Origin of the sequence: Acinetobacter sp. WC-743 (genome assembly GCF_000335555.1) — a bacterium.
GTDB classification, from domain to species: domain Bacteria; phylum Pseudomonadota; class Gammaproteobacteria; order Pseudomonadales; family Moraxellaceae; genus Acinetobacter; species Acinetobacter bereziniae.
On sequence record NZ_AMFQ01000061.1, the window covers coordinates 1 to 57,671 of the forward strand.

At 36.8% G+C, this 57,671-nt stretch carries 53 protein-coding genes (1 of these 53 running past the window's edge); 45 read left to right on the top strand and 8 right to left on the bottom strand.

All coding sequences use genetic code 11. The features are described from left to right. The 18 genes from ACINWC743_RS07830 to ACINWC743_RS07915 all read left to right on the top strand — a co-directional run. The coding region (locus tag ACINWC743_RS07830) for a DNA cytosine methyltransferase (RefSeq protein ID WP_009585042.1) at positions 1-791 on the top strand (791 nt) is incomplete at its 5' end. Then, a complete protein-coding gene (locus ACINWC743_RS07835) occupies positions 788-1,093 on the top strand; it encodes a hypothetical protein (protein WP_009585029.1) in 306 nt (101 codons plus the stop codon). The genes ACINWC743_RS07830 and ACINWC743_RS07835, both read left to right, overlap by 4 nt. Before the next feature lie 10 nt (positions 1,094-1,103). Continuing rightward, positions 1,104-1,787, top strand: a complete 684-nt coding sequence (locus tag ACINWC743_RS07840; protein WP_009585055.1) for a hypothetical protein — start codon at positions 1,104-1,106, stop codon at positions 1,785-1,787. Next, positions 1,784-2,752, top strand: coding sequence for a helix-turn-helix domain-containing protein (locus ACINWC743_RS07845; RefSeq protein WP_009585048.1), 969 nt, complete (start codon positions 1,784-1,786; stop codon positions 2,750-2,752). Before ACINWC743_RS07840 ends, ACINWC743_RS07845 begins: the two co-directional genes overlap by 4 nt. Continuing rightward, entirely contained in the window at positions 2,745-3,323 is a 579-nt protein-coding gene (locus tag ACINWC743_RS07850) for a hypothetical protein (protein ID WP_009585022.1), read from the top strand. The genes ACINWC743_RS07845 and ACINWC743_RS07850 overlap by 8 nt, the downstream gene beginning before the upstream one ends. Then, positions 3,320-3,709, top strand: coding sequence for a DUF1064 domain-containing protein (locus tag ACINWC743_RS07855; RefSeq protein WP_009585020.1), 390 nt, complete (start codon positions 3,320-3,322; stop codon positions 3,707-3,709). Before ACINWC743_RS07850 ends, ACINWC743_RS07855 begins: the two co-directional genes overlap by 4 nt. Positions 3,710-3,738: 29 nt before the next feature. Further along, positions 3,739-4,218 carry a type IV toxin-antitoxin system AbiEi family antitoxin domain-containing protein gene (locus ACINWC743_RS07860; protein WP_009585062.1) on the top strand — a complete coding sequence of 160 codons (480 nt, stop codon included), beginning with the start codon at positions 3,739-3,741 and terminating at the stop codon, positions 4,216-4,218. Next, positions 4,215-4,601 (top strand): hypothetical protein, encoded by a 387-nt coding sequence (locus tag ACINWC743_RS07865; protein ID WP_009585023.1) that lies wholly within the window; start codon positions 4,215-4,217, stop codon positions 4,599-4,601. The genes ACINWC743_RS07860 and ACINWC743_RS07865 overlap by 4 nt, the downstream gene beginning before the upstream one ends. 67 nt (positions 4,602-4,668) lie before the next feature. Then, positions 4,669-5,334 (top strand): hypothetical protein, encoded by a 666-nt coding sequence (locus tag ACINWC743_RS07870; protein ID WP_009585026.1) that lies wholly within the window; start codon positions 4,669-4,671, stop codon positions 5,332-5,334. Positions 5,335-5,422: 88 nt separating this feature from the next. Further along, positions 5,423-7,090, top strand: a complete 1,668-nt coding sequence (locus ACINWC743_RS07875) for a Terminase-like family protein (RefSeq protein WP_009585043.1) — start codon at positions 5,423-5,425, stop codon at positions 7,088-7,090. A gap of 11 nt (positions 7,091-7,101) precedes the next feature. Beyond that, entirely contained in the window at positions 7,102-9,390 is a 2,289-nt protein-coding gene (locus ACINWC743_RS07880) for a hypothetical protein (protein ID WP_009585072.1), read from the top strand. Positions 9,391-9,448: 58 nt separating this feature from the next. Then, complete coding sequence (locus tag ACINWC743_RS07885; RefSeq protein ID WP_009585045.1) at positions 9,449-10,312, top strand: hypothetical protein; 864 nt, start codon at positions 9,449-9,451, stop codon at positions 10,310-10,312. Then, a complete protein-coding gene (locus tag ACINWC743_RS07890; RefSeq protein WP_009585046.1) occupies positions 10,305-10,631 on the top strand; it encodes a hypothetical protein in 327 nt (108 codons plus the stop codon). The genes ACINWC743_RS07885 and ACINWC743_RS07890 overlap by 8 nt, the downstream gene beginning before the upstream one ends. Positions 10,632-10,777: 146 nt before the next feature. Continuing rightward, on the top strand, positions 10,778-11,782 hold the full coding sequence (locus ACINWC743_RS07895; protein WP_009585070.1) for a hypothetical protein: 1,005 nt from the start codon (positions 10,778-10,780) through the stop codon (positions 11,780-11,782). Positions 11,783-11,803: 21 nt separating this feature from the next. After that, complete coding sequence (locus ACINWC743_RS07900; RefSeq protein WP_009585040.1) at positions 11,804-13,093, top strand: DUF4043 family protein; 1,290 nt, start codon at positions 11,804-11,806, stop codon at positions 13,091-13,093. Between the two features lie 65 nt (positions 13,094-13,158). Next, positions 13,159-13,632, top strand: a complete 474-nt coding sequence (locus tag ACINWC743_RS07905; RefSeq protein WP_009585064.1) for a hypothetical protein — start codon at positions 13,159-13,161, stop codon at positions 13,630-13,632. Positions 13,633-13,715: 83 nt separating this feature from the next. Further along, on the top strand, positions 13,716-14,597 hold the full coding sequence (locus tag ACINWC743_RS07910) for a RyR domain-containing protein (RefSeq protein WP_009585035.1): 882 nt from the start codon (positions 13,716-13,718) through the stop codon (positions 14,595-14,597). Then, the gene (locus ACINWC743_RS07915; protein ID WP_009585052.1) at positions 14,597-15,271 is read left to right on the top strand and encodes a DUF6682 family protein; all 675 of its coding nucleotides are present in this window, start codon (positions 14,597-14,599) and stop codon (positions 15,269-15,271) included. The genes ACINWC743_RS07910 and ACINWC743_RS07915 overlap by 1 nt, the downstream gene beginning before the upstream one ends. A gap of 2 nt (positions 15,272-15,273) precedes the next feature. Here ACINWC743_RS07915 and ACINWC743_RS07920 read toward each other — a convergent pair whose 3' ends face one another. After that, positions 15,274-15,771 (bottom strand): hypothetical protein, encoded by a 498-nt coding sequence (locus ACINWC743_RS07920; protein ID WP_009585030.1) that lies wholly within the window; start codon positions 15,769-15,771, stop codon positions 15,274-15,276. A gap of 111 nt (positions 15,772-15,882) precedes the next feature. On the opposite strand from ACINWC743_RS07920, the gene ACINWC743_RS07925 reads away from it, so the two are divergent. The 20 genes from ACINWC743_RS07925 to ACINWC743_RS08020 all read left to right on the top strand — a co-directional run bounded on the left by ACINWC743_RS07925 (position 15,883) and on the right by ACINWC743_RS08020 (position 45,579). Beyond that, on the top strand, positions 15,883-16,089 hold the full coding sequence (locus ACINWC743_RS07925; RefSeq protein ID WP_009585057.1) for a hypothetical protein: 207 nt from the start codon (positions 15,883-15,885) through the stop codon (positions 16,087-16,089). Beyond that, positions 16,070-16,477, top strand: a complete 408-nt coding sequence (locus tag ACINWC743_RS07930; RefSeq protein WP_009585038.1) for a hypothetical protein — start codon at positions 16,070-16,072, stop codon at positions 16,475-16,477. Before ACINWC743_RS07925 ends, ACINWC743_RS07930 begins: the two co-directional genes overlap by 20 nt. A 15-nt stretch (positions 16,478-16,492) precedes the next feature. Continuing rightward, complete coding sequence (locus ACINWC743_RS07935; protein WP_009585054.1) at positions 16,493-16,804, top strand: hypothetical protein; 312 nt, start codon at positions 16,493-16,495, stop codon at positions 16,802-16,804. Between the two features lies 1 nt (position 16,805). Then, entirely contained in the window at positions 16,806-17,975 is a 1,170-nt protein-coding gene (locus ACINWC743_RS07940; protein ID WP_009585071.1) for a hypothetical protein, read from the top strand. Then, on the top strand, positions 17,953-18,333 hold the full coding sequence (locus tag ACINWC743_RS07945; RefSeq protein ID WP_009585033.1) for a hypothetical protein: 381 nt from the start codon (positions 17,953-17,955) through the stop codon (positions 18,331-18,333). The genes ACINWC743_RS07940 and ACINWC743_RS07945 overlap by 23 nt, the downstream gene beginning before the upstream one ends. 3 nt (positions 18,334-18,336) lie before the next feature. Next, a complete protein-coding gene (locus ACINWC743_RS07950; protein ID WP_009585031.1) occupies positions 18,337-21,222 on the top strand; it encodes a hypothetical protein in 2,886 nt (961 codons plus the stop codon). After that, the gene (locus ACINWC743_RS07955; RefSeq protein ID WP_009585076.1) at positions 21,222-22,433 is read left to right on the top strand and encodes a hypothetical protein; all 1,212 of its coding nucleotides are present in this window, start codon (positions 21,222-21,224) and stop codon (positions 22,431-22,433) included. Before ACINWC743_RS07950 ends, ACINWC743_RS07955 begins: the two co-directional genes overlap by 1 nt. Before the next feature lie 29 nt (positions 22,434-22,462). Beyond that, positions 22,463-22,975 carry a hypothetical protein gene (locus tag ACINWC743_RS07960; protein ID WP_152686904.1) on the top strand — a complete coding sequence of 171 codons (513 nt, stop codon included), beginning with the start codon at positions 22,463-22,465 and terminating at the stop codon, positions 22,973-22,975. Beyond that, a complete protein-coding gene (locus tag ACINWC743_RS07965; RefSeq protein ID WP_009585044.1) occupies positions 22,975-25,551 on the top strand; it encodes a hypothetical protein in 2,577 nt (858 codons plus the stop codon). The genes ACINWC743_RS07960 and ACINWC743_RS07965 overlap by 1 nt, the downstream gene beginning before the upstream one ends. A 16-nt stretch (positions 25,552-25,567) precedes the next feature. Next, complete coding sequence (locus ACINWC743_RS07970; RefSeq protein ID WP_227561181.1) at positions 25,568-26,881, top strand: hypothetical protein; 1,314 nt, start codon at positions 25,568-25,570, stop codon at positions 26,879-26,881. Position 26,882: 1 nt separating this feature from the next. Continuing rightward, positions 26,883-29,390, top strand: coding sequence for a hypothetical protein (locus ACINWC743_RS07975; RefSeq protein ID WP_009585021.1), 2,508 nt, complete (start codon positions 26,883-26,885; stop codon positions 29,388-29,390). Between the two features lie 11 nt (positions 29,391-29,401). Further along, positions 29,402-30,148, top strand: a complete 747-nt coding sequence (locus ACINWC743_RS07980) for a hypothetical protein (RefSeq protein WP_009585027.1) — start codon at positions 29,402-29,404, stop codon at positions 30,146-30,148. A 73-nt stretch (positions 30,149-30,221) separates the two neighbouring features. Beyond that, on the top strand, positions 30,222-32,117 hold the full coding sequence (locus tag ACINWC743_RS07985) for a hypothetical protein (protein ID WP_009585074.1): 1,896 nt from the start codon (positions 30,222-30,224) through the stop codon (positions 32,115-32,117). A gap of 184 nt (positions 32,118-32,301) precedes the next feature. Then, positions 32,302-33,081 carry a TIGR04255 family protein gene (locus tag ACINWC743_RS07990; protein ID WP_009585075.1) on the top strand — a complete coding sequence of 260 codons (780 nt, stop codon included), beginning with the start codon at positions 32,302-32,304 and terminating at the stop codon, positions 33,079-33,081. Further along, a complete protein-coding gene (locus ACINWC743_RS23525) occupies positions 33,081-33,620 on the top strand; it encodes a hypothetical protein (RefSeq protein ID WP_009585047.1) in 540 nt (179 codons plus the stop codon). Before ACINWC743_RS07990 ends, ACINWC743_RS23525 begins: the two co-directional genes overlap by 1 nt. A gap of 22 nt (positions 33,621-33,642) precedes the next feature. After that, positions 33,643-34,446 carry a hypothetical protein gene (locus ACINWC743_RS08000; protein ID WP_049044821.1) on the top strand — a complete coding sequence of 268 codons (804 nt, stop codon included), beginning with the start codon at positions 33,643-33,645 and terminating at the stop codon, positions 34,444-34,446. 117 nt (positions 34,447-34,563) lie between these two features. Further along, a complete protein-coding gene (locus ACINWC743_RS08005; RefSeq protein WP_009585050.1) occupies positions 34,564-43,986 on the top strand; it encodes a PLxRFG domain-containing protein in 9,423 nt (3,140 codons plus the stop codon). Between the two features lie 79 nt (positions 43,987-44,065). After that, positions 44,066-44,446 (top strand): hypothetical protein, encoded by a 381-nt coding sequence (locus ACINWC743_RS08010; RefSeq protein WP_009585037.1) that lies wholly within the window; start codon positions 44,066-44,068, stop codon positions 44,444-44,446. Further along, positions 44,443-45,069: a lysozyme gene (locus tag ACINWC743_RS08015; RefSeq protein ID WP_009585034.1), complete on the top strand. Its 627-nt coding sequence runs from the start codon at positions 44,443-44,445 to the stop codon at positions 45,067-45,069. Before ACINWC743_RS08010 ends, ACINWC743_RS08015 begins: the two co-directional genes overlap by 4 nt. Further along, complete coding sequence (locus ACINWC743_RS08020; RefSeq protein WP_009585073.1) at positions 45,070-45,579, top strand: hypothetical protein; 510 nt, start codon at positions 45,070-45,072, stop codon at positions 45,577-45,579. Between the two features lie 12 nt (positions 45,580-45,591). Here the strand turns inward: ACINWC743_RS08020 and ACINWC743_RS08025 are convergent, their stop codons facing one another. Continuing rightward, positions 45,592-46,275 carry a hypothetical protein gene (locus ACINWC743_RS08025; RefSeq protein ID WP_009585058.1) on the bottom strand — a complete coding sequence of 228 codons (684 nt, stop codon included), beginning with the start codon at positions 46,273-46,275 and terminating at the stop codon, positions 45,592-45,594. 6 nt (positions 46,276-46,281) lie between these two features. Beyond that, positions 46,282-47,898, bottom strand: coding sequence for a tyrosine-type recombinase/integrase (locus tag ACINWC743_RS08030; protein WP_009585053.1), 1,617 nt, complete (start codon positions 47,896-47,898; stop codon positions 46,282-46,284). Between the two features lie 147 nt (positions 47,899-48,045). Here ACINWC743_RS08030 and dusB point away from each other — a divergent pair, with 147 nt between their 5' ends. Further along, a complete protein-coding gene (dusB, locus tag ACINWC743_RS08035) occupies positions 48,046-49,062 on the top strand; it encodes a tRNA dihydrouridine synthase DusB (RefSeq protein WP_265588244.1) in 1,017 nt (338 codons plus the stop codon). A 24-nt stretch (positions 49,063-49,086) separates the two neighbouring features. Here the strand turns inward: dusB and ACINWC743_RS08040 are convergent, their stop codons facing one another. Further along, the gene (locus ACINWC743_RS08040) at positions 49,087-49,962 is read right to left on the bottom strand and encodes a LysR substrate-binding domain-containing protein (RefSeq protein ID WP_009585061.1); all 876 of its coding nucleotides are present in this window, start codon (positions 49,960-49,962) and stop codon (positions 49,087-49,089) included. A gap of 142 nt (positions 49,963-50,104) precedes the next feature. Here ACINWC743_RS08040 and ACINWC743_RS08045 point away from each other — a divergent pair, with 142 nt between their 5' ends. Next, entirely contained in the window at positions 50,105-51,526 is a 1,422-nt protein-coding gene (locus ACINWC743_RS08045) for an aspartate ammonia-lyase (protein ID WP_009585065.1), read from the top strand. Positions 51,527-51,979: 453 nt separating this feature from the next. On the opposite strand, the gene ACINWC743_RS25275 is transcribed toward ACINWC743_RS08045, so the two are convergent. Then, positions 51,980-52,195 (bottom strand): DUF4291 family protein, encoded by a 216-nt coding sequence (locus ACINWC743_RS25275; RefSeq protein ID WP_080971992.1) that lies wholly within the window; start codon positions 52,193-52,195, stop codon positions 51,980-51,982. A gap of 120 nt (positions 52,196-52,315) precedes the next feature. Here ACINWC743_RS25275 and ACINWC743_RS08050 point away from each other — a divergent pair, with 120 nt between their 5' ends. Then, positions 52,316-52,825, top strand: a complete 510-nt coding sequence (locus tag ACINWC743_RS08050) for a DinB family protein (RefSeq protein WP_009585024.1) — start codon at positions 52,316-52,318, stop codon at positions 52,823-52,825. 52 nt (positions 52,826-52,877) lie between these two features. On the opposite strand, the gene ACINWC743_RS08055 is transcribed toward ACINWC743_RS08050, so the two are convergent. From ACINWC743_RS08055 to ACINWC743_RS08065, 3 genes are all read right to left on the bottom strand, one after another. After that, positions 52,878-53,921 carry an NAD(P)H-dependent flavin oxidoreductase gene (locus ACINWC743_RS08055; protein ID WP_009585067.1) on the bottom strand — a complete coding sequence of 348 codons (1,044 nt, stop codon included), beginning with the start codon at positions 53,919-53,921 and terminating at the stop codon, positions 52,878-52,880. A gap of 128 nt (positions 53,922-54,049) precedes the next feature. Continuing rightward, positions 54,050-54,751, bottom strand: a complete 702-nt coding sequence (locus tag ACINWC743_RS08060) for a VIT1/CCC1 transporter family protein (RefSeq protein ID WP_004831504.1) — start codon at positions 54,749-54,751, stop codon at positions 54,050-54,052. 100 nt (positions 54,752-54,851) lie between these two features. After that, positions 54,852-55,196: a hypothetical protein gene (locus ACINWC743_RS08065; RefSeq protein ID WP_009585032.1), complete on the bottom strand. Its 345-nt coding sequence runs from the start codon at positions 55,194-55,196 to the stop codon at positions 54,852-54,854. A 549-nt stretch (positions 55,197-55,745) separates the two neighbouring features. On the opposite strand from ACINWC743_RS08065, the gene ACINWC743_RS08070 reads away from it, so the two are divergent. The 4 genes from ACINWC743_RS08070 to ACINWC743_RS08085 form a co-directional block, all read left to right on the top strand. Further along, positions 55,746-56,156 (top strand): roadblock/LC7 domain-containing protein, encoded by a 411-nt coding sequence (locus ACINWC743_RS08070; RefSeq protein WP_009585049.1) that lies wholly within the window; start codon positions 55,746-55,748, stop codon positions 56,154-56,156. 369 nt (positions 56,157-56,525) lie between these two features. Further along, positions 56,526-56,882 (top strand): hypothetical protein, encoded by a 357-nt coding sequence (locus ACINWC743_RS08075; protein WP_004721834.1) that lies wholly within the window; start codon positions 56,526-56,528, stop codon positions 56,880-56,882. A gap of 407 nt (positions 56,883-57,289) precedes the next feature. Further along, a complete protein-coding gene (locus ACINWC743_RS08080; protein WP_035300665.1) occupies positions 57,290-57,505 on the top strand; it encodes a DUF1653 domain-containing protein in 216 nt (71 codons plus the stop codon). Between the two features lie 143 nt (positions 57,506-57,648). Next, on the top strand, positions 57,649-57,671 hold the 5' portion of the coding sequence (locus ACINWC743_RS08085; RefSeq protein ID WP_009585036.1) for an O-methyltransferase. The gene runs 571 nt beyond the window's last position; the window shows 23 of its 594 coding nt (coding positions 1-23); its start codon is at positions 57,649-57,651; the stop codon falls past the right edge of the window.

Here is a 57,671-nt window from a genome sequence, read left to right on the forward strand (position 1 = left end):
AAACAATAGTTCCTCCATTGCTTGCATCACATGGCCAGAAAAAATGGTTAGGCAATCAAGAGGCGTTTTGTGGTGATTACTATATAAAACATGCGATTGGTGTTGGAGGAACTAACGCAAACTCAGCTATTACTGTAGAAAAAGCACCAACTTTATTAGGTGGAAGTGATCGAGGATATGTTATTCATTCCTACGGTATTCAAGGAAATATTATAGGTAGATCATTAAATTCGGGTGGACAAGGCATAGGTTTTAAAGAAGAACAAGCACCAACGCTTACCACGGCTGATAGACATGGTGTTGTATGTTTTCAGCAAAATTCAAGAGATGAAGTGAGATTAATTTCTGGACAAGGAAAAATAGCGGGAGCATTGACAGCAAGTTCTGGAATGAAACAAAAAAATTATGTCATTCATGGAACCCAAGATCCAATTTTTAATTATAAAACAGCTCATTGTTTAGGCAGAAACAATGGTCAAGAAAATGTCTTGTGTGAACAAGCGTACTCAATGATTGCTGATACCACCCCAAAAATTTCAAAACAAATAAACGGAACGCTGCGTGCTAGCGGAGGCGGAGGGATTGTGCCATCAAGTGTCGTATATCAATACATTGCACGTTACTTAACTGAGATCGAATGTGAACGACTACAGGGTTTTTCCGACAACTATACAAACATTCCTAAAGCATCAGCTACACAACGTTATAAAGCCCTTGGAAATTCAATGGCGGTTACTGTGATGCACTGGATTGGTCGTCGTATTCAGCAATATTGTGAGGTGGCAGCATGATTATCGGAGTTGCTGTAAAAGCTGGCGATCTTATGGTCGCTCTACCAAAACCTAATCGTCATGCAGATTGTACCAATATCATTCTGTCACTTGGTTTGGTACCAGATATTCAAAATCAATGGGGGAAATCTGCACATCAGGGTTTCTATTGTGAAAATGGAAAGTTCTATACACGTCCACAAGCATTTTTACATGCGGTTGAATGTGGTCAGTTGGAATTTTGTGCAAATCAACTTGAACTGATAGCCCTTGGTGAGATGAAGTTTTCTCGCCTTGGGGTATGCAGCGAAGATTTGTGGTGAGGTGGAATTTATGAATCATCGTGAGTTATGTGAAATAGGTGCGAAGTTTCTAAAACGACCTGAATCTGCAAATGGGCACGGATGTCATTTCACGGTAGTTGAAGCAGCTTGTTATGGTGAGAATCCAGATGTGTTTGGTATACGCCATGGAGGAATACATAGTCATGGCGTGGGTACTTTCCTATTGGAAGCTAAAATAAGTCGGTCTGATTTTTTGGCTGATAGAAATAAACCACATCGTATAAATCCTGAGACTGGTATGGGGAAGTATCGTTACTACATCTGTCCTACTGATTTAATTAAAATTGATGAATTGCCTGAAAAATGGGGATTAATTTACGTCAGTCCAAAGGGTACCTGTAAAGTTATTGCTGGTGTGTTATCCGCACCTAAGATCAAATATTATTGTGAGTGGTCCAAAAAATATAAAAGCCACTTTGATCATCATATGATTAAAGAAAATTTTAAAACGTTGGCATTTAATGAGCGAAATATCCAAAACGAATTAAATCTTTTAACGATGGCTTTGGCCCGTATAGATGATCCTGAACAATTGCTTTATCAGAAAAGAGAGTATTCCAAAACACTTCTAGAGAATCAAAAGCTTAAACACGAATTGCATGTAATTATGCATGATCGAAACTTAAAATCTTTAGTGGATGGATTGCCTACATTGAGAGGTAATCCTGCATGAGTAATTTCAACTTTGTTAAAGCTGTACGTCAAATCTCTATGCCACCTACCACCAAGTTAGTGGCAATCACGTTGGCTACTTACGCTGATTATGAAACTGGTGAATGTTATCCGTCCATTCAAACGCTCATGGATGACACTGGATTATCAAATCGGGCAGTGGGATTACACATTAAACACATCGAAAGTTTAGGAATATTGGTTGTAGATCGTTCAAATGGTCGTCGATCTTATTACCGTTTTGATATGGAAAATCTCACAAAAGCAGTGACGCAGGGTCATAGCTCTGACAATGAAAGCAGTGACTCTGGTGACAATACCAGTGACTCTGACGACAGCGAAGCAGTGACTCTCACGCAACAACCAGTGACTCTGGTGCAAAAAGCAGTGACGCAGGGTCATACTAACTACCAAGAACAACCAATAGAACAACCAATAGAACGTAGTAGTAATACGCACGACGAAAAAAATTCACAACCAACAGTTCAGTTTGTGCAATACCACAATTTTGATCTTGCCAAAATCTCAGTAATTGAACTTGATCAAAAATATCCAACTTTGAAATCTGATTTCATCGAATTGTCTAAACCAAGACATCCTGATCTTGATCAACATGATCTTGAAAACTTGTTTGATGAGTTTGGCAACTGGTTTGCATCATCGAATGATTACGGCAAGCAATCATTCAAGACAGCACAGAAGTGGGCTGTAGCGTTTCTGACATGGATAAACAACAACAAGCATAAACTTATCAACCGAAAGGCGAAAAGTAACGTCACTGAGCAATCAGGACGAAATAAACCTATCCAAACACCATCGGCATACCAAACAAAACAGGAAAATGTAAATCGTTGGTTACGTTATGGTCAAAAAGTCCGTGAAGAACAACAACAGGAATCATCAATCATTGATGTGGTACCTGAACCCCCAAAGAACTTTCTGATTGAGGAGGTGGGTCATGCGTGAGTTCACCCTTGATGAAGCTCGTCGCTTAATTGACAAAATGCGTATTCGATACGGTAAGAAATTTACAGATCAATGGGCAGCAGTTGAAGAAGCTGATCTTGAACAAGCAATGATTGAGGATTTTTCAGGATTAACATCGCAGCAAATTGAAAATGGGTACAACCGAATGCTTCAAGAACCATGGCCACCATGTGTACAGGATTTCAAGATCTGGTGTTTACAAGGTTCACATTGGCTTACTGAAAATGAAGCATGGCAACAAGCATTGGCATACGAGAAATCTGGTCAAACTATTTCAATCAGCAGACATGTTTTAAAGACACTTAAAGAGTTTAAGAAAGGTTTTGATGAATTAAATCCACGTGCCGAATCACAGTCAAAAGCATTCAAGGATATGTACGTCCGTATTGTTTCAAATGCGAAATTGATGGGAGATGTTCAGTCATTTACTGATCCCGTTGGGGCATTAAAAGCACCAAAAGACGATGTTAGAAGAACAACCACCTGTCCACCTGAATTGATGGCTCAGATGAAAGGTATCAATAAAAGTTCAAAGGCAGGTAGAGCATGAATTTATCACCAAATCAAATTAAAAGACTTCTGCATCAACGTGACAATAAACCCAAACAGCCAAAGTATGGCAATCAAAAAGTAATAATTGATGGTGAAAAAGTAGCTGATTCAAAACATGAGTTTCGTCGCTTGAATGATCTTATCGCCCTTCAAAGAGCAGGACAGATAAAAGATTTACAGACACAGGTTCGATACAAGCTGATACCAGCACAAAAAATATGTGGTGTGAAAGTACGTGGAACTGATTATGTGGCTGATTTTGTTTATTGGACCAGTGAAGGGCAGTTTGTTTGTGAAGATGCCAAAGGTCATAAAACACCAGATTACATCATCAAACGTAAGCTGATGAAGATGATTCACAATATCGATGTTGTTGAAGTTTAATTGTAGGAATATGGAGTAAGGCTATGACTATGAAGTCTGATGATTTACGTACAAACGCTCAAATTGTTTTAGAAGCAATAGAGGATCTACATTCTCAAGAACAGATTGTTACTCGAACAACACTGGCTGATCTTACAAATCTAAAATTATCAATTATTGATGACAGACTTTCATATTTGGTAGACACTGGACAGATTATAAGAGTACAGCGCGGTGTATTTGTACCAGCAATTAAACATCGTACAGCGCGTTTAATGTCTAAGACTATTTTGCCTGATGGAACAGTTAGTATTGAAATTGGCAGCGTTAATACGGATGTTTTGACACTGACACCGCGTGAGGCAAGAAACTTGGGCAACTTATTGATTGGCGAAGCAATGCAATACAGCAATATTGAGCTTGGGCATCATATGGCAATTATACAAAGTGAAGTTTCCTCTCATGTGCGTAAATTATCAAAGCAGGTAGGAGATTTATTGGATACAGGCAAGCAAGGTGAATTGTTATGAATCTGATTGGTAAAAAAGTTGTATCTATTTTTAACTCAAAAGATACAGGTCTCTGGACTGTAGAACGTCAATGGCCAAGCGAATTTAAAACGGATGAAATTGATGTAGAGGTTCGACGTTATAATACTAAAACTACAACATGGTTCTATGGTTATAAGCGCACATTTAGAGATGCAACAGCAGATGAAATTAAACATGGAGGTCGTTTTGAAGGTTCATGTCCTCATAAGTTCATTACCTATGATCGTTTTGTAATAAAAAATAATACTCCTCCAGCGTTAAAAAAATACAGTGAAGCAGATTCATGGAAAATTGAATGCTGTGAATGGTGCGGATTAAAACAAAAAAATGGAAATATATTAGAAAAACCAATTCGCTGGTAACCCCCTATAAGGTTAGACCTCCCCACATATATACATGATCATTAAACCAATATGAGGTTTGGTGATCATGGCTGAAAAAAAAGTAATTGATTGGGAAAAGATCGAACTCGATTATCGAGCAGGCATTAAGTCTCTACGCCAGATTGCAGGTGAGCATGATATTGCAGAATCAGGCATTAGACGTAGAGCAAAGCAATACGAATGGGTTCGTGATCTATCTGAAAAAATCAAAGCTAAAGCAGATGACATTGTGCGCAAAGAGAGTGTGCGCAGCAATGTGCGCACGAAAACAACCATTTCAGAAAAAGAAACAATTGATGCTAATGCCAATGAAGTAGCGTCAGTACGTTTAGCGCATCGCAAGGATATTCAACGTTCTAGACGAATTGCCATGAGTCTTTTTGATGAATTAGAGCAAATGGTTGGTGAAGATCATGTTGATTTACTAATTAGACTCGGTGACTTGATGTGGTGTCCTGATGACAAAGGGAAAGACACCCTAAACGATATTTATCAAAAAGTTATTTCAATGCCCGGTCGTGTTAAGTCAATGAAGGATTTAAGCGACACACTCAAAACATTAATTGGATTAGAACGTCAAGCATTCGGACTTGATGATGAAAACAATAAACCGGCAGACGCATTAACTTCATTACTCGAAAGAATTAGTACAGGAAACAGTTCTGCATTTAAGCCAATTGCCGATGATCCAGAATATGGAGAGTCTACGTGAATGGAACGACTAATCACCCACATCAATTTAATTTCAAGCGCGTACACGCTTCAAAATTGCACAAATATTGTGCAAAATGGAGTGAAAATTGATATATAACACTGATTTACAGCCATTACCAATGAACAAGGAAGAATTAGAACGCTGCCTTGCTGATCCAATTTGGCGTATTTTTAGTGGCTGTTTGTATAAGATCAAAATTAAGGGTGATGATTTTGTAAATGAGTTCGGGCAAGTCGAAGAAGCTCCTACATATGAATTGCCTTTTAAACCAAATGATGCACAGAAAAAATTTCTAAATCGGTTGTGGTACCGCAATATCATTTTAAAAGCACGCCAGTTAGGTTTCACAACACTGATTTGTATATTGTGGCTTGATCACGCTTTATTTAATGCAAATCAACATTGCGGTGTTATTGCACAAAACCTTGAGACTGTAAGTGACATCTTTAGCGATAAGATTAAATTTGCGTACGACAACTTACCGCCTGAAATTTTAGAGCGCTTTCCGCTCAAAACAAATAATGGTACTGAGATGGAGTTCGCTCATAACGGCTCTAAAATCTCCGTTGCAACATCATTCCGTGGCGGTACCATGCACCGCTTACTTATTTCTGAATACGGCAAGATTTGTGCTCAGTCACCTGGTAAAGCAAAAGAAGTTCGTACAGGTTCATTACCAGCAGTTCCAACAACAGGTATCTGTGTCATTGAATCTACAGCTGAAGGTCGTGGTGGTGACTTCTTTGACAAGGTTCAGATTGCACAGAAGAACTTTGCATCACGTAAAAAACTCACACCAAAAGACTTTAGGCTGCATTTTTATGGTTGGTGGGAAGAACCTAAGTACCGTATTGATTCTTCAGAAGTGGTTATATCGAAAAAAGATCATAATATTTTTGATCATATTGAAATCGTTGTATCTAAAAATTTAGGTAAAAAGATCAAGATTGATCCAGATCAACGTGCTTGGTATGTATCGACACGTGATAACGATTTATCTGGCGACCAAGCTTTAATGTGGCAAGAGTATCCGTCATTCCCAGATGAAGCTTTCCAAGTGTCTACGGAAGGGAATTACTATGCAAATGACATGCTTGAGCTACGTAAACGCGGTGGCATCGCTCAGATAGAAGTGTTGGATGTTCCAACTTGTACGTTTTGGGATATTGGCAACCACGATGGTTGTGCGATTTGGTTCCATCAAATGATGAATCAGCAAGATCGCTTCATTGATTACGAAGAAGATCATTTTAAAGACTTACGTCATTACGCAAAACTTATTAAAGATAAACCATATCTCTATCACACTCATTTTTTACCACATGATGCGGCTCATAGACGACTTGGTGATTACAACAAGTCAGTATTAGAAATGCTTGAGGAATTATTACCAGGTCATGAATTTGTGGTCATTCCTCGTATTACATTGCTCACAACAGGTATTCAGCAAACACGCAGGCTTCTAAAGAATGCTTGGTTTGATGAAGAACGCTGCAAATTAGGTATTGAGCGAATAGAAGGCTATAAGAAAAAATTTAATCACCAAGCCAATATGTATATTGATCAACCAGATAAATCTAATGGTTGTTCAGAAGGGGCAGATGCACTAAGACAATGTTCACAGGCGAAAGAAGCAGGGTTGCTTGGTGATTACGTCTATACGTCTAGTCGTACCAGTGATAATTCAAGTACAAATATTCATGAACAGCAATCAAGCTATAGAGAAGCACCACCAACAGATTGGCGAATGTAAGGATTTTAAATATGTTTGATCATGATACTACTGAGATTGAGCAAGCTAATCTTGATGATGATGCTTTAACGCTCGATGAACTCACTGAAATTATGTATGAAATTGAGGAACAACCTTACTGGCGTCATACCGCAGATAAGGAAATGGATTACGCAGATGGTAATCAGCTTGAAACTGAATTACTCAATCGTATGAAACAGATTGGTATTCCGCCGGCGGTCGAGGACATGATAGGTCCCGCACTGCAATCGGTTGAGGGTTTCGAGTTGCAAACACGCACCGATTGGCGTGTAAAAGCCAATGGTGATACAGGCAGTGATGATGTAGCAGATGCTTTAAATTTTAAATTGAATCAAGCTGAACGTTTATCCAAAGCTGATAAAGCATGTAGTGATGCTTTCCGTCCTCAAATCGGTTGTGGATTAGGATGGGTTGAAGTTAAACGTGAACAGGATCCATTTAAATTCCCATATCGCTGTATCAAAGTACATCGAAATGAAATCCATTGGGATATGAAATCTGTTGAAAATGATTTAAGTGATGCGCGATGGTTACGTCGTACTCGCTGGATTCACCCAAAACGATTAATAAATGCATTCCCTCAACATGCAGAGCTTATTCAAACAGTAGGTCGCTATGGCGGCTCATGGTGGCAAGAAGCAGGTGTTATGGATGGTGGAGAAAGTACAGGTCTAAAAAATGCTTGGCTTGATGCTCGTTCATACACAATCAGTGAACAGTATTGGTATAACCCAACTTCCAAAGAAATCAATGTTGCAGAGGTTTGGTATCGACGTTGGGTGCGTGTACCAGTTTTAAAATTCTCCGATGGTCGTGTAGTTGAATATGATTCTTCAAATATGAATCACGACATTGCCATTTTTCAAGGATTGGCACGCGTTGAACTTGCAAATATATCAAAGGTAAGGCGTTCGTATTGGTTAGGACCTCATTTGCTATTTGATGGACCAACTCCATATTCACATCATTATTTCCCTTATGTACCTTTCTGGGGTGCTCGTGAGGACAATACCAATATTCCTTATGGCTTTGTACGCCGAATGAAGTTCAGCCAAGACAGTATAAACTCAGGCATTTCTAAATTACGTTGGGGGATGAGCGTTACACGAGTTGAACGTACCAAAGGTGCAGTTGATATGACAGATGAGCAGCTTCGTCGCCAAGTTGCGCGTCCGGATGCTGATATAGTATTAAATGCAAACCATATGGCTAAACAAGGGTCACGTTTTGAAGTGAAGCGTGACTTTGAATTATCACAACAACATTTTCAATTGATTAATGATAACCGTGCAGCAATTGAACGAGTCAGTAATATTACGAGTGGTTTTCAAGGTAAAAAGGGTAATGCGACTTCGGGTAAACAAGAGCAGCTGCAGATCGAGCAATCCAATCAGACCCTAATGAAGATCATGGATAATTTTAGAGAAGCCAGAACATTGATAGGTGAAATGCTTCTTTCAATGATTGTTGAAGATATGGGAACACGCGAGCAAACTGTGATTATTGAAGGTGATGCGATTCGTGAAGATCGTACTGTCGTAATCAACAAACCCGAAGTTGATGAAATGGGTTATCCATATGTATCTAATGATGTGCAACGTATTCGCTTGAAAGTAGTACTTGATGATGTACCAAGTTCTACAACATTCCGAGAACAACAACTAAATGCATTATCTGAGATTACCAAGTCATTATCTGCTGAAATTCAAACAGCTGTATTGCCATATGTAATGGCTTTAACAGATATTCCATTTAAGAAAGATATTATTGAATCGATTCGCCAAGCTACTCAGGCACAGACACCTGAACAAATCGAACAACGTATTCAAGAAGCTGTTAAACAGGCATTGGCTCAAGCTGGCAATGATATTAAATTACGTGAACTTGAGCTTAAAGAAAAAGAAATGGTCAGTCGCATTAGAAATACTGATGCTAAAACTGTTCAAACTGGTGTTCAATCATCATATAGCGCTATGCAAAGTGCAGCACAAGTTGCACAGATGCCACAGATTGCGCCTATTGCTGATGTAATTATGCAATCTGCAGGGTATCAAAGTCCTAATCCAATGGGTGATGACCCTAATTACCCAACCGCAGAACAAACAGCAGCACGTGATTTACGGTCACCATACATAGAAGGTAAAGGTGCACAGTTAGGAAGTGAAGGATTGGCAGAGGTACAACAAAATACCAGTCCAATGAGTCCACCAGTACCGCAAGAAGGAAGTTCACCAATGCAGGGAATAGAAACAGTTCGTACAAGTGATAATTTAGCATAATATAATCAATAAATTGAGTTACTATATATCTGTGAAATGGAAAGAAAGGACTAAAAAAATGAGTAATGATCTTGATCAATTTATCAAAAATTTTAGGGCTGTTGCTCAGAATATTTCTGATCTTCTTCAAAGAGATGAAGTTAAGTTACTTGCAAGTAAACTAATGTCTGGTCTCCATCAATTTGGTGAAATCATTCAAAAATTTTACTCATATAGTCAAGATCAAAAAAAGATGTATATTGAAATGAGTCAGTATGGGTGGTTTCCTTCTTATTTAACTTTTAAGACACCTGCTTATGAAGGAGAAACAGTCGATAGTTATATGGAAAGATGTTTAATAGATAATCTTGATGATGTTAAACTATTAATTATTGAATCTTATCCACATAGAAAGCATATATTTGATGAAGCATTCAAGTTGTTTGATGAAGAAAGATACATTGCAGCTATCCCTTTATTTTTAAGTCAATTGGATGGTTTGAGTGTTGAATATGGATTATCTCCATTTTTCACAAACACTAAAAACAGCGTGTCTAAACCTGAAATAAAAGGATTAAGTATTGAAGAAAAAATAAAACTTGATAAATTTCCAATATATTTAAAAAAAGCACTAGAAAACAAACTATTAGGTGAAAATCAGGAATTAATTTCATACTATCAAGAAGTCATTGCGAATGCTAGTAACTCATTCATTGGTGAAAATACTAAAAATCTTGATATGAATAATTCGATTAATAAATTAAATAGGCATGGCATATTACATGGGCATATAGAATTTTTAGAATATGCTGATAAAAGGAATTGTTTAAAAGTAATTTCATTAATATTATTTGTCGATCACATATTATCGCTTATTGAGAATAAAGATAATCACACAGAATTAGATTCTGTACCTACAGAAGCAGAGGTGCAAAATGTATAAAACAGAAATTATAAGCAAGTTTGGCGGTATCAATAAGTTAAATGATGCGATTAAAACAAAGGCACTTTGTGATGTTTATTGTTGGGAAGATGGCAAGTGGTACTCGCAAGGATACTTTGACGATATTGCTGGTAAAAATCGCACAGGTGAAACATTACTGGACTTGATGACAGGAGTTCCACTTGATGCCACTCATTTTGCTGGTCCACTTTTCATTAAACAAAATGAAAAAGGGAATGTTTATGAGTGGGTGCCAAAGCTAAAAAAATGGCTGTACGTTGGATGGCATCCAAAAGCAAATATTAAACCACTCAATTGAGTGGTTTTTTATTACCCCCCTGTAAGGCTAACGCCACTCTACTTAAATCCCTGAAACTTTCCTCATGTTGAGCAATCAGCAGCTAAACGCTAGAAAACTCTAGCCATTCGACCTTGGCGGCTACAGCGATAAGTAGTAGGAAAGACATGGATATTACAGAGCAACAACAACAGTTGATTGAAGATAATGGTGGGAAACTTCCCCCTGAACTTGCAGCGCAGCTTTTAGAGCAGGCGTTAGATGGCGATACCGCAAATGCGGAAAATGGTAGTCAGCCAGCAACTACCCAAGAACAGGAACAAGCCAATACACCAAAAACTGAACCTACAGCACAACAGGAACCTGATGAAAGTCAGTTGAATGATGAAAATGCGGTGGTTCTTGCAAAAGATGGTAAGCACACGATTCCATTTGAACGCCTTGCTAATGCACGGAAAGGTGAACAGGAATGGAAGCAAAAGTATGAAGATGCACAATCTGAACTTGCGAAACTTCAAACTGATGCACAACAACGTATTGATAATGGTGAAAATCCTACAACCCAAGATAACCAAGTAGCTATAGCTCAGAAAGCCATAGATGAAGGTGTAGATCCTGCAATCTTTGGTGATTTCAGTGAAAAAGCTTTAGCGGAAGGTATTCAAAAAGTCGTAGATATGCGTGTTTCTGCGATGGTAGATCAACGTCTCAAAGAGGCATTGGCTCCATTTCAACAGCAACAGGCTTTAAGTGCTGAACAAGCACATTTCACTGAAATCTTCACGGCACACCCTGACGCTGAATCTATCGTTGAATCAAAAGAATTTAATGATTGGTTGAGTGCTCAACCAGGTATTACGCAAAGTGCTTATCAATCAGTCTTAAATGGCGGTACGGCTTCACAAGTCGTCGAACTTTTAGGATTGTACAAAACTGCAAATCAATCAACTGAACAAGCTGCAAAACCCGATGCGGTTAAAGCAGCAGCGCAAGAAGCTGTAAAAAACGCTCAAACACAAGTACCACATAGCCTTTCAGATTTGCCCGCTGGTTCGCCTGCTGGTGTTTCTCGTGATGAACGCATTGCCAATATGACACCTGCGCAAATGATCGAAGAAATGTCGGATTGGACTCCAGAACAGCGTGAGCAATATCTGAATCGTCGTGTGTAATTTAAATTGTGGAGAGTCGACATGACGAATAAAACCAATGCTGCTTATGGCGATAAAACAAATATGGTGACACAAGCCGTTGGCTTGTTCGCTACTCATATGCAACGTAACAGCACCATCAATTTATTGGCAGGAAAAATGCCAAAGGGTGAAGCTGGTGCTGATGCAACTTTGCGTAAACAAACTACTCAACATATGCCAATTGTTCGAGTCCAAGACTTAGGTAAAGGTCGAGGTGATGAAGTAACTTTTCATTTACTTAATCCTGTTGGTGCATATCCAATTATGGGTAGTGCTCATGCCGAAGGTCGTGGTGTGGGAATGTCCTTGAATGAAGATCGATTACGTGTAAACCAAGCGCGTTTCCCAGTGGATCTAGGTAATGTGATGTCACAAATCCGAAGTCCTGCAGATTTACGTAAACTTGGTCGTCCAGTCGCTCAAAGTTTGATGGATCGTTATTGTGATCAAGCTACTTTGGTTCATATGGCTGGTGCACGTGGTTTCCATGACAATATCGAGTGGGCTGTTCCAACAGATAGTCATCCTGATTTTAAAGAAATCATGGTTAACCGTGTTAAAGCTCCTACTAAAAACCGCCATTTCCTTGTTGATGGTTCAGGCGTTCAGCTATTTAAACAAACTTCTGATGAAGTGCAAATTGAAACTGGTGATCTATTTACGATGGATGCTGTGGATTCAATGAAATCTGTTTTAGATACGATTGCTTTACCACCACCAATTTGTAAATTTGAAGGCGATTCAAATGCTGATGATTCACCAATTCGTGTGTGGTTGGTTTCACCAGATCAATACAACAAATTTGCATCACAACCTGGTTTTAGAACATTCCAATCTGCTGCATGGGCACGGGCAAGCCAAGCAAAACAACATCCATTGTTTACTGGTGATGTTGGCTTGTGGAACAACTTTATTATCCGCAAAATGCCACGCCCTATTCGCTTCTATGCAGGTGACACAATTAAATACTGTGCTGCGTATGATTCAGAGGTTGAATCTAGTGCAATTGTTCCAGCAAGTTTTGGCGAAAAGTTTGCTGTTGACCGTTCAATCATCTTAGGTGGACAGGCATTAGCTGAAGCAATGGCTTCATCTGAACATTCAGGCGCACCATTCTTCTGGTCTGAAAAAGATTTAGATCATGGCGATAAGTGGGAACTTCTTATTGGTGCAGTTCGTGGTGTATCTAAAATTCGCTTTGATGTGAACACAGGTGAGCGTCAAGAATTCACAGACTATGGTGTAACCGTAGTTGATACAGCCGTTCCGATCTTTGGTCGTGGCTTGTAAATGTAAACAGGGTATGTCCAGTCAGGGCATACCTTTTAATATTTGATTTATTGGAGTTTGCAGTTATGGCAACGATTAAACGCAAGACAGCACGTACTCGCCAATTTGGTGGGTTTAGTCCATTTGGTAATACTACCAGTTTGGTTTATTCACTTTTAACAAACTCTACAGGTGCAGTGATTGATTCCGATTCTACAGCAGCAATCGCTGTAGGAGATGTAATTGATTTGGGTGAGTTACCCGAAGGCATGCAACTTGAAGATGCTCAAATCATTGTTTCAGCAGGCATGACTGAAGCTATTAAAGGTAATTTAGGGTTTACATACACTGGAAGTGATTCAGTTGATGTACCTCAAGATGCATCTTATTTCATAAAAGATGGTGACTTGGAAACAGTAGGTCGAGTTCGCGCAAATGGTTCAAAGTTAATCACTTTGCCAAAGCCAGCACGTTTAATTTTAACGGTATCGGGTGCAGCAAATGCAAAAGCATCTGAAATTCAGATCATTGTAACGGGCGAATTGAAAGGTCCTCGTTAATTTCAATCTGAGTTAAACCTTTGGCGGTGTGAGTGGTTTAACTTACATCGCCTTTTTTTAAGATAAAAGATAAGGAAAATGAGATGAAAACTTTAGCAATTGCAATGATTTGTCACTCAATTTATGCTGCATATTGCCAGTCTTTGGGTGATGACAGTCAAGTCGCATGGGATGAAACACCTGAAACTCATAAGCAAAGTTTGATTGCTGGTGTAGAAATGCATTTAGCAAATCCACAAGCCACACCTGAACAATCACATGAAAGTTGGTATCAGCAAAAAGAAGCAGAAGGCTGGACCTATGGTGAGTTTAAGGATTTAGAGAAAAAGGAACATCCATGTTTCTTACCCTATGAAGAATTACCACTTGAACAAAAGGCAAAAGATTATTTGTTCCGGGCTACTGTTCACTTAATGAAAGATCTTCCTGATGTAGAGGAATATTTAGCATTGGCAGATGAAGTTAAAAATTTACGTGAAAAAGTTCAAAAGACTGCAGTTATTTCACCTGTAGCCATACCAACAGCAACACCATTGGGTGCAAGTGGTATTGCAATTCAATATGTAGGACGTAAAGACCAATATATCGATCGTCTTTATGGCTCAAATCTTGTATTCGGTCCACAGCAAATACGTATAGTCCCATCTAACCTTGCAAGTAATCTGCTCAAACATCCAGAGTTTAAGCGTGTTGAATTACAAGAAAACGAGGATAAGGGATTTGGTAGTCAGCAAAGTGATGACACATTATTAATTTTAGATGAATCTAAAAAGCAGCAAGATAAGGCGAATGAGCTTGAAAATTTGATTGTTGAAGAAATTGATACAATTAATCGGATTACGGATAAAAAAAGCTTAATTGATTACGCCAAAAATAAATATGAGCAAGATTTAAAACTTAGTAGTAGTGTTAAAACGCTACAGAGCCAAGTTGTTGAATTGATCAAGCAATTCGGAGTGGTCTAATGCAACTCAGTCAATTAATTCAACGCTTTCGTACTTTGGCAAATGACAAGGTTGAGCCTTATTTCAATGATGATGAAAGCGTTATTGATTGGCTTAATGATGCTGTTAATGAAGCATGTATTCGTGGTCGTTTATTACATGAATCCCAAAACAATGATGTTTGTAAGATTAATGTATTGATTGGTTTATCTCGTTATCAGTTACATGAATCATTATACGAATTGACTCAAATCTGGTTCCAGCCAAGTGATGGAACAAAAGGGCAATACTTGACTTTAATGTCAGCTGAATTACTTGATCATTATTATGATGGTGAAAATTGGCGAGTGAAACAGGGTAAACCTGAACACATTGTTCAGGATGATACAGGTGTACGTCTTGTTCCAATTCCTGATGTAGATGGTGAATTACAATTAGAAGGCTATCGTGTGGCATTGTCACCAATGGAAAATGATACCGATATTCCAGAAATTAACAAAATTCACCACGTTCAATTGATTCATTGGGTTCTACACCAAGCGTTTAAGATACCGGATGCAGAATTCTTTGATCCAAATCGATCAGCATTAGCAGAGCAGGAATTTACAGACTACTTCGGTATTCGTCCTGATAGTGATTTGCGACGCATTACTCGTGAGGACATACCGCATAACGTTGTTCCATTCATGCCGTAAAATCAGAATCTCACACCATTAATATTTCCATCTTCATCTAAAGCTCCAAGGTGACTTGTTTCAAACCAATCACCTTGAATACACATAGATAATGGCATCCAAAATGTTAAAGGTTGGACTGCTTTTACTGCTTCATCAATAGTTTTAATATTTTCAGAGTTTTTTAATCTATAAAAGTTAAAATTCCCTAAATCATCTTGAAACCATTCGAGAAGTGATTCTGCAGTATACTCACTTGGGTCTGATTCTAAATCGTGATTCCGATCGATTGAGCCGATAAACATTTTAAAAAGTTCTTCGTATAGAACAATGCAAAGATCATGTAATTCATCAAAATTCTGAGTCATATCTGTATCTTGGACGTCACTACAGTCATATTGAACAATAACTCCTTTTTTATAATTATTGATCATTTCTTGAGAAAAATTGGAGATTTGTGATTTACTCCAATCATTTAATTCTTTTAAGCACTGCTGTACTACTTCATGTTGAACTGGCATACATCTTCCCCGAATTTAAATTAGAAAAAAATTATATAAATATTCATCCCCTGTAAGGCTAACAGCTATATAGGTTTTTTTACATACTATTCTCACTTATTTAATTTAAACATGCACAAGATGGGCAAACGAATTATTGATTTAAAGACAGATGACACGCTCTACATAGGCGATGCCAAAGTTCAATTGATCAAAAAATCTGGGCAATTGGCTCGTATTTGTGTTGAAGCAGATAACCACATTGATATTACACATAAGCGCATGAGTGCTTCTGATTCAGATACGGAGAATCAAGCACATGGCAAACACACTCTATGACAAAGGGCGTCAGCGTTTTTTAGAAGGTCAATTTAATTGGCTCACTGACACAATCAAAGTCTATTTAGTCAGTACAAGCGCTTATACAGTAAACGCTGCTACACATGAGTTTATTTCAGATATTTCAAGTTCAGCACGAATTGCGGGTCCTGTAACTTTAACTGCCAAATCCACAGCAGGTGGGGCAGCAGATGCAGGGGATGCAACATTCACAGCAGTATCAGGCGGTGCAATTGGTGCAATTGTAATCTATGCAGATACAGGGACAGAAGGTACAAGCCCCTTGATTGCATATCTTGATACCGCAACAGGTTTACCCATCACACCGAATGGCGGTGACATCATCGTGACTTGGGACAATGGTGCAAACAAAATTTTCAAACTTTAACAGTGAGTGTTTCGCATGAGTGAATCCATTAAACCTGAACCAATCATCATCCAAATGTCCGGTGTAGAGCCTGAACGTGTCATGAATGGTGCATTAAACCTTATCCATGATTGGGGAAAGCTTTTAGGTCTACCTCCATTTCAGATGTATTGCTCTGAAATCAGCGACAATGACATTTTGTATGTTGAAAATTGGATTGAAGATTTAGTTTTGGCAAAACTTAATGAGCTTGGTGAAGATGCTTTGTTTAATCAGTACTCTGAATGGCATAAGAATAAAGGGTGCTGGAAAAATGAAGATGTTTTTGGAAATATTAAGGTGAATTGATATGACAACATTGAGAATCATTAGAGATGTAAAAATATCAAGTCACAAGCCCGTTCAATATGAGCCAACAAAAAAACTGGTAGAAACTGCTGGTTATGATGCTGAATTTTTGAAAGGTCTTCATCAAGTACAATCATTTCTCAAAGAAGTTGAAACAAAATCAGCTTCGCACTTTCCAAATTTGTTTACACCACTTGATAGTAGTGATCCATTAACATTAAATTTTTATCCAGATAGTCTGACATCTTTTGGTGATATTAATTTAAATATAAATGCTACTGGACCAAATTTAACTTTTGAAGTCCCAATATGGCGAAGATTTTATAAATACGAACCAAGCGATACTCAACCTATCTATATTATGATAGAAGGTGGAACCAAGGGGCTAGGCACAAGTGGATGGGACCGCTCATGTGTACCTTGGTTTAATATATCTTTTGCTTATGATTATTCTGAGATAAACGGATTAATTGGAGTAGTTAAGAAAGTTGGATTTGGTGTTCATCTTGTTTATAACTATACCGTTGCCTCTGTAAATTATCTTTTAGATGCTAAATTTGTATGCCAAATAACTGATGATGTTTTCAATCTGTACTTTCATTCAACGTATTGTCGAGATAATCAACCAATTTTTCTTGGATTAAATAATAGTTATACTTATCCAGTTGGAATTCCAACAGGGATTATTCTAGCCAAAGCTAAAGAATTTATTGTTGGTGAGCCTGAAAAATATGTAGCTGTCGCAATAACTCCTCAGTGTTTTAATTCAAATTATGGTACATCCGCTACAGATCCATATGCAGATTTTGGAAATCTTAGAGATCATGCTTATTTTATATATCCTGAAGCTTGGGAAATAAGAAACTCTCCAACACCATTAGGATGCGCCAATTTAACAGTTAATTCGCCTGGTAGAATGTATGTTTCAAAATTCACTTACTGTACACAAACAGGTTCTATATACGATGTTAATGGACTGGTTTGGCTGACCAATCCTGATCGAAGTAAATTGGATTTTCAAAATACTACAGTTAAAATTTTAAATTCACTTAGAAAAGTTTCAATCTTACCGATGTTAAATCCATTGATTCCTTTAAATAACACAATGGTGTTGTCAGCAAATTCAATCAGAATGGGAGTTATATTAGATGATTCCATTATTGAAGAATGAGTTACTTATCTCGGATGAGAGTATTGAAATTAGATATGATTTAACTTCATTCGGACTATCAATTTACGATCATCATAATATTGATGGTTTACATCCTTTTCTACATTTAATCCAGTCTCAAGGTAATAAGCAAATTTCATCAAATGGATTGATGGGTGTCGTTGCTGATGGTGTTCCAGTGAGTGCCAAAGTTGTTTTAATCCAAGAAATTGATGGATTGTTATTTGAAGTGGGAAGCACTTTAACAGAGGATGGTGCGTGGAATGTAAAGCAACTTAATGATTTCAGAACTATTTGTATAGCTATAAAAGAGGGATATAACTCAGGAACAGTTTCTCAAGTTATTCCAGAGGAATAAATCATGAGTAATTATATTCCTCCTAATGGTCGATTTGTAAGCATAAACTTAGGTAAAAAAAACTATACACCACCAAAGGCAGATAATTTAAGTATAAATTTAACTCCCGATCAGCAAAGTGGCGAGACGCAATATATAGGGGGGGAAGGAACAGGTTGGGATAGTTTTGTAGCTGGACAATCTAAAGTAAGGTTACAGTTTCGTCATATCCAAAATGTTGGTGGATTTGAATCAAATTCAATTGGTCGTCCATTAATTTACCTTTATTCAAGGTATATTTTTAGTCAAGGATTTAAATCTGAATCAATTGGTTCGCCATCAATAATCAACCGAAATCGTTATTATTATTTTAGTGGTACTGATTTTTTAAAATTTGGTGCACCAAGCTTTCAGAATCTTAAAAGATTCCTTCCACCAATCGGTTTAAATGCAGGGCTTTATGGTAATCATAAGGTTCAAAGTCTTAGAGCATATATCAATCATTATGGTTCAAATTTCATAAAGTTTGGTGATGCACGAATAAGCTATAAAGAACAATTTGCTACGAATGCCGGTGGTATAAACGGATTACAAATGGGCAATCATTTGGTTGCTTATTCATTGCGCTATATCGAAATGAATAGCAATAATATGGAGTTATTTGGGCGAGCTTGGATTTCATTTTCACCAAGATATATTGAGCCACGCGGTATCTATGAACAATATCCATCAAATCATTTAGTTAGTCCTAAAATTACTATCTATCCAGAAGGTCTTAATGCCACACTTTTTGGAACAAGAATTATTCCTGAAATTCAACGTGTTTATTGCCAAGGTTTAGAAACGATCTACGGTAATGCCGAGGTTAAAAATTACAAACAATTTATCAGTCCAAAGGGCTTCTTAGGGTTCGGTGAAAATGTATTGCAACAATGGGGACATTACAAAGTATGGAATAGAACACAATACATTGTTCAAAAACATGCATCTGATGATGGTTTAAATCCTCCAACACCATCAAAATTAGCTACAGTTTTGAATCGAAATCGTACATTACAGATGTTTGGTTTATTGCACCAGCGGTTTGGGTATCAGCAGGTAGAAAATGGCGCAAGAGCCTTATTACCATTAGGCATTCAATCACTGACTGAAAGTGAAAAGACCAAAACATTTATTGCATTTAGAATCAGAAAATTACCAATTCCATCAATAGAACCCATTCAAATTTCAGCGTGGACCAATGTTCGTTTAGGTGCAAAGTTATTAAAACCATCGGGAATTTTAGCTTCAAGATTTGGTACGGCATATGTAGAAAATACCCGACGTAATTTTAGATTTATTGGCTTAGGCGTTCAATCAATCTACGGAAACGCAATGGTAAGTGATGCCATTCGTACTTTGGGTTTTGAGCAGCGTTTTACTATTGCTCCGCCTATCATTTCGTTGCCCGAAGTGAAATATGGTCGTCGCTTTGTCGAGTTTTCTGCTACTGATACCATGAGTAAATATGGTCGAGCTGAAGTTGTAAGCCGATTTAATAAAATTTTTCCGAAATACGAGCTCAAGAATTTAGTTGGTGAACCCATTGTTAGAAATGTGACTCCTGAATTACGCCATCGAGGTTTAGATTTATCAGAATATGGAAACACATATATTGGTTTATATACGCGTTATATCAATGCACAAAGTATAAGCATTTTAAACTTTGGTAATCACACAATAGCAGATAGAAAACAATCGATTATTGTGTATGGCATATCAAGTCCTGATATTTCTAAATTCCACAAATTAGAGAGAATCGGAGCAGGAAAATATATCACTCAACTGATCGACTTTGATAAGAATGGTATTGCAACTGAAAATTTTGAAACTGACCCAAAAAAATGGCATGTTATTCATCAAAACGTGATTCGTCCTGATTCTGATAAAGAGATGACGCTTTTTGGTGTCGCAGATGTACATGCAAATTCGATACGTGTTGAACCGGGTTATTGGGAACGGTTATTTGGCGTTGCAACTATATCTCATAAAAATCGAAGCATTAACGTTGCTGCATGGACTGAAAAATTAGATTTAGGTGCACCGCGAATTTCACCACATACCATTTTTGCAGTTAAAGAAGCACCAGAACAAGCAATAAATAATCATGTAAAGCCTGAACTAGAGCTTCATTATGTTGATGGTTATCGTCGGGAACCAGGTGCGATTTTTGGTACTGCAGATGTATCACATTTTCATCGAAAAATTGTAGTTGGTGGAGGAGTTTTAACACTATTTGGAAGTGCCGAACTCCGGCAAACACTTTTTATTATCAAACCAAAAGGGTTTAATAGCCTTAAATTCGGAATCATTGCACCAATAGGTAATCAAACCATTAGTTTTAGACGATCATTGGACATGAGTAGTTTTGGTCTAAACTCAATACAACATATAGAACCATATAATAAAAATATAAAGCCTAGTGGTTTTGAATCACTTAAATTCAGTAAAAATGAAATTCAACTATTCCATCGCAATGTTTTTATGACTGGATTAGATTCACAATCCATGGGAACACTTAAACAAGATGATACACCGTACATGTGGCAAGGTTTAAGAATTGGACCCCACATTCCAACTGATATTGGATGTGGTCTACAAACTGCCTATGGCAAAGCATGGATTTCTAACAGAGTGAGGGAATTGAAACCTATAGGTTTAGATTATGCATTGGTCAATGTTTATGATTATGGAAACTTTGATCAACGTATGCGTGTAACGATACGCAAAGATGAACAAGTCATACCTCCTCAACGAATTTATATGAGTGGATTTGATGGTCTTCAAATTGCTGCATCAGACATTAAAAATCATGTGTATTTTATACGTCCAGATGGAAATTCAGACCAATACCGCAAAGGGGCATTTTAATGAAATTATTTCCTATTGCTGGAATAGACAACGTATCAAATGAAGATGCATTACAAATTGGGGGAGATAATCCTCGATTGTTTGTAAAGGACGCAATTAATGTAGATATTTCTGAAACAGGGCGTATAAGTTTAAGAAAATCTGAACGCTTAATGACCAACAAAAACTATAAAAATATTTGGCAAAGCCCATTACATAAAGATGTGTTTGCAACTTTAGATCGGCAGCTTGTGAAGCTGAATACTTCAGATTGGTCGTTTGATGTATTGCTCAATCAGATCAATCCTGAATACATTTGTTATGAAGTTTTGAATAATCAAATTTTAATTTCGACCTTAACTGAAATATATGTTTTTAATGGGATTAAAATTGAACCATTGGCTATCGAGAATCCAGCCAGTCCATTGTTAGAAAGCCGAATTGAAGGTGGAAAATTAGGGACTGGTGATTATGTAGTGGCGATTTCATACTCTCGTAATGGTAAAGAATCGGGATTATCGCAACATGTACAAAGCCATATTGATATTTTAGGAAAAGGGGACGTACTGCAAGGAAGCCTTATTGTACAGTTACCTTATTGTCTTGATGCATCAATTACAACAGTGAATGTTTATTGTTCAACTCGTAATGGTTCAGAACTGCGTAAATACGGTTCTTATCCAATTACTACCACACAGGTCATCATTGACCGAGATGATCACTTAGGGCGCGCAAACCAATTTATCACAATGTCAGCCATGCCCGGTGGTAAGTTTATGAAATATTGGCAAGGTCGTTTACTGACTGCAGATAAAAATATATTACGTTTTTCACAAGCAATGGCTTATCACTTACATGATGAACGTCATGATTTTATTATGTTACCTCAGCGTATCAGTTTTATTCAGCCTGTTGATGGGGGTATATGGATAGGACAAGTGGACCATGTTGTTTTTTTAAGTGGTCCAGAACCAAAAGAGATGACATTTATTAAAAAAACCGCGCATTCGCCAATCCCTTTTTCAGCTATTGAGGCAGACAGTAATTTAATTGGGAGCGAAATATCTCAGGGTGGAGGTAAGACTGCACTGTGGCTATCTGAAAACGGTTATGTAATTGGAACAAATTCAGGTGAAATTATTGAATTGCATAGCGCTAAACTCCAAGGTATTTCAGCAAAAGTGGGTAGGTCTGTAAGTCTAGGGAGACGGCTCATAACTCTTGTAAGTTAATGGAAATTAAACTTTCAACGAGTTCAATCATGGAAAATGTGAATAGCGATTTAAACTCCATCGGTGAGTATTATGACCGTGTAAATGGTGGGGAATGGCAACGAATTCCAAACCTTAACCCTACTGAAGGCATTGCACATATTTTAAATGTTTCAATGGGTACAAAAGCCAAACCTGCTGGGTATTACATTGCACTCTTTTCAGGTAATGCTGCACCTGCTGCGAATTGGACAGCTGCTAACTTTGCCTCAGTTGCATCTGAAATTGTCAGTATGACAGAAGGGTATACAAGTGCCACACGTCCTGAGTGGAAACCAAAAGATACGACTGCAAACGCCATTGATAACTTTGAAACAGTTGCTTCTGTGACGATTGCGACCTCATCACAACTCAATGTTACAGGCGCAGCCATTTTAACCAGTAGTGTAAAAGGTGGTACTTCTGGTTCATTAATTTCTGCAACTAAATATCCTGTGGCACGCACTTTCCAAAATGGTGACGTCTACGAAATTGGTTATCGAATTACTATTCAGAGTGCATAATGATAGAGCCACGTCCTTATGGGTTGGCTGTATATGGGGGCGATCTAACAAATGAAGATCGCCTTTTTATTGATGCCTACACCAAGAAAGTCACCAATATAAAACAAGTTTCGAATCTCGAATCTATTCGATATACACGCACGTTACCCGATGGTGGATATGTTGTTATACAAGATATGGGTGGTGTATTTCGAGCAATTGCATTTAAAGATCAACTGGAAAAGCAGCCTGAATTTGATGGTTTTGCATCAACAAAAATTCCTATGTTTTTCTCAGGTGTGATTACGAAGTCAATTTTATTCGGTGGTGAAGGACTTGAAATGTCTTTAACCGATATGGCTTGCAGACGTATTGGTAACTATGGTGATACAACTATTGGAAAGAATCAGAAGCTACAACGATTAAGATGCAAGTACACAGAGCTTTTTAAAGTTATGTTCGTGCCTGAATTTGCACAATCATTACCCGAAGAACGATTGCTTTACACCCAATATCACGCATTAAGACCAACTTGGTATAGTGGTGCGATGAGTGAAGTTGTTCAAATTGTAGGTGGTTTTGGTCGCCAAAAGTTAGAAGAATTGCCCGATGATATTGTCGAACGTGCTGAATTAAAACTTCCTGAAAAATATAGAAAAAAAATAGAAACTGAACTGAAAGGGGTTCGATTACCTGGTTATTCTGGTCTGCCTGATGAAGAAGGTCGTATATTGTATGATCCACGTTTCCATAACACCAATTTAATCAGTTTTGATCAAGAAAATTATCCATGGTTGATACAAGTCAGTCCGAGTGGTGTATGGGCAATGCCTTTACCGATCATTCCTGCAACGCGAACAGAAGCCTTCAGAGAATTCATTGAAGAAGTAGACGATAATGAAATCATTAAAATTTTAGATCGATTCAAGGGCATTCCAAGTGGTGAAACATTCCCTCAAGCTGGTGAATTTCAACGTTGGGAACGCGCTGGGGTAATCAGTAAAATCGGTGATGCATCTGCTTTCTATCAGCATTCCGCATATTCTACTGTTTGTGGATGGTCATGTAATTCTGATGGTACTGAAGCAGTTAACACATGCTATGACTACACGGACAGCGGATATTGTGAAGGGTATACATTTCAGCTTAGTCTGAATATGAGTGCTGTGAAACAACAGGGATGGCTATCAGAAAAAAATACCAATCAATTGGATGATTTACAAAATACACAAGTCTCAATTTACCTTTCAAAACTATTTGATTTGATGAAGGATAATCCTAAAGACTCTAAATTTATTGCAATTAAATATAAATTAAGACGGGTAGATATTAATCAAATTTTAGATCGAGCTCACATCACGCCAAATCAAGGAGAAATTGATTATTGGGATAATTTAGTCCTTGAGCCGCTTGGTCATCATACCGGGCGAATATCATTAATGAATCATGGATTGCTGTGCAATGGTACAAGAATCAAAATACCTGAAGCTATGCTATTTCAAGGCTGTATATCATTAAATTTTACACCACGTGACCCTGATATAACTTCTTTCCCTAAATTGGATACCATTGTTTTTGCTTATTACGTTGAGGATTCACTCAAGGTGATCAAAAACTTTAACGATGAGCATAAATATATACAAGATGTGGAGGGAAATTTTGAAGAAGGAATGACAGTAGGTAGCTGGGAACAGACCGAGACAACGGGTAATACTGGTCTGTTTGGTGAATTTTACTCAACAGATTTTGATGATCGTAAAGAATTTGCCCCAATCACAAAAATTACAAAGATTGTCGGGATGGATAAAGGTTATGGGCAGCCTTTGGCAATTTATCACTTTTACTTTTGGACGGATGGATATTTAAGACGTTCAAGATATTTTACCCATAAAACCAATATACATATTTCTACAGGTGAATGGCTTCAAAATGCATTTTTAGTGCCTTATTTCAACCGAAACATGGCGATCTATACCAAAAGAAATGGATTCACTGGTGAGAGATATGAAGAACATTACAGAATGCATGAAGTAGTAGATCCTAATAGATATTTGATGTGGACCTATGATTGGACGTGGCACAGTTTTGATAATGGATTAAAAAAAACAGGAAAACCATTCCCTGTAGATAGTGTGCCTGTTTGGGCAGAAGAGCATGTCAAAGACACACCCAATGAATATTCATATTTCGCAGATGAAGGACAATGGATACATGGATTACCTGCTGATGTAACTCATTTGGTTAATCCGCCAACTGGCGGCATTACATTAATTGAGTATGGTGGAACTCCACCGACCGTAGAAGAATATTCAGAAATTGAAGAAAAGGGTGGATCAAGTGAAAATCAAATACATTGTTCGATATTTGATAGACCAACTTTATTGAATAAAAAAGAACATAATGATTGGTTTTATACCATTTCCCCTGACAGTTATAACAATGTCTTTTACGAAGATGGCTGTAAGGTTGTATTTGGAAATGTTTCTTATGCGAATATCTCTATAAAGAATGAACATGGTCAGCGGTACCGATTTGGATATTCCAAACTCGCAGATCATCAATCAGCACATCACTTTATAGGGGTAATCAATGAGTAGTTATCGTGATGATTATTTGGATATTGCCTATATCAGTGATCAAACTTGGATGAAAACGCAAAGTAATGCTGAGTCGTTTTTCAACATAACAAGTGACATAAAGCACATCATTCGGGTTTTTCATTCTGATGATTTGATTATTAACAATTCGATACGTGATCATTCATTTATCGGAAGTTTTGATGAACTGATTATTCAAGATAGCATTGTCGATAAGAACAAGGCTTTGTATCGATTTAATGATGATCTAATGATCAGCGATTCAATCAAAAGTCAGTTAATTCGAATCGATTTAATAGAAGATCGACTTACTATTGATTCGGAAATTTTAGAAAAAAATAAATCATTGATTGTTGATCAATTAGTAATTTTAGATCAAATACAATCACGCAAGTTCTCATATCAATACATTACTGAAAATTCTATTTTAAAAGAGTTCTTTAATGCAAGATTGAGAGCAAGACTATTTAATAATGATGATCTTGAAATATATTCAAATGTTAAAGAAAAAATTGTATCAAAAACAATTGATTATCTTAGCATTTCAAATGAATGGGCAACCAAAAAAATCCATCGTGATTTATTGGATGATCAGCTTAAAATCACATCAAATCAATTTAAGAAAGTAATTGATAATTTTGAAGATTTGATAAGTTTTAACGAAATTTATTCAGATCGTTTTATTGCTAAAGATGCTTTGAATGATCAGTTAAATATTTCTGATGAATTTACTTCACCCAAACCAACTTACTCTCATAGTGAAAGTATTTCCGTAATTTCTTCTGAAATTTATGATCATTTAAATGCAAAACAATGGATTTTTGATACTGCATTTATTGAAGATGAAGTTCAGAAAAATAATGCTGATGGTGGGGCGTGGACAGCGAATGCAGACAATTGGGCAATGAGCCGTTATGAAGGATACAACTTTACAGAAATCTGTGTAATCGACGGAAAATTGTATGGTGTGAATGAATCAGGTGTATATGTTTTAGATGCCAACACTCACATTCAAGCCAAAATTAAAACAGGAAAGCTGGATTTAGGAAATGGAAATCTCGTTCATCCAGTAGGGGCTTATCTGGAATATGAGTTGTCAGGGATTTCAAAAAATATTGAGATTGGAGTGAAAACAACTCAATCCGGTAATGAACAAGTTTTCTTTTATAAACTCCCCCAAGAACAATCCAATCATTTAACGAATGGTCGAGTGTTATTTGGACGGGGGCTACGAGGTCGCCATTTCTCAGTTGAAATTAAAGTAAATGGTGATCATGGTTATATCAATGACATCAATATTGATATAGCTGCAACTAAACGGAGAGTTTAAAATGACTGTTACAGTTCCGCAGATTGATATTGTGACACAAGAAGTCACTTCTAAACTTGATTATTTTGAAAATAAAATCAATGGTTACGCCAATGATGTTTCAAAAGCTTTAGATAACATTACTGGAATTACGGTACCGAATGTTAATCCACCCTCTAATCTCGCCAAGCCAGATGAAGCAGGTTTTGAACCTCTTTCGGGTTTAAAAGTACCAGATTTAAATATTGATATACCAAAACCGCCAGTTATTGATATTAATATTCAATCACCAAAAGAAATGGTTAGTCCTGAATTTAAGGGATTGGATATAACAATTCCTGATACTCCTATTTTAAGTGAAGATTTATCAACACCAAACTTTCTAGATCCTTCTTTAATTCCTGAATTTGATATAACTGTGAATGTACCAACTGCACCAACATTCAATATTCAAAACTTTGATAAGGGTGAAGCACCTGCAAAGATAAATTTATCTGATCTTTTAAAGGATTTAGATTTAAGTGATTTAGATTTACCTAAAACTCCTGAAGCTCCAATATTAAATTTACCAGATATGCCTAGTTTGGCGATTGTTGAAGCCCCGAGCAAACCCAACATTGTGGATGATGTTGAAATACCTGATGCTCCAACGATTGTTTTACCTGAAATGGATGTTATTGAGAATATTGTATTACCTACTTTTGAATACAATGAAATACCAGTATTTGAAGGGGAAGCACCAAAACTTAATGTTGCTATTCCAGAAATCGACAGCATTATTGCCAACGCCAATACAGTAATCGCTCAAGATTATTATGCCCATAATCCAGATAATACAATTCAACCCTTAGTTTTAGAAATACGTTCTTGGTTAAATGGTAATAATGCTGGATTAGGCTTACCCAAGGCAGTTGAAGAAGCTTTATTTAATCGTGCACGTGAACGAGATAGCGCTGAAACTGAACGAGCAATACAAGAAGTTACTGATCAGTGGGCGAGTCGTGGTTTTTCGATGCCACAGGGAGCACTGCAAAAACAGATATCGGCGATTCGTGATCAAGCAAAATTGAGACTGTCAGATTTAAATAGAGATATTTTAATTCAGTCATTTGATAAGCAGCTTGAGCATATTCGTTTCTTGACTGAACAAGGCATGGCACTTGAAAAAATGAAGCAAGACATGTGGCTTGCTTTTGTTTCAAACACTATGGAAATGGTTAAAGTTCAAATAGATGGAAAAATTAGTATTTTAAATGCACAAATCAGTGTGTTTAATGCACAAAATTCAGCATTTGAAAGTTTAGTCACGGTTTATAAAACCAAGATTGAAGCAGCTATATCACGTATCACTGCTTATAAAACCATGCTTGACGCTCAATCAGTAGTGAGCCAAATTAATCAACAGAAAGTTGAAATATTCAAAGCTAAAATTGATGCTGTCATGTCCAATGTTGAAATTTATAAATCATTGGTACAAGGTGCTACTGCTCGTGCTGGTTTAATTGCGACTAAATTTGATGCTTATAAGTCAGAGGTTCAAGCTTATTCAGAACAAGTTAATGCAGAGAAAATTAAAGTCGAAGCGTATGATTCTCAAGTAAAAGCAGAAACTTCAAAAGCGACAATGTATGAGTCATTGGCGCGCATGTATGCTGCAACTGTCGAGGGTGTGTCTGCAAAAGCAAATGTTAAATCAAAACAAATTGAACTTAATCTTGAAGCAGCACGTGTAACAATTGCAGAATATCAAGCAAATATTGAAGCTTATAAAGCCGAAATAGATGCAAAGATGGGTGTTATTCAGAGTAATACATCAGCGTTCAATGCCCAAGTTGAATTATTTAAAGCTCAAGCAAATGTTGAATCTACAAGAGTTACCACTCAAGCCAGCGTAATTGATTCAATGTCACGCACGAAGATTTCATTTGCAGACGCACAAGCAAAGTTTGCTGAAATGCGTATGCGTGTAGGTATAGCAAATAGTGAATCTATCAGTAGATTTGCAGATATGCGTACACGAGTGGCAATCGCAGTATCAGATGCCCATTCTCGTTATGCTGATCTTAGTTTACGAACCACAATTGCAAATGCAGATGTATATAACCGTTACATTGAATCTCAATCACGTGTATCAATATCCAATGCAGAAATGCAGGCACGGTATGCAGACATGCAGGGAAGAACAAATATCGCATTTGCAGAAACACATTCACGATATGCAGATATGCTTTTACGTACCCAAATTGCTGATGCTGAAACCAAAGCCCGGTATGCAGATATGAACGTGAGATCAAATATTGCTTATTCAGAAATGCAGCTTAAAGAGTATGAGGCTAAAATGCAGAACGCAATTCAACAGGCACAACTTGCGTTAGAAGCTGCCAAGGCTGTTGGACAATTCTCATCTCAATTGGCATCAGGCGCAATGTCAGCTATGCATGTATCCGCGAGTATCGGTGCGAACGCATCTATAGGTGGCAGCGTGTCTGAGAGTACAAGCACAAGTACGAGTCATAATTACAGTTATTAATTGAGTTTTTTATGAAAAAAATTTTATATGTTCTAAAAGAATATTTAAGTATCATTGTTTTGATTCCAGCCATAATTGGAGGCATGTATCAAATAATAAACATTATTTATAATGTTGGATTTTCATATGTTAGATATTTTTCTGTTGCCCAGGTGATTCCAGATGGAATTCTAATAGGATTATTTATAATCTATATATTAGTAATTGTTGCAATAATTACAGAGTTGTTTAGGGTTTTTAGTATACATATTGATGATATGGGAGGGGTTAAAACAAAATTAACATTTATTGTCTTACTTTTATTTCTTCTAGCCTTATCCTCTTGGCGGTTTATGACATTCAATCCTGAATCAAATGTTAATGCAATATTAGGTGATTTTGGTTGGCTGAATGTAATAATTGTCTGCGTGTATGGAATATCAATGATTGTTATTAATTTAAGTATTACGAATGATTATAAGGTCACAAAAACAATTTACTGGACTACCTTAAGTTTTTACTTGATTTTTTTTGCATACCAATTTGACAGTAAAATTGTGGATTTAAACAATAATATTATTAAGGATGATAGTTTTTATAATCCTAATATTTTAATTAATAAGATGATAAAAAATAAACCTAAAGCTGATATTAAATATCTCTATGCGAATAGGGACTATATTTTCTTTAGCATCAATGAGGATGGTTATAAACAAATTCTTGTTGAGGATGCAAAAAAACTAACCTCATTGGACGATTGTAAAGAAGAGGAAAAATAAAAAGCCCTGTAAGGCTAACAAAAAAATCTATTCATGATTCACCATACATGATATTTATATCGGAATAAGTCTCATGTATGGTATGCAACGACCAAAAAAGAATAGCCAGTCTGAACTTATAGAAGGTAAGGGGAATGGCACCTCAGATAGTATTAAAAAGAATGTTCCAGAAGGCAGTTATATTATGCCTGCAGATAGTACAGCTCAGTTAGGCGCAAGAAATCTCAAAAATTTAGGTAAACCACCTACGACTGAAGTTAATGTATCCAATGGCGAATACCTTGCTGCACCTGAGCAATTACAAGCTATTGGTGGCTTAGTGCTTGATCGTATGAAGAATGCAACTCATGCGCATGTTGATCAACCACAATTGGGTTTTAAACCTGGTCAAAATAAACCAGAATTATTTTTTGCAAATGGCGGTTTAGTACAAAGTCCTTACCCAAGTGCTAATGATATTAGAAAAGCACAACAAATGCGTGATGTTACGCCTGTGAATAGACAATTACCAACAACTGTGACTCCAGCAACCACATCAACGCCTGTTACAAATCCATCACCACCTACAAGTAGTGGTGGTTTCGGTGCAAATGCGAGAAACTTTGTTAATAACAGTAAACTTGCTAAAGGCGTTGGATACTTAGGTGCTGCATCGTCTCTATTTGCCAATGCTGCCACACCAAGTGAACAATATAGAGAACGTTTTGGAATAGGAGATCAATCTCCTGAAGAATTAGGAACCTTTAAGGGTTTTGCCAAAGACTTTGGTGTACGTGCATTGGGGTACGCTTCTGACTTAGGAAATGCAATGACCTTCGGGCAGGCTGGGCGTTTTTATGCGGATAAACAACGTATAGCGAATGAGGCAAAAACAAGTCAGCAAGAATATAATGCACAACAAAATAATCCTAATACCGTTGTGTATAATCCATTTCCAAATAATGCAATTGTTTCAAAACCAGCTACTACGCCACAATCTCAATCAGCAGCTGTAACTCAAGTACCAAACGAAACAAAAAATACCAATCCTTATGCTATTCAACAGCAAGGCAATAGTTTTAGTTATGCAAATCCGCGCGCAGCTTCACAGGCACGAGCAGATGGTATAAGAGAGGGAGACAGCTTAGGTTTTAATGTTAAACCTGCTAACGATCCTAAAGGTGTGGCAAATTTCATGAATAATACACGTGAAATGGGTCCTACAGACCAACAAATACAAAGTGCAATTGCACAGAGAGAAATGAATTTAGGCATGCAAGGTTATGGTAGAAGTCCTGCTGCACCTCAACGAAATGAAGCGCAAGAAGCTGAAAGACAATCCATAATTCAAGCTGCAAGTACACCTATTTCAGGTGCAAGAGGTTTAACAGCAAATCAATTAAGAACCTTATCAGACTTACAGCAGGGTGAGGATAACAGAGCAAGTCAACGATACAGTATCGACGCTAATAATGCAGCTGCTTTACAACGTGAAGCGATGGGGCAAGCTGGACAAAATTATCGAACAGAGTTAGGCGAGCAAGGTACGAATAACCGATTTAATGCTAACCTAGGTTTTGATGCTCAAAAATTCAAAGCTACCAATGATTTAGATAATCGAGAATTTAATCTTAATGCAACTGAAAAAGGTTTTGGCATTCGTAACTCAGCACGATTAGAGAAATTGTACGAGCAATATGATTCTGCGAAATCAGATGAAGATCGTAAATCCATACAAGAAAAAATTAACCGTTATACGGGTAATAAAGCAGATACAGGTAAAGATCGCTATATGACTGTGGGTGGAGGTCAACAATGGGATGACAAAGCTGGAGGAACACTCACTCAACCGCAACGTTTGTTTGATACTCAGACACGGCAATTTGTTGATACGCCACAGGGGACTCCTCCACAACGAGCGGTGGGTACAATTTCAAAGGTAGGTGATAAGACTGCTGTTTGGGATGGTGAAAATTGGGTTCAGCAGTAAATATAAAGCCATTTTAACGATGGTTTCAGTCTATATAGGCAACTTAAGTTGATATATTATTGATATTAAGATGCCTTTATAAAAAAATTAAACGAAAATTACGATGAAGATACAGATATTATTTTAATTGGGTAATTTTATGGGTAATATATACTTTATAAATTGGGTAATCTTGTGAAAAACTATGAGTAAATATGAAAAACTAACAAATCAACCTCTAGTTGTTGTGTTGGCAGAATTCCGTTTCTCAAGCATTCTACAAATGGAAAATTACATTCCTGCATTTCAGAATTTTTTGAGACAAGATTTCCCTCTTTTTTCAACAACAGAACAACAAGAAATGATCATTGAGCAACAAGGTATACGTGTAAATAGCTCAACTGGATGGGTGTTTTTGTCAAGTAATAAAAAACGGGCAATAATTCTTGATAGAAGTCGATTGGTTATTCTCAGTAGTGAGTATGAACGTTTTCCTAATTTTTGGAATGATTGTAAAAAAGCTCTCGATTTCTTAATTCAGGAAGTTAAGCCAACACTCCTATTAAGAGTAGGATTACGTTATTCTGATGCTATTATTGGAAAAAATGAAGAAGAGCCTATTGAATCGTATGTTCAATCAGTAGTTTGTGAAGCTGGAAGCATGGATGGCGTAGGAGATCAGGTTCATCGGATTAATGAGACTTCTTATAAAACACAAGCAGGTATTATTGCAATTAGAAGTTTATATGGTGTACTCAATTTACCTGTATGGCAAGATTTAGTTGAGTCTCCAATTACTTTTAATAAGGACACAAACTTTAGTAAAAGAATATTATTAGATTTTGATCATTATTGGCAGCCTGAAGGAGAGACTCAATTATTTGAGTTAGAATTTATTTGTAATAAAATGGAAGAGCTACACTTAATTACTAGGAAAGCTTTCTGGGAAATTACAACTTTTGAAGGTCGGGAGGTTTGGAAATAATGGATATAGCAGCTTTCACCGTATCTACTGTACTGAACATCAGAACATTAAGTGATCATTCAGGTTCAGTTTTTGTTCAACATGTAGTATCAGAGCCTAATCACTATTCAACTGGTAGTATTTCGCCTAATTTTTCTTGGTTGGCTGAACATTCAAGAACTGGCCAAAAATATACAATTCTTAATAAGCAAACAACTATTCTTGAACAAAATCTTGATTTCATTAAATCAACTTTTTCTTTAACAGAAGAAGAACTTGCTAAAAGTATTGGAGTTACAAGGAAAACTTTACTAAATTGGAAAAAGTACGAATCCGAACCAAATAAGGAAAAAACTCAAAAAATGTTTGAGTTATACATTCTTGCAAAGAATTGGAAGGGTGCACAGTTTCCTACAGACAACATTAAACTAAATAGTCCTGTACTAGATGGTAAGACTATTAAAGATCTGTTACAGGATTCAGATACTGATAGCGAAAAAATATTATTCGCAGGCAATCGTTTAATGCATCAATCTATTGGTGAAATTGATTTAATTTGAGGTTTGAATTGTGCGACATTGGATGGAAGAAAGTGGTTGGTTACAAGGTTGTGTTGTTAAGCCTGAAGATGTCGCCCATTTATTAGATTTAGCTGGAAAATCAGAATTATTTGCAGATGATCTTATATTGATCGTTGCATCAGGTTCTTGTGATGTAGCCAATAGTACAGATTTAGTTATTGAGTTTTCTGTTGCTCGATATATAGATAAAGATGCAAATTTTGGTAATTTTTGCTTTAACAAAAATCCAAGGAAATTGAATTGCACTTTAGAATCTTTACAGGGAAATAAGTATGTCACTTTAATTGCATGTGAAAAAATTAGTATAATTAAAGACAATATTCCTGTAGGAATTTTACCAAACCTAGAAATTCAATTCACTCAAGAAGAATTAAATTTCTACATTGATTGGTTAGCTTCTAGATACAAGCGCCCTGCATTTCCTACAGAGTTTGATCGTCGAATAGATTCTGAATGGAAAAAAGAGAAGCGCAAAAAAGCTGTAGGAAAAGTAAGTAGTAAATTAATCGGAATATATGCAAAAGTTTATCCCGATAAAGAAATACCAAGTGATGAAAATTATTTTGTTGATTTATTGGCTTTAGTTGTACCAAATTTAGATCATAAAGATTTACAAGAAATTAATTCCATAACTGAAAAGTACAAAGAGGCATTAATTAAGGCTAAGATGAATGTGGGAGAAACAAAAACTGTGACAGAGTTTCAGGTTTCTGTTGGTACATTAAAGCAATATAAGAGATTTAATTTAGATGAATTATCATATAAAAATGATGATCCATTACCTCCAGAAATTTCGATGAATTAAGAAAGTTATATTTTACACGTTATATAAACTAGTAACACACATTTTCATTATCCCCTGTAAGGTTCGACCAAATTCTAAATAAAAACCATGATAGACGCATAAAATTAGGAGTGCGTCATGTCAGATCAAAACCAAATTGATTGGGAAAAAGGAACGATTCAAGAACCAAATCAAATAGATTGGGATAATGGTCAAATTTCACAACCTAAAGAAAAAAAAGAAAAAGGTATTTTAGGGCACTTAAAAGATACTGGCTTATCTGCTTTAAAAGGTGCAGTTGCTGTGCCCGAATTGGCTGTTGGTATCATGGATACTATGTCTGATGGTGCTGTTGGTAAAGCTTTAGAAAATAAAGATGGTTCATTTGGTTTTCGTCCAAAAGAAGCAAAACAAGCTCTTGGTGATTTACATACAGACCAATATAAAACCCAACAACAAGAATTTGCTGATGCTGGTAAAGATGGCAACTGGACAGACAAGGTAGTTGATAAAACAAAAGTCGCTTTAAAAAATCCATCTCTTATTGCTAATACAGTTGTGGAATCAGTTCCATCTATGCTTGCTGGAGCAATAGTCGGTCGTGCTTCAGGTATTGCCAATCCAGTAGTAGCAGGTGCCGTAGGTGAAGGTTCTGTAATGGCAGGTAGCCAAGCTGAACAGATTCGACAAGACACTGTTGATGGGCGTTTGACAGCTGATCAATCACTAGCAAGTGCTACAACAGGTGTTTTAGGTGGTTTAATTGGTTTTGCTGGTGGACGTATAGCTCAAAAGCTTGGTATTGGTGATGTAGATACTATGCTTGTTAATGGCAAACTCGGACCAGCTGAAATCGCTGGTGAAGTCGCTTCAATGCCAGCAAAGTCTTTGCCTCGTCGTGTGATTGAGGGCGCTATTTCAGAAGGTTTTTTGGAAGAATTACCGCAATCTGTTTCAGAGCAAATATTACAGAATTTGGCATTAGACAAACCATGGAGTGATGGTATTGAAGATGCAGCTGTTATGGGCACTTTGGCTGGTATGGCAATGGGTGGTGCTGCCAATATCTTATCTGGTCGTAATAATGAAAACGATGATCAGTTCAATCAGACTCAAATCGACATACCAAACCAACCACTTTCACCAACTTCATTGAGTACTGGTCAAGACGGGGCTTTAACTGGGGAATATATTCCAAGGGAATCATTTCAAAGTGGTGCAAATGAAAATCGTACAGCATTCGAATATGACCAACCATCTACAGCAGCTGATAACTTACTAAGTAGTACTTTTAATAGTGATGATGGCGCGGATAGTAACGGAAATATTAGTTCTACAAATAATCCAGTAAACCCATTGTCTCCAAATGGTGGTAATTATTTAAATACTGAACAACTACCTTCTGAACGTCTTGGCATTAATCCAAATGATGGACCTATGTCATCTGCAGCAGCAATCGCTTTAGATAGTGGTGTTACTCCAATGCTTGGTTCACCACAAGATAAGGCACAAAATGAAGCCTCTTCGAGTGGTACAATACCATCAAATTATCAATCGTTGTTGGGAAGTGACAATGAAAACATTACATCAAGTATCAATAGATTTGATCAATCGGCACAATCAGACAAACGCAATACTATCAACGATTCCTCAAGTAACCAGGGAGGAAATCTTGAAACAGCATCAGCAAATGATGGAGTTGCTAAAATTACAGAAGGAACAGGATCTAAAACTAGAATCTCAGGTTCAGGGGTTATTGAAACTTCATCAGCACCACAAGGGCAGTCAAATAGTAATAATATCAACACCGTCGGGAATGCTTCCATTATATCAAGAAAAAATGAAGCAACAGCGACAAGCAGTTCTACTATCAGCACAAATGCAAGTGATTCAAAAAGTCGAGTTGTAGAGCCAATTGAAGCTATAGAAAAACAATTTAGAGATGCTGAAACAGTCGCTGAAAAGGCAAAGATTCGCAAAGATATTGATGAACTTCAAAAAAAAACATTACAAACAGGTTTAAATTCTAATGATAAATTACAGCCCATCGATAAATCTGAAATCAGAAATGCGGAAGCTCCAGATTCAACAGGAAGTCAATCTACGACAACAACAAGTACATCAACAAATGATGTTGAAAATGTACGGAACGAAAATTCGATTAAGCCAAGACCATTATCCAAAGATGTCACAAATCAAATAAATCAACTTGAGCAAAAGTTATCAGTGGCTAAATCTGTTCCCCAAAAAGCAAAAATCAGGAATCAGATTAATCAACTTAAATCTCAACAAATAGAAAACAGTGAAAAGCCACAAAATACAGTACTAAATCCTGAACAGATTAAAACACAATATGGTGATACGCCCGATAGTGTAATGTCTGATATTGAAATTTTGGGCGATGATTTCACCGTTGATTTGCGTGAAGATAATAAAAAAGCCAATGCCTTAAATAATCCTAATTACAATGCTGTTCAAAAATCTGATGGTTCTGTAGAAGTTGTTGGTATGAAACATCCAACTACAGGTGAGTGGGTCGGGAAGAAACCTACTGCAGTTAGTATTGATGAAAATGCTCATCAAGCAGCAACAAGCTCACAAAATAATACGCCCGAACCTACACAAGCCCAAATTGAAGCAGGAAATTATAAAAAAGGGCATATTAAAGTTCAGGGGTTAGATATTTCGATCGAGAATCCAATGGGTTCAGAACGTCGAGGTACGGACCCTAATGGAAAAGAATGGGCACATACGATGAGTGACCATTATGGATATATAAAACGTACTGTAGGCGCAGATAGCGAACAAATCGATACCTATGTTGGTAAAAATCCAGACTCTGGTCAAGTTTTTATAGTTGATCAAATCGATCAAGAGACTGGTAACTTTGATGAACATAAAGTCATGCTTGGCTTTGATAGCCAAGAGGATGCAACTAAAGCATACCAATCTAATTTCGATAAAGGCTGGAAAGTAGGTCAAATTCGCACAATGACCATGGAACAGTTTAAGGACTGGTTAAAAAATGGCGATACTTCTAAGCCATCTTCTGAAACCGAACAAACTAATAAAGTTATTCGAGACTTAGGTGAAAAAATAGGAGGTGCTCGAAAAGACACCGCACTTTCTACTGGAAAGACAAATAAAACAAAAAATAGCGATGATCGTCCTACATGGGCAAAACGCTATGTAATTTCAGAAATAGTATCTTCAACAAACACAGAGGATAATGGAAAGTGGGTTATTGAGGATAGTAGAAAATCAGATTGGAAAGGTAACACAAAAAAAATGGGAACCTTTTCAAGTAAGCAAGAAGCTGAACAAATGTTACCCGTTTTAGCTGTAGCCCAAAAACATCGAATTTATGCCAGACGTGAGAGTAAGGGTGGATTTGAAATCTGGCGATTAATTAATGATTACAAACGCGTGAAAGTAATTAATCAAGTTTTTGAGACAAAAGAAGATGCACAAAATTATCTTGTAAAAAATGCAGCCCAAATACTTGAAATAAACACTACATTTGGCGAAATTGATATTCCTAGACCTGACAATAATTTAAGAAAAGGTGTTGAACGTCGAAAGGGTGACGTAAAAGATACTGATTTCATGGATGTATTTGGTTTTCGTGGTGTTGAGTTTGGTAATTGGAATAATCAGGTTGAACGTCAACAACTTTTAAATGATGCCTTTGATGGTTTATTGGACCTTGCTGATGTGCTGAATATTCCCCCCAAAGCGATTAGTTTGAATGGAGATTTAGCTTTAGCTTTTGGAGCTCGTGGTCAAGGTTTGAGTAGTGCTCGTGCTCATTATGAACCGGCAAAAGCTGTTATAAATTTAACAAAAATGAATGGTGCTGGTTCACTTGCGCATGAATGGTGGCATGCTTTTGATCATTATTTAGCACGCCAAGATGGTAAGGCTGTTGCTGAATGGACTATGGGTAAAGATGGAACCCGAAGTTTAAAAATATCAAGCAATACCAAAAACAATATGGTAAGCGGTGGATTTTCATACAAAAATTCAGGTGTTCGTGATGAAGTAAAAGAATCATATATTTCCCTGATTCAAACTATGTTTTCAAAGGCTGAGGAATACGTAGAAGATACTCAGCAAGTAGATAATTTTGTAGGAAAAGCACGTGAAGTAGTTACTCAAAAATTAGAATCAATCCGTAATGATTTATCAAAAGAGTTGGACCCTAAATATTACAAACGTTTTAATAAACCAGCACCTACAGAATTACTTGCTGAATTCGACACTATTGCTCAACAAATATCTCAAGGTGAAATGCTTAAAACAGAGTGGCGAACAGATGTTGTAAATAAGAAATCATCAGGTATTTTTTCTGGTGCACGCTGGACAAATGATGGACTTGAAAAATTAAGCCAAATTTATAAAAAAGTACGTGGTCGATCAGGTTTTAACACTGATCAAAAAGGTGTTCTTGATCAATTACGTTCCAGTATGAATCAGTATTCTTCAAGATTAAAAATGCTTGCTGAGGCTCAAAAGGGTTCAACAAAAATTAAGAAAGTTCCTACAAGCTTTGTAATGAACGCCAAAGACCTTGATTCAGGTAGAGGTTCAGATTATTGGACTTCACCCCACGAAATGAGTGCAAGAGCATTTCAGGGATTTGTTGAAGATAAAATTAAAGAGCAATCTGGTGAAAGTCCTTTCTTAAATTATGCTCCAGAAAATGCTGTGATCGAAACTCCATGGGGATGGACTAGACCATTCCCACATGGTAGTGAACGTAAAGCAATAAATGAAAAATTTGATAATTTAGTCGCTAAATTAAAAACAGAAGAAACAGAAACTGGAATAAAGCTTTATAGTCGTGACCAATTAAAACCTGATGAGGAACGAAAAGGCACTTCCCCAATTGAAACTACCTTTAATGCTTTATCAGTTGTCAGTGCTACTCGACGAGTCCTTTCTGTTCTTCAACATCTCAAAATGTCCACTACACAAGATTCGGCGATTAGTGGTCGCATTACCGTTGGAAGTGTTGGAATTAAGGGAGGCTTTAATGTTCAAGTTATTTCTAGTTTTGATGGACTTCCAGCGGAAATACAAAAAGATGCCACATACCAAGATGATAAAGGCAATACCCAAAACTATGATGTAAGTGCTGTTTGGCATGACGGTACACTCTATGTTGTTGCCGATCAGGTATATGGTGATAGTAAAAAACAGCTTACTACATTTGATGCTTACGAGGAAATGTTAGCCCATGAAATTATTGGGCATTTTGGAATACAGCAAATATTTGGTCAAGAATATAAATCAAAGTTACAGCAGCTTTATAATGCTTTAGGGAAATTGGACGGTATTCGTAAAATTGCATCGAACAATGGTGTAGATATGGCACAGTTTGAAAGTGCATATATTGAGCCATACACCCAAGACGCGAAAGACGGAATATATGCAGAATCAGACGTGCAACAAGCCTTGGTAGGAGAATTATTTGCTTTTGTAGCTCAAAATGCTAAGTCACGTCCTTTTGTACGTCAAAAGCTAAAGGAAGTTATAGGATATATCCGTCAATGGTTCCGTGAGCGTGGTTTTGATAAATTCTTATCACGCTATAATGATGCTGATTTAATGATGTTTTTATCAGAAGCTCGTAAGGCTGTAGTTGATCGAAGCTATTTTGGTAAATATAAAAATCAAGAATTTTCATCTAAGAACGATTCTGATACTCCACTTTATAGCCGTAGTCGAGAAAATAAAGCTGGATCAACAGTTAGACAAGTGCGTGAAGTGTTGTTTGAGCGCTTTGGTAAAGAAACCATAAATGAGTTAGAACGACAAGGCAAACTTGAAATTATTCAGGATTATCAAGTTGAAGGTGTTGAAGGCTTCTATTACAACGGTAAAGCCGTACTCGTTGCATCAAATCTAACTACTGAGAGTACAGTACCAACATTTTTACACGAATTGGGTGGTCATGCTGGTTTTCAAAACATGATGAACCAGGAACAATATAGTGAGTTGATGCGTCAGTTCGATAAACTTGTTGAGCAGGGCAATCCTGTTGCTTTGGCAGCAAAATTACTCGCGGAACGCGAACAGGGAAACGTACGCCAACAGCTTGAGTATTTACCCTACCTTTTAACGCTTTCATCAACGATGCAACAACGTAATGTAGTACAGCGTAATGCATTACAAAAATTGATTCAGAACATCGTGTCCTATGTTAAAGCTTGGATGTTTGATAATTTTGGAATCAATCTAAATTTAAATCCTGATGATATGGTGGCATTATCTGAACGAATGGTTAATAAGATTAAACAACAATCATCTTTAGACACTGTTCGTCAGAAATATCAAGGTACAAGTCAGTGGATGACCGCACCAAATGGTGCAAAATCAAATTTAAATGAACAACAATGGTTACAGGTCAGAACACCAGAGTTTAAAAAATGGTTTGGTGATTGGGAAAATGATGCTCAAAATTCATCACAGGTTTTAGATGAAAATGGTGAACCTAAGGTTGTTTATCATGGTACTAATGCAGAATTTAACGAATTCAAAAAAGGACATGGTTTATTAGGTGAGGGTATCTATTTAACTGATAGTTTTGATACCGCAGATATGTATGCTAACAATCGTGGTAAAAATGGATTTGTACTACCACTGTTTGTGAATATTCGTAGTGCATTAAATACAAAAGGGAATGTATCTCGTGACCAAGTTGTTCAGGCTACGAAATCAGGTAAATACCAAGGAATCGTTCATCAATTTGAAGATCAAGAGTTTATTGTTGCACTTGAGTCTAATCAAGTAAAAATGGCAGAAGGCAATACAGGAACTTTCAACAGTGAAAGTGCTGATATACGTTTTAGCCGATCTGCTAAAGAAACAATTGATAAATTAAGTAAAAAAATTAGTGATTTATCCGTTAAATCTATCAAAGAAAAATCAAGTTATAAAAAGACTGATTGGTTGGGTATTGGCTTATCAACCTTAGGTCGACGTCAGTTGACAGAAATTTATAACAAGCTACTTCCACAACTCACTAAATATAATGATCTTGCTGCGCAAATGGATGCTGATAAAAATGATGCTGGTGCAGAAGCAGATAGTATCGTACGAGAATGGGCAAATCTTAAAGATGAAAATCAACTTGCAGACTTAATGCATGATGCCACATTAGCCAAAATTGACCCGGCTAAACCTCATGTTAAAGGTGACAGTGTAATTAAGTATAAACAGTTGCGAGCTGATTTTAATGCCTTATCTCCTGACGCACAGGCAATGTATATCAAAGCGCGAGATGCTTATAAATCACACTATGCAAAAGTTCAATCAGCAATCAAAGAACGTATTTTAAGAGCATCTTTATCAAGTCAGAAAAAAGCTGATTTAATTAAACAAATGGATGATCAATTCTTTGGATATGTCAAAGGAGTGTATTTCCCATTGGCACGTTTTGGGAAATACGTTGTTGTGGCCAGAAATAATCTTGGACAGGTTGAGAGTGTGAGTCGAGCTGAAACAATGGGGGAGGCACAAAAAGCCCGTGCTGAGATGATGAAGAAATATCCTGAATGGAAAGTGGATCGAGTAATTTTGGATAAAGAGTTCAGTGCAAGTCGTGATGCAGCTGGTCGCGGATTTATGTCTAGTCTATTTGATGAAGTTGCTAATTTGGGATTGTCTCCTAGTGAAATGGTTGAATTTGAAGATACATTGAATCAGTTGTATTTATCATCTATGCCAGATTTATCTTGGGCAAAGCATGGTATTCACCGCAAAGGTACTGCTGGATTTAGTCAGGACGCTCGACGTGCTTTTGCACAGAATATGTTCCATGGTGCTGGTTATCTTGCCAAGTTACGCTATGGCGACCAGTTAGCACAGCAGCTTGATGATATGCAGAAATACGCTACAGAACAGGCAAAACAAGATAGTAATTATGACCAACCATCTGCTCAACGAGTGATTGATGAGATGAATAAACGTCATGATAATTTAATGAATCCAAAGTCACATCCGTTATCAAGTGCTTTAACTAGCTTTGGCTTTATATATTACTTAGGTCTGTCTCCAGCTGCTGCGATTGTCAACTTATCTCAAACAGCTTTAATGGCTTACCCAATAATGGGAGCAAAATGGGGCTTTGATAAAGCAGCCAGTGAATTGTTGAAAGCATCAAATGATTTTAGGAAGGGTGTAGATTTTCATAAAGTGAAATGGGAAGGAACTAAAACTGATTTATATAAAACAGTCAGTTCTGATATTTCTAAATTCTTGAACAAAGATGAAAAACAAGCTTACGATGATGCCGTAGCTCGTGGTGTTATTGATGTTACGCAAGCACATGATTTAGCTGGTATAGCCCAAGGTGAAGATAGCGGAATTATGTGGAAAACACGTCCGATTATGCGCGCTGCGAGTGTTATGTTCCATAGTGCTGAACGCTTCAACCGTGAGGTTACTTTTATCGCTGCATATCGTTTAGCGCGCCAAGCCGGTTCAAATCATGATTCAGCATTTGATCAAGCTGTTGATGCTACTTATAAAGGACATTTTGATTATAGTTCAGGTAACCGTCCACGTATTATGCAAGGGAATGTTGCCAAAGTTTTATTACTGTTCAAACAATTTGGTCAAAACATGATTTATACCTTAGCTCGTCAGACTTATCAGTCAATAAAAGGAGATACTGATGCTGAGCGTAAGGAGGCGCGTAAATCTCTCGGTGCAATTTTGGCAATGCATGCGACTTTTGCTGGTGTGCTCGGGTTGCCAATGGTTGGGATGTTGTTGTCAGTAGTATCATGGATGGGTGGTGATGATGACGATCCATGGGATGCAGAAGTAGCTTTGCGGAACTATCTTGTTGAAGCATTTGGACCTACAATTTCAAACCTTTTAATGAAAGGTGCGCCACGTGCGCTTACACCAGCTGATATATCGAGTCGTGTTGGTATAAACAACTTGTTATTACCTGATGTTCAGGAAGGCTTAGAAGGTAAACGATGGGCTGAATCAGCAATGGCAGGTGCTTTGGGTCCAGTAGCAGGCATTGGACTGAATGTGGCAAAAGGAACACAAGAAATATCAGAAGGTCATAATTTACGTGGGCTAGAGACAATGTTACCTGTATTCTTGAAAAACTTTGCCAAAACGTATCGCTATGGTGATGAGGGTGTTCAAGACAAAACAGGTGTTTCTATCATGGATGAGGTCAGCTCCATGGATTTACTTGTACAGGGTATGGGTTTCTCCCCATCTGATGTTCGCACAGCTAATGAAGGCAAAACGGCAATTTATCAGCTTAATCGTAAACTCAATGAGCGTCGTAGTCGTCTGATGACATTATGGTCACGAGCGAAAATGATGGATGATCAAAACGAAATGGATAAAATCTGGGAAGAAATCCAAGGTTTTAATGAAAAAAATCCATCACGACGGATTACTCGAATCAACTTGAATCAAAGTTATCGTAATCGCCAACGACGTATTGATCGTGCGGAAGATGGTATTTATTTATCACAAAATCGCCAAGATGCACGTGAAGCTGGCTACTTTGCTTTTGGTGAATAACCCCCTGTAAGGTTCGCTAAATAACCGCCTTTAAATAAAACTCTACGAAATAAAGTAGAGTTTTATTTCGGGGCAAGTTATGCAAGAAAACACAATTCCATGGATCATTAAAGTTGTGCCTGCCGTAGTGGGGGCTATTCTTGCCCTGGTATTAAGTGGTGACATTGATAAAAACGGAAAAATTCAAGTTTCCTTAGGAGTTATCGGGAAGTTTCTATTCAGCGTTTCAGTCAGCCTTTATGGCGGTTCAGCATTTATTGAATATTATGAATTATCAAAATATTCCCACATGGCTCAAGGCTTTGTGATGCTTATGTTTGCAGTTTTTGGATTATTAGGAATTGGTATTCTTTATCAGTCCATTGCACTAATGCAGGGTAAGCCTTTATCCGAGGTTATTAGTGAAGTCAAAGCTGCCTTTATTTCTATACTTAGTAATGGTAAAGGTGGGAAACAATGAGCGCAGATCAATCACAACAAGTTGCACAGGTATATTCATGGCTTCGTGCTATGTCTGGTGGCAAATTAAGTCAATCTCAGGTCGTAGCTGGTGATCAGATTATTGAGAAAAATGGCTTAAATGTCTTTGCAAAACTTATTGGCTTTGAAATACCCATACCATTAGTAAAAGGGCAGCGAGATATTTCTGAGAATGGCTATGCAATCATTCGAGATGCCGAGGGGTTCCGCTCAAATGCTTATTTAGATACTGGAGGTGTTTGGACTATTGGTTTTGGTACCATTAAATATCCAAATGGCAAATCAGTTAAAAAAGGTGATACTTGCACAAAAAGTGAAGCCGAACAATGGCTTAAAAATGATTGTGTGTGGGTTGATGCTTGTCTTGATAAAAACGTCAAAGTTAATCTTAATCAAAACCAATTTGATGCATTGGCTTCTTTTGTCTACAACATAGGCGAAACCGCATTTGTAAAAAGCACAATGCTCACTCTTATTAATCAAAACACTTTGACTTCAGCTGCAAGTCAATTTGATCGCTGGGTGTTTGATAATGGAAAGCGTATCCAAGGCTTAGTCAACCGTCGAGCAAAAGAAAAATCATTATTTCTAAAGGTGGTCTAAATGATTGATGCCGTGCTAGGTAAATTTTACAAATACATCATTTTAGTCTTGATGATCTTTATTTTTGGATATGCTTTTTATGCCAATTCTCTTGCTGGAAAACTGTCAAATGCTGAAAAAGTTAAAACTAAAGCAGTAGCAGATGCTATTAAGCCTTATCAAGATGCAATTGATCAGGCTCAAGAGGAAAAAGCAACCATAATGCAAACATGGTCAGCTAAAATTATAGAGGTTGAACAAAATGCAATTAAACAAATCCAAGCTGCCAATATTGATGCTCGTAATGCTCAGTTTTCAGCTGATAGCATGTCAAAGCAACTCATTGAAGCCAACAAACGTTTGTCCAGTGCTCCCAAGCAAACCATTATTAACTACACCATTGCCAGCTCAGAATTACTCGAAAGTTGCACAACAGAATATCGAGAAATGGCAAAAATTGCAGATGGACACGCAATTGATGTCAGGCGACTAAATGAAAGTTGGCCAGAACTAAATAAAACCCTCAATTGAGGGTTTTATTATCTATTTCATTTCAAAAAAATTTCCAGATGGAGTCATTACATTTGATTTAATAAATGGAACTGTATCTCTCTTTGATTTTTCAAGTAGAAAATAATCCTCAGTCTTATTGTTTATACTGTCTAAATATACGGCTTTTATATAAATGTTCAGGTCTTCTGGTCTAGGAGGGTTTAAAATATCATCGCATGATGTGAATATAGCTGTAATATTAAGATTTTCACCAGACTTAAATATGTCACTTTTATTATATGGATAATCAAATTCTACTAAAATTTTTTCTTTTTTATTTGGTAAATAATCAAATTGCAAACTAAAAGAAGATGCATTGTTGTTATAGTTTTTAATATTAAAATCTATTGCTAAGGCAGGCTGTCCATTACTGTCATTCGATTTATAAAAGTCATCAATTTTTATAAAAAAAGTTGGTTTACTACTTCGAATCTTTGCTTTTTCATCGTCCTCATCTTTTTCACGCTGTTTAATGTATAAGTAAAATGCAAAAACAATAGAAGCTAATGTTCCAAAAGATCCTAAAAAAGTTAAAGATAGTGAAAGTGTTTCTTTAAAAGGTGAATCACTAATATTTTTTAGAGCATAAAAGTAATAAAACCATGCACCAAATAGAGCAGTTATAATTAACAATATAATTATAGATGTAAAAAAAGCATAAAATTTATTTTTCATATCAGATCACCTTTTAATAAGATTTGAAATATCAGCATCAAAATATTTAGTAATATCAAACCATTTTTCTATTTCTTTTTCCCATTTGTACACACGTTCATCTTCAATTTTTAATACGTCTAACCCTTTGATACTAAAGTGAGTCGTATCATTTGGAAGCTGTTTCCAATCAATAGTCCCATTATCATTAAACCAATTTCCCCAAGCATTTTGTATGTATGGGACCACAAAAGACTGTTGCACATCATTCCATGCAAATATGTTCTGTATATTGGATTTTTCTTTATACATATCTTTAACACTTTTAGTCGGGCGGAATGATTTCATAAATCTTTCCAACTGTTCTTTAATAAAAGAAAATTCAGTATTTATAACGTCAGGTGTTTGAACTTGAGAATAAGCTTCCTCTGCATCCGCAATATCAGCAGCTGATACATACCTTTGCTTTAAAGCAAATTTAGAATAATTATCGTCATATTGTTGTCGAGCAAATTGAATAGCTGTCTGGTAATCTAAACGTTCGCCACGTTTTCTTAAGTTTACATACCGTTTAAGACTATTCCATGATGAATGTAATGTAATCGTTTGTAGTTGCGGTATCGTAAAGCCATCCTCTGCATAGCGTGTAGCAGCTTCATGGCGCAAATCATGGAACCTTAAATCTTCAATTCCATTTAAACGACATGCTCTACGAAAATAATCACTGACTGTCTGCACATTGACAGGCAATAAAAGTTCATCACTATAACCCAGCTCGAGCATTCTTTTTCGAGTAGAAGGTTCAAGTAATTCCTCAATAATGAGGAGGGCATTAGGTTCTAAATGAGCAAACTTATGATTTCCTTTGGATCCATCTGGATTTTTAACGTCCCTGATCTTCCATTGACTATTTTTTTTGTCAAAATCATCTAAACGCATTTCACATAGTTCGCCTTCACGACGACCTGTATAGATCGCAAGCCACATGACCAGGTGCATAGGAATAGCATTGCGAACTCGCTTCCAGCCTTTATAAAAGTGATTGGTCAGAATATGAAGTTCTTCTGATGTGATTAAACGATCACGTTCCTTTGATTTAGTAACAATACGTGCTTTTTTTAGACCGATAAGTGAGTGAGATAATTCATTCTTAGCATGAGCAACATCTTCACCCCATACAAGTTCTGCATGATTTAAGACAGATGAAATATGGGATAAATCTTTTAATGCAGTTGCTGGGGCAACGCCATCTATCATTTCAATTGGATTGCCTTTGCGTCGTTCAATGGCAAATGATGAAAAATCTTGACGTGAAAGGGTGTAAGCATCTTTATGGGCAATATCATAATTACAGATATTTTTTAGTGCTGCAGACTTGGTATCGGCAAATTCATCACTAATTTCATCTAAATATTGAGTGATGAATTGTTCTAAAGTTTTTGACACAACCTTAGCTTCTGGATTTAGAATAGCAGGATTGACCAGAATCTCTGCTTCAAGTCGTTTAATCCATTCTTTGGCTAACGACTCTTTTGCAAAAGTTCTTGTTTTAATAAATGGTGGTAAGCCTTTACGAGTTATTCGTATTTGAGCTCTGTATCGAGTTTTACCATCAGCTGTAGTTCGTTCTGCAATTGTTCCCATATTTACGCCATAAAGTTAGATTTACGCCACGATGGTGATTATGGCGCAAATAAGGCGTAAAGAATAGTTAAGAATGATTGAAAATGATGTAAAACCCTTGAGAATATGGGAAAGTGAAAATTGAGTAAAAACAACGTAATTGCAGAATTGTTTGATAAATCAAAGTATTCCCCTATTTTTGTCGCCCCGATGGCAGGGGTGACTGATCGTCCGTTTAGAACACTATGTAAGTACTTTGGTGCCGGGCATGCGGTCAGCGAAATGATGACATCTGATCAGACTTTAAGGATGACCAAAAAAAGTTTATATCGTGCCAATTTTGATGGGGAATTAGCACCCATTTCCGCCCAAATTGCAGGTTCTGAACCTGAACAATTGGCTGAAGCTGCACGTTACCAAGTTTCAAATGGCGCTCAAAATGTCGATATCAATATGGGCTGTCCTGCGAAAAAAGTCTGCAATAAGTTAGCAGGCTCAGCATTGCTACAAGATGAAGATTTAGTTGCCCGAATTTTAGATGCAGTGGTCAATGCTGTGGATGTTCCTGTGACCTTGAAGACCCGTTTGGGCTATTTAAATGGTCAGGAAAATATTCTGCGAGTGGCAAAACGTGCTGAAGAAGCAGGAATAGCAGCTTTGGCTTTACATGGTCGTACCCGTGAAGATATGTATTTAAACACTGCACGGTATAGCTTGATCAAAGAAGTTAAACAGTTGATTTCAATACCCGTGATTGCCAATGGTGATATTGATAGCCCTGAAAAAGCCAAATATGTGTTGGATTATACCGGTGCGGATGCGGTGATGATTGGTCGTGCAGCACAGGGACGTCCTTGGATTTTTCGCGAAATTGCTCACTATTTAAAAACGTCAGAGCATTTAGCTGCTCCAAATATCCAAGAAGTGAAAGATGTTTTACTTGGTCACTTGTCAGAGCTTTATCAGTTTTATGGGGAGTATTCAGGTTGTCGTATTGCACGAAAACATATTGCTTGGTACACCAAAGGCTTACATTCAAGCAATGAGTTTCGTCAAAATATGTATAAGGTGGAAAGTACACTTGAGCAAGCCAAAGTTGTAGAACAGTATTTTGACCACTTGTTGGACCAAGGTAATTTGATGAGTGATGTACAAGTGGAGTCCGTTAATTTATTGGATGTATAAATTAACCGCTTTGGATTGAAAACCTTAATTCAATACCAGGGCATTCCAAACAAAATTTACTTTTTCAGAGTAAATTAAATGGCTACGAACAATATAAACATCTTGAAAGAAGCTATAACCCTCTAATATTTTTAATTTATTGTCATTTAACTCTTCTTCTATCAACAATCTTGGCAGCCATGCGACACCTAAGCCTTGTAAAGCCAAGGCTTTTAAATCACTGGCATTATCTGTTTCATACAAGGTACGGTAATTTAATTTTCCTTCGATTACTTTATCAACACATTTCCCCAAATAGGCTTTTTTGCTGTATGCCAAAAGAGGGAAGTTTTGGTTAAATGAATATTTGGGTTGGTGATTGATTGTTGCTGTGACAGGTAATACTTCCATTTTGACGATTTTATGATATTTAAAAATACTGGGGTCCAACTGTTGTAAAGTGATTTGATCACAATAACAAATTAAAAAGTCACAAGAGCCTTCTTTTAATAAATAAAGCCCTTGCTGCAAATTGGAGGCGATAATTTCTAATTTTAAATCATCATAATTGCTATATAGTTTTTGAATAAACTTAGGGAAAAATTGAGTAATGAGTGAGTGGGATACTGCAAACTTAATCGATAACTCATTGTCTTTAATATTTTTTTCTAAATAGTTGATGGTGGTATTCATTTGATTTTTGATGTTTTTAGATGTTGAGAGTAAAACTTGCCCTGCATCGGTGAAATCTATGCTTTTGCTATAGCGTTTTAAAATCTGAAAGCCAAGCGCTTCTTCAATATTCTGTATTCTGCGTGTGAAAGCAGATTGGGTAACGTGGCGTAGCGCAGCAGCTTTAGAGATCGATTTTTCTTGATCTAAAGCCAAAAGATCTTCTATCCATCGAATTTCTAGGGTCATATTGATTAGCCGTTCTACATTGCACTCTCAGCATTATAACAAGTGATATGCAAAAAATGCATACATAAATATTTTTTTACATTAGCCAATTTTCAATGCATTTCCTAAGATAAATTTATTCTTTTATTGAGCTGTAATGCACATGAACATTGAAATTAAAACGCGAGTTGAGAAGGATTTATTAGGACTTAAAGAAGTGCCATTTCATTGTTATTATGGCGTACAAACCCTAAGAGCATTAGAAAACTTTAACTTAAGTTCAACTAAATTAAGTCACTTTCCTGTTTTTATTAAAGCACTTGCAATGGTTAAGGCTGCGTGTGCCGATGCCAATTTCAAACTCAATAAGCTCGAAGAAAATAAATATAATGCAATTCAACATGCTTGCCAGCAACTGAACAATGATTTGTATCATGAACAGTTTCCGATTGATATGATTCAAGGTGGTGCGGGTACATCGACCAATATGAATATCAATGAAGTGGTCGCGAACATTGGATTAGAGTATTTAGGGCATGCAAAAGGGGAATATCAATATTTGCATCCAAATAATGATGTAAATATGTCTCAATCAACCAATGATGTTTACCCTAGTGCAATAAAAATCGGTTTATTATTTGCTTTAGACCAACTGAATCTGCCGTTCCAAAGTTTAATTCAAAGCTTTGAAAACAAATCAAATGAGTTTTCTCATATCTTAAAAATGGGACGTACTCAGTTACAAGATGCAGTACCGATGACTTTAGGTCAAGAATTTGCAGCATTTGCGCATACATTGCAAAACGATTTGAAAAAAATCAATCAAATTATGCCAGACGCTTTAAGTGTGGTGAATCTTGGTGGAACTGCGATTGGTACTGGTATTAATACTGAAGTTGAGTACCGTATTCTTGCTATTCAAGCTTTATCTAAAATTACCAATAAAACCATTTCAAGTGCGCCTGATTTAATTGAAGCGACTTCGGATATGGGCGATTTTGTTCTGTTATCAAGCTTATTAAAACGTACCGCTACGAAACTTTCAAAAATCTCAAATGATTTACGTTTGTTGTCGAGTGGTCCGCGTGCTGGCTTAAATGAAATTCATTTAGAGCCACGTCAACCGGGCAGTTCAATTATGCCAGGTAAAGTGAACCCTGTAATACCAGAAGCAATGAACCTTGCTTGTTATCAAATTATGGCAAATGATTTGGCAATTACACTCGCTGCTGAAGCAGGTCAATTGCAGCTCAATGCGATGGAACCTTTGATTGCTTTCAAATTGTTTGAATCAATTGATTTGTTAGGCAGAGCAATGCGTATGTTTGAGCAAAAATGTATTCAAAATATTCGTGCAAATGCAGAACATTGCCAAGCTTTGGTAGACAATTCGATTGGTATTATTACGGTGTTGAATCCTTACTTGGGTTATGAAACGACAACGCGTATCGCTAAGCAAGCCAATGAAACTGGGGCAAGTTTTTTAGAGTTGATTCGAGCAGAACAATTGCTTTCTGATGAAGTTTTAGCTTCTGTGCTTGCTGTGCAAAATATGGTTCACCCAAAGCAGAAAGATGCAGCTTAATTGCCTTGTAAATCTAGTTGATTCTCAGGGAAATACATTCCGTTTCTTTTCTGATTAAAATAACACAGCCTCCAAATGGAGGCTGTGTTATTTTTAGATAGTTAGATTATTTCTAGGTTTGGGTTATTTGAGACATCACTCATTAAGTTCTAAGCGTAATCGAACCTTAAGAAATTAAAACACCCATTCAATTAGGCAATCCGCAAATGCTGTTTTAGCAGATCATTTCAAGCGTAGATCCGCTCTTTTCGAAAATAATTTTTCAGTATATTTATACTCTCCTGAGCATCAAAATTGTGGCATTTTGATGAGTAGCAAGTGTTGGGTCAGTATGAGTGCTTTGTTGAATCAATATTCCCAAAAACCACGCTGAATACAGATCGCTAAAATATGATTTTGATTGGGTTCGCTTGCCCAGCCCCATCAACCATAAAAAAGACGGTTTGATACAGGTCATTCTTTGAAAAGAGAAGGGGAGACAAACTTTTGATGTTGTATAGCTAGCTGTGCAATATGTGGGTTATAGGCTTGATAAACCTTAATGCTGTCACAGTCATATACAGCACAGATTTCGTGATATGCATGATAAATCTCACTTGTATTTTTGAATAAGTTAAAAAAAGAAAACTTATCTAAACAAGTGGAAAATGATCGACCGATTGGCAACAAAGTGATTAATCATGATAAAAGCAATTTATATTGATTTTGTTGTCATTTTATTCAAAATAGAGTTTTTATCAAGCTGATTAAGTTGATCACTGTACACGCTATGCATAGGTCGTTGAGTAAATGAATAAGGATAATTTAAGACGATTTGCTCAATATAATATTTGGGCGACACAACATCTTTGTGAATGTTTAAAAGCCGTATCTGATGCAGATTTTAATCAAGATATTGGACTGTATTTTAAGAGTATTGCAGGAACGCTTAACCATTTACTGCTGGGCGAACATTATCTCTGGTATTCACGTTTTAAAGAAAATCACTCTCCAACTATGGCATTAAACACCGTCATTCATCAGGATAAAACTCAGCTTTTGAATGAATTAAGCCATAAGAGCCTAAATTGGTTGAGCTTTATTGATGATTTAGATGAAACACTTTTAACGGGAAATTTGAACTATATTAGATCAAATGGGGAAGCGCAAAGCTTGCCTTATGCAGATACGCTGATTCACGTTTTTAATCATGGTACACATCATCGAGGGCAAGTAACTGCTGCTATGACGATATTGGGTTATCAATGCCCTGAGCTTGATTGGGTATATATGTTGGTTGAAGAAAATTTACAAGATTGACCAGAATAAATTACAGAAATGACACATCGTCACTTCTGTAATTGCTTTTAAATCAAGCGTGATTCATTTCTACAACCAATTGATTCAGTAGATCTTGAGCCTCGAGTTCACGAATTTGAGCAACATTACTACCTGCCCAAAATGCACCAAAGCCAACATCGCCATTTTGTATTGCCACTGCATTGAGCTGTTTTGCCAAATCATATGCGTATGGATAGGCTGCAACATCTGGACGATCAGCTTGATCAATTCGAGTTTGCCAATGATTGATGATGCCACGTGCTGGGCGACCTGAAATACTTGAGGTAATTTGAGTCAAAGGATGATCAAATAAAGCTTTGCGGTAAGCAGTATTGGCATTTGATGATTTGCATTGTACAAAGGCGGTTCCCATTTGCACTGCATCTGCACCGAGATTGAGCATGGCTTTTGCCTGTTGACCATTCATAATTCCTCCAGTTGCAACCACAGGGAGTGAACAGTGTTTTTTGATCAGTTGAACAAGGTCGGAGGTTTTAATTGCACCATCGATCTGTGCATTAAAAATACCACGATGTCCACCTGCTTCAATTCCTTGAGCAATGATAATATCAATCCCTGCTGCTTCGATCGCAAGGGCTTCAGTCAGATTGGTTGCTGAAACAAGCGTTAAAATACCAGCATCTTTTAGTTTTTGGATTTGATATTCATGTGGAATACCAAAGTGAAAACTCACCGCTTTGGGCTGTGTTTCTAAGCATAGATCTAAAAAATCATCGTTGTCTTTAAAGCTTGGATAAATACATTTTAATTCAGTGGGTGGAACTGCACCAAATTTTTCAAATTCAGTGGCTAAATGTGCTATCCAAAGCGTATTGGAATCTATATTTGTGCTTGATGATTCATGACAAAAAAAGTTAAGTTGAAAAGGATGTGGTGTTAAGTTTTGCGTTTCTTTGATTTGTTGACGTGCTGTTTCAACAGTATTTGCCCCAAGCCCCAATGACCCAAGAGCACCTTGATTAGATACTTCAGCTGCTAATAGGGGTGTTGAAACTCCTGCCATAGGTGCAAGCAATATTGGAAGTTTTATTCCTAACTGTTCTAATAAAGACATTTCCTAGCTCCTCAATTTTCATTTACTTTGCCCAAGCTGAGGGCAATAAGCAAATTATGTTCAGTATTTATTTTAAAAATATAATTTAAATACATGTTTATGTGGAGCTGAGGTGAAACAGGTTGATATTAAATCGGAGCGACATGGAAAAGAGAGCCAATCCAACTGGAGAAAGCCATCGCGATAATGCCCCAAATAGCAACTCGAAGGCTGCCTTTAAGCATAGAGGTTCCGGCAAAATAGCTTGATAACGCACCCAAAATAACCAAAGATAAAATTCCGACCACCAAAACCACTTTTTCTAAATAAATTTCAGGGCTGAATAGAATTGATAGCGTAGGCAATAACGCCCCGATCGAGAAAGATAACGCAGAAGAACCAGCAGCTTGGATCGGTTTGGCAGCGGTTATGTCATTGATTCCAATTTCATCACGGGCATGGGCTTCCAATGCATCTTTTTCAGTCAGTTGAATAGCAACCTGATGGGCTAGCTCAGGGTCTAGTCCACGCTGTATATAAATATGTGTCAGTTCTTTAAGTTCTAAATGCGGATTTTTTTCTAATTCGCGTGCTTCAACTTTTAAATCCGCCTCTTCTATATCCGATTGTGATTTGACAGAAATATATTCACCTGCTGCCATTGAAGTTGCACCTGAAATTAAGCCAGCAATACAGGTAATAAGTAGTGTGTGACTCGATGCTCCACTTGCTGCCATCCCCATCACTAAACTGGTCACTGAAATAATACCGTCATTGGCACCCAGAACAGCTGCTCTTAACCAGCCTGTACGTTGTATAAAATGTTGTTCTGGGTGATGTGAATGAGACATAAAGGTGACTCCATATTCAGGGAAGTTAAATCACTTATAATTTAAGTATATGACAAATATAAAAAAGCTCCTATGTCAGGAGCTTTTATTTCAATTCAAATTATTGTTGAGCTTTTTCTTTCACATCGGCGGCACCTTTTTCAACGGCGCCCGCTGCAGTTGCGGTTGCATTTTTAGCCGCATCTACAGTTGCGTCAGCGGCATGAGCGGTTGCATCAGCGGCATGGTCTACAGCTGTAGCCGTTGCATTGGCAGCATGATCAGCTGCTTGTGCTGTTGCACTAGCAGCATCTTTAGTGGCATTTTCTACATCATGTTTAGCTTGATCAACAGCATTTTCAACATGTTCACCCGTAGTCGCTCCTGTCTCAGGTGTTTTATCCTTATTACAGCCTACGAGTGCAATGGTAGCAATCAGACCCAAAGCGAGTAAAATTTTATTCATCTTGTATACCTTTTTTAAATTAATATTTGGCATCCAGCAGCTGGATGAAATAAATATAAACACAAAAAAAAACCAAATCAAAAAATAAAATGTAACGTTTTTATAAGCCTTATGCTTTGAATTAACACCCCGAATCCTTCAAACAATATTATTTTCATCAAATCTTAATATATTATTCATAAAATAGTATATGTGTGGTCTTTTTTTATTCAAAAATTATAACCAACAAGAATATATAGTAGTGCAGTAACATAGTGGAGATGTAAAGTAAAATGTAATATGCAAAATGGGTATTTTGTGCCGATGCACCATATATGAGCAAGAATGACATTATTGAGGGAAATCTGACATTTATATGTTTAGAATACTATTTAAACAGTTCTTAAAATAAAACTGAGTTAAAGTAAAAAAACATATTTACAAGACAATAAAAAAAGATAGAATTAAGAACAAAGTGTGAAATATATCAAATAATTCACTTGCCCCAAAAAGCCCCAAAATGGTGCTTTAAACGCGGGTAAAATGGAAATTTATGGGGTTTTCTTAAATATGTTGGATTTAAACAAATCTCGAAAAGTGCCAGATGATTTTGTGGAATATGCTGAAAAACAAATAAGGCATTTACTGAACGCTGTGAGTGGTGTTGAGTTTGTGATGTTATGTACTTCAGATGGTTTTGAAATTGCGCTGGTCAATAAGAAAAACATTAATAATTCAGGAAAAATTGCTGCTGTAAGTAGCTCAATTTTAGCGATGGTGACTGCTTTTGTATCAGAGATTAATCTTGTTGGATGCCAAACAATTACTTTAGATGCAGAGAATGGAAAGGCATTGCTTACAGCAATTCCGCATCCGACGCATCCTTTAGTTTTGGTTGCCATGACCAATAAAGATATTTTGTTAGGGCAAATGCTATATGAGTTAAAGTCGACTACAGAATTGCTCATGAAAAATATCTAAGGTCTGCTTATGAAAATTGTTAAGCGGCATATATTTTTTATATAAAACGAGATCTTTATCAATAACTGAAATAATCTATTGATAATTGTTGAAAGTTGTAGCAAGTTTTAAATGATTAAAAGCCTAATTTATTTTTAAATTACGCTTGAATAATTAATATTTTTTATGCTATTAAAATAAGCGTAGGAAATAATTAATTAAAATTGATTATCGAATAAAATTAAAATAGGTATTCAAGAAGAATACTAATTTTATCCATGTTAGCTAGGGGTATTAATCTTTAGTTAAATAGTAAAGTGTTTTAGTAAAGCAAAATAAAAATTGAATTACTAAAGCAAACAACAATGTCAAATAGAAACGGGGATGCTCATGGCTCGTATCACACTAGATCAATTAACAGATATCGATGGTTTCGTTTGCGCTGCTTTAGTAGACAGCGAAAGCGGTCTTTCATTAGCAACAGCAGGCGCAGGTTTGGACTTGGAATTGGCAGCAGCAGGTAATACTGAAGTTGTTCGTGCTAAGCGTAAAGTTGCCAAAGCATTAAAACTTGATGATGTAATTGAAGATATTTTGATTACTTTAGGTAAGCAATATCATTTGATTCGTCCATTAGATTCAAATGAAAATTTATTCCTTTATCTTGTTTTAGATCGCTCTAAATCAAACTTGGCTATGGCTCGTCACGAGTTAAAAGCATTTGAAAAAGGTTTAGACTTTTCTTGATTTGTTAGGGTCTGTGGACATTTCATAAATGGCTTGCGTTGTAGGTTAAAATTGAGCAGGCAAGGCATGAAATGAAGAGAATAGCGAGACTATTTTTAAGTTTCATAACGTAGCCTGAGATAATTTTAACCACAACCCTGAGCAAGAACAAAGCACTGCTTTGTTTGCAGCGCAAGGCGCAGCGGGGACTAGCGTGTTTTTTGGCGCTTCGTCGTTACGAACTACTCATTTAGAATGACTAAATTTCGTATTTCGCGCCTAGAATCGCCTAAAAAACACACCTAGTCGCAAACATAGACGAATTGTCCACAGACCCTATTGAAAAGTACATAAAAACTCGTCTTCGGACGAGTTTTTTACATTAAGATCATGTATAACATAATAATCGTATTGGTGGTTTTATACTTATGTTGAAAGTCGGAATTTATAGACATTATAAAGGTAATTTGTATCAAGTTTTACATATTGCAACGCATAGTGAAACACGAGAAAAATTGGTGGTCTATCAATGTTTATATGGTGATTATTCAATTTGGGTTCGCCCATATGAAATGTTTATAGAACATGTCAGTTTGGAAGATGGTCAATCACGAGCAAGATTTGAGTTTTTACACACTATCTAATTTAGCCTAGTCATTGATTTACAGCGTATGGCTAAACATGATTTGTATGATAAAGAATTTGCGCTACAAAGCTGATAGATTGTCATTGGAATGACGTAAATAATTGAAATAATAACAATGATAGTAAAGAGGAAGTGCTGAATATGAGTTTAAGTCACCCATTTTT

Bases quoted from the DNA above. Each gene is read 5' to 3' on its own strand.
- ACINWC743_RS08040 (WP_009585061.1), bottom strand. From the start codon at position 49,962: ATGACCCTAGAAATTCGATGGATAGAAGATCTTTTGGCTTTAGATCAA.
- ACINWC743_RS07855 (WP_009585020.1), top strand. From the start codon at position 3,320: ATGAATTTATCACCAAATCAAATTAAAAGACTTCTGCATCAACGTGAC.
- ACINWC743_RS08075 (WP_004721834.1), top strand. From the start codon at position 56,526: ATGGCTCGTATCACACTAGATCAATTAACAGATATCGATGGTTTCGTT.
- ACINWC743_RS07920 (WP_009585030.1), bottom strand. From the start codon at position 15,771: ATGCCAGTTCAACATGAAGTAGTACAGCAGTGCTTAAAAGAATTAAAT.
- ACINWC743_RS08025 (WP_009585058.1), bottom strand. From the start codon at position 46,275: ATGAAAAATAAATTTTATGCTTTTTTTACATCTATAATTATATTGTTA.
- ACINWC743_RS08050 (WP_009585024.1), top strand. From the start codon at position 52,316: ATGAATAAGGATAATTTAAGACGATTTGCTCAATATAATATTTGGGCG.
- ACINWC743_RS23525 (WP_009585047.1), top strand. From the start codon at position 33,081: ATGGATATAGCAGCTTTCACCGTATCTACTGTACTGAACATCAGAACA.
- ACINWC743_RS07860 (WP_009585062.1), top strand. From the start codon at position 3,739: ATGAAGTCTGATGATTTACGTACAAACGCTCAAATTGTTTTAGAAGCA.
- ACINWC743_RS07975 (WP_009585021.1), top strand. From the start codon at position 26,883: ATGACTGTTACAGTTCCGCAGATTGATATTGTGACACAAGAAGTCACT.
- ACINWC743_RS07840 (WP_009585055.1), top strand. From the start codon at position 1,104: ATGAATCATCGTGAGTTATGTGAAATAGGTGCGAAGTTTCTAAAACGA.
- ACINWC743_RS07880 (WP_009585072.1), top strand. From the start codon at position 7,102: ATGTTTGATCATGATACTACTGAGATTGAGCAAGCTAATCTTGATGAT.
- ACINWC743_RS08045 (WP_009585065.1), top strand. From the start codon at position 50,105: ATGAACATTGAAATTAAAACGCGAGTTGAGAAGGATTTATTAGGACTT.
- ACINWC743_RS07850 (WP_009585022.1), top strand. From the start codon at position 2,745: ATGCGTGAGTTCACCCTTGATGAAGCTCGTCGCTTAATTGACAAAATG.
- ACINWC743_RS07990 (WP_009585075.1), top strand. From the start codon at position 32,302: ATGAGTAAATATGAAAAACTAACAAATCAACCTCTAGTTGTTGTGTTG.
- ACINWC743_RS08065 (WP_009585032.1), bottom strand. From the start codon at position 55,196: ATGAATAAAATTTTACTCGCTTTGGGTCTGATTGCTACCATTGCACTC.
- ACINWC743_RS07950 (WP_009585031.1), top strand. From the start codon at position 18,337: ATGAGTAATTATATTCCTCCTAATGGTCGATTTGTAAGCATAAACTTA.
- ACINWC743_RS08015 (WP_009585034.1), top strand. From the start codon at position 44,443: ATGAGCGCAGATCAATCACAACAAGTTGCACAGGTATATTCATGGCTT.
- ACINWC743_RS08005 (WP_009585050.1), top strand. From the start codon at position 34,564: ATGTCAGATCAAAACCAAATTGATTGGGAAAAAGGAACGATTCAAGAA.
- ACINWC743_RS08010 (WP_009585037.1), top strand. From the start codon at position 44,066: ATGCAAGAAAACACAATTCCATGGATCATTAAAGTTGTGCCTGCCGTA.
- ACINWC743_RS07890 (WP_009585046.1), top strand. From the start codon at position 10,305: ATGTATAAAACAGAAATTATAAGCAAGTTTGGCGGTATCAATAAGTTA.
- ACINWC743_RS07965 (WP_009585044.1), top strand. From the start codon at position 22,975: ATGATAGAGCCACGTCCTTATGGGTTGGCTGTATATGGGGGCGATCTA.
- ACINWC743_RS07960 (WP_152686904.1), top strand. From the start codon at position 22,463: ATGGAAAATGTGAATAGCGATTTAAACTCCATCGGTGAGTATTATGAC.
- ACINWC743_RS07865 (WP_009585023.1), top strand. From the start codon at position 4,215: ATGAATCTGATTGGTAAAAAAGTTGTATCTATTTTTAACTCAAAAGAT.
- ACINWC743_RS07895 (WP_009585070.1), top strand. From the start codon at position 10,778: ATGGATATTACAGAGCAACAACAACAGTTGATTGAAGATAATGGTGGG.
- ACINWC743_RS08070 (WP_009585049.1), top strand. From the start codon at position 55,746: ATGTTGGATTTAAACAAATCTCGAAAAGTGCCAGATGATTTTGTGGAA.
- ACINWC743_RS08080 (WP_035300665.1), top strand. From the start codon at position 57,290: ATGTTGAAAGTCGGAATTTATAGACATTATAAAGGTAATTTGTATCAA.
- ACINWC743_RS07910 (WP_009585035.1), top strand. From the start codon at position 13,716: ATGAAAACTTTAGCAATTGCAATGATTTGTCACTCAATTTATGCTGCA.
- ACINWC743_RS07985 (WP_009585074.1), top strand. From the start codon at position 30,222: ATGTATGGTATGCAACGACCAAAAAAGAATAGCCAGTCTGAACTTATA.
- ACINWC743_RS08055 (WP_009585067.1), bottom strand. From the start codon at position 53,921: ATGTCTTTATTAGAACAGTTAGGAATAAAACTTCCAATATTGCTTGCA.
- ACINWC743_RS07945 (WP_009585033.1), top strand. From the start codon at position 17,953: ATGATTCCATTATTGAAGAATGAGTTACTTATCTCGGATGAGAGTATT.
- ACINWC743_RS07980 (WP_009585027.1), top strand. From the start codon at position 29,402: ATGAAAAAAATTTTATATGTTCTAAAAGAATATTTAAGTATCATTGTT.
- ACINWC743_RS07940 (WP_009585071.1), top strand. From the start codon at position 16,806: ATGACAACATTGAGAATCATTAGAGATGTAAAAATATCAAGTCACAAG.
- ACINWC743_RS07905 (WP_009585064.1), top strand. From the start codon at position 13,159: ATGGCAACGATTAAACGCAAGACAGCACGTACTCGCCAATTTGGTGGG.
- ACINWC743_RS07935 (WP_009585054.1), top strand. From the start codon at position 16,493: ATGAGTGAATCCATTAAACCTGAACCAATCATCATCCAAATGTCCGGT.
- ACINWC743_RS08030 (WP_009585053.1), bottom strand. From the start codon at position 47,898: ATGGGAACAATTGCAGAACGAACTACAGCTGATGGTAAAACTCGATAC.
- ACINWC743_RS07930 (WP_009585038.1), top strand. From the start codon at position 16,070: ATGGCAAACACACTCTATGACAAAGGGCGTCAGCGTTTTTTAGAAGGT.
- ACINWC743_RS07900 (WP_009585040.1), top strand. From the start codon at position 11,804: ATGACGAATAAAACCAATGCTGCTTATGGCGATAAAACAAATATGGTG.
- ACINWC743_RS07835 (WP_009585029.1), top strand. From the start codon at position 788: ATGATTATCGGAGTTGCTGTAAAAGCTGGCGATCTTATGGTCGCTCTA.
- ACINWC743_RS08000 (WP_049044821.1), top strand. From the start codon at position 33,643: ATGGAAGAAAGTGGTTGGTTACAAGGTTGTGTTGTTAAGCCTGAAGAT.
- ACINWC743_RS08020 (WP_009585073.1), top strand. From the start codon at position 45,070: ATGATTGATGCCGTGCTAGGTAAATTTTACAAATACATCATTTTAGTC.
- ACINWC743_RS07885 (WP_009585045.1), top strand. From the start codon at position 9,449: ATGAGTAATGATCTTGATCAATTTATCAAAAATTTTAGGGCTGTTGCT.
- ACINWC743_RS07925 (WP_009585057.1), top strand. From the start codon at position 15,883: ATGCACAAGATGGGCAAACGAATTATTGATTTAAAGACAGATGACACG.
- ACINWC743_RS07870 (WP_009585026.1), top strand. From the start codon at position 4,669: ATGGCTGAAAAAAAAGTAATTGATTGGGAAAAGATCGAACTCGATTAT.
- ACINWC743_RS07955 (WP_009585076.1), top strand. From the start codon at position 21,222: ATGAAATTATTTCCTATTGCTGGAATAGACAACGTATCAAATGAAGAT.
- ACINWC743_RS08060 (WP_004831504.1), bottom strand. From the start codon at position 54,751: ATGTCTCATTCACATCACCCAGAACAACATTTTATACAACGTACAGGC.
- ACINWC743_RS07845 (WP_009585048.1), top strand. From the start codon at position 1,784: ATGAGTAATTTCAACTTTGTTAAAGCTGTACGTCAAATCTCTATGCCA.
- ACINWC743_RS07915 (WP_009585052.1), top strand. From the start codon at position 14,597: ATGCAACTCAGTCAATTAATTCAACGCTTTCGTACTTTGGCAAATGAC.